This is a genomic window from Winogradskyella helgolandensis, from assembly GCF_013404085.1.
Classification (GTDB): Bacteria; Bacteroidota; Bacteroidia; order Flavobacteriales; family Flavobacteriaceae; genus Winogradskyella; species Winogradskyella helgolandensis.
In genome coordinates this window covers 115,081-172,751 of record NZ_JABFHO010000002.1, presented here as the reverse complement: position 1 = coordinate 172,751, position 57,671 = coordinate 115,081, and the positions used below count along the sequence as shown (strand labels likewise).

Here is a 57,671-nt window from a genome sequence, read left to right as displayed (position 1 = left end):
TTGGGTTGCGTCAGGTAATTATAAACCACATGCTTTTGATAGAAGCGTTTATTTTACAGTAAACAAAGAAAATTTAAAAATTATCGGAGGGTTTAATGGAACAGAAACTCAGGAATCTGATGCAGATCATGTTTTAAATACGACTATTTTATCAGGAGATTTACAAGATAATGATGTAAATACAACCGATTTTATTTCTAGCTATTCAAACACAACTCGAAATGCAGATAATAGTTACCATGTTATAAATATTACGGAATACGGAAATAATTTATTATTAGAAGGTATAACAGTAAGTGATGCACATAATAATTTAGATGCTTTTGAGAGTGGTGGTGCAATTGTAAAAGATTCTGGGGTTACTAAGCTAACCCTTAAAAATTGTATTATAAAAGATAATGTTTCAAGAAACGGCAATGCAGGTTTATTAGCTGAATATGATCTTAATGGAACAGGGATATTAGGTGAGTTGAATATTGAAAACTGTATATTCTCTAATAATATGGCTCGATGGGCAACAGCTATATATAGCTTTGTTCGTGACGATACTGATGCAAATATAAATATTACCAATAGTTTATTTGATGGTAATATTGCAGGAAATTTGAATAGTACAACTGCACAAGGCTATGCTGGTAGTTCGGCATGGCTTAGGAATTTAAGTATTAGTAGCAGTTCTACTTTAAATATAGACATCATTAATTCTACATTCGTTAGTAATAGCGATACAGGTACAGAGCAAAATTTAAATAACTTTAGTAGATCAACGTTAGCTATAAGTAGAAGTAACGGAAATGCAGGGGCAGTAAATACAACAGTAGCTAATTCTATTTTTTGGGGTAATACAGCTACTGGTGGTTTAACTGCACGTTCTATAACAGATTTATATGAACAGCCACCTACATCTGTAAATGTTTTAAATTCTATAGATGAAGCCAATTTTAACGATGCTGTAATTACAAATACAAGTAATACAACTAACTCTAATCCTCTATTTACGGATGCTGCAAATGGGGACTTTACATTAACTTCTGGTTCGCCTGCGGTTGATACAGGAGACAACAGTTTTGTTTTTGAATCCACAGATTTATTAGGAAACCAACGTGTTTTTAATACAACTGTAGATATGGGAGTTTATGAGTTTGGAGCACCATTTTTAAGTACAAATGATTTTCAACTAAATGAAAACGAAATCAAACTATATCCAAATCCAACAAATTCAATATTAAACATAGAAATGACTCAAAACATCAAACAAGCAAGCGTCTATTCTATTTTAGGTAAAGAAGTGATTAGAACTGAAAATAAACAGATTGATGTTTCTCGTTTACCAAACGGAGTATTCTTAATTAAAATAGAAGATGTAAACGGAAACGTTTCAACCAAACGTTTCATCAAGGAATAATACATAGTTGTGTTTTTTTAGAAATCTCGTAAGTGTAAGGCTTACGAGATTTTTTTGTTTAGAAGTTGAAAGTGGTGTTTTAGAAACTGATACACTAAACCAACGACAGCATCATAGATATTTGTGTTATAAATCTAAAACATAACCTAATTATGAAAACAATTATAGACTACCTTATTATAGCATTTACATCATCTGTGCTTTTTTCTCAAAGTGAAATTCCTACAGAAGCCATTAACGGTACTTACCATTTGTTAGAAGCCGAAAAGTGGATAGGCAATAAGCCAACCAAATCTAAACTTTTTCAATATGGAGAGTTTGCAGGCGATAAGGTATTAGCAATTGCGGCTTGTGCTCAATGTATGCCTGCAATTTATAAGTATCAAAAAGAAGAAAGTAGAGAGTTGGGGATTCCTGTTTTTTACAACGATTACGGACTTTTTGTTATTACCTACGATGACGAAAGTTTTGTTATGGTAAAAGCAGCAGATGCAGATAGCGAAGATTGGACGGACTTTAGTTATAGTAATTTTTACAGCAAAAATGAAGCGAAGGTTATTGCTATGACACAACAAAAAATTAAAGCGTTTGTTGTAGCGGTTTCTGAATAAATTTCGGGGTAATTCAAATTTTTAGAAGTCCTTATTTTTTAGAAGTTAAAAACGGCATTTCAGAAACTTACTTCATTTTTTAGCTCTGTCATATTCGATATTTGACACTATATAAACTTAAAATTTAACCTATTATGAAAAAAATAATGATAACGGTTGCTTTAATTTTTACAGCAACCATAGCGCAAGCTCAAAAAACCTTTTACGAAGCTCTAGAGGCTAATGGTGAGACAGCAACCTACGAAGGTTTTTCTGGCATATCTATAAATGACGATGGTACTATAGCTATTGTAAGTGGAAAACCAGCGGTAACAATAACCGTAAAAAAATTGGCAACAGGACAACCTGTAGGCTTTGAAGCTAATCCCATTTCAGAAAGTTATGGTGGTTTTGGTATGTCGGAAATAAGCGATTATGGTAGAGTAGATAGTTACCCAAATGTAATGACTATAAAGAATATTCACAAAAGAGGCTTAGATGGTTACATGGTCATTGACGATTTGATATTTGATATTAGTTATATCCCAAGTAACGGTGTTCCAAAAGTTGAGGATGTTACAGCTGTATATGTCATGGTTAAAGATCGTACCGAAGCAAAAGATGACTCAGGAAAGAAGAAAAAAAAGAAAGGTGGTTTTATAGCACGCATGAAAGCAAAGTTAGAAGCTACAGGACAATCACCAACCTATAAGTATATTCAAACGGTAAATATTAAAAAAATATTCAACGATTACGTCACGGCGATGAAAGCCAAACAAGCGAGTCCAATAACGGCCCAAGACAAAACAGATATTGCCAAAATTAAACGCGCAAGAGAAGCTGGAGACGAAGAAATAAAACGTTATAACGATTCAATCAAGGCTACGCCAGAGTATAAAGACTTGCAAAGAAGAATAAAACAAAATGAGGCAAACTATCAGGCATCAGAGTTAAAAAACACGGTAACACTTCGTAATAACTCGAATAATGAAATTTATGTAGGTAGAGCTGGAAGTAGTAATCCAGGAACAAGAATTAGTGCTGGTGGAACAGCCAGGTGGAGCTGTGATCAAGATGCTTATTTACAAAAAATAACGAAGTCTGGTGGAAGTAATGCTTATGATTCTACTAATGTACAAGTGTACCGCAAAAATTCGGGTTGTGGTAATACTGTGTCCATAAACTAATATTCTAGAACAAAGAACAAATAAATTTAAAACTCAAATCTTCATACCATTTCTTGTTTAAAATGAGGAATGGTATAAGCTAAACCTTAAAACAAATGAAAATATTTAAACCCGTAACATTGCTCTTCGCTATTTTATTATTAACGGCTTGTAACAGTGATGATGATGCTACACCAAATTACGTCTTAGAAAGTGATCGTGATGCACTAATTGAAATTTATAATGCTAATACAAACAATACCTTAACTTGGGATATTACATCAACGGATGTTTCAACTTGGGATGGTGTTACAGTTGAAGATAGTAGAGTTGCAGTTTTAAGCATAGGAAACTCTAATATTGACGATTTACCTACAACGGCCTTGCAAAAACTAACGGCATTACGATCTTTAGTAGCAAATAATAATAGTTTTTTAACCATTAATGTTAGTCATAATATTAATCTTAAAAACTTGCAATTATTCGATAATAATCTAACCGCGATTGATGTTTCTAATAATACACTATTAGAACAATTATTGTTAGAAGGTAATAATTTAGAAAATTTAGATGTAAGCATGTTGGTAAACTTAACCGATTTAAAAGGCGGTAGCAATAGTTTTTCAAATTCGGTAAACATAGCAAACGGAAACAATGCTAATATGTGGAGAATGGAATTGGGGTCAAGCACTTTAAGTTGTGTACAGGTGGATGCCGGAGCTACAGATGGTTTTACTGGTTGGTCTATTTCTAGTAATGCAAGTTATAGCACACATTGCTTGTAAATACGTGTAAAATTAACACCAATGCTATTTAATAATTTAAAATAAGTGATTAAGAAAAGTTGGACTAATTTATTTGAGTTCAACTTTTCTTTTTATTAAAGCATGAAGTACTTCAAACAATACAAATTAGAATTGTTTCTAATCGTGTTCTATGCGTTTATAGCTCTTGGTCTCGTCTATTTATTTTAATTCATTTAGGGGAATACTTACCATTCATTAGTCAAAAAGTGCTTTCTACTAAATAAAAATAAAGTCCAATAGATTAATTTGTAAATTCAACCCTAAATTTTTCTAGTTGAAATTAAGAGGGCTTCAATATTTATTTTTTTTTACAATAACTTGGTTTGTAGCTGCTCAACAACCTGTGTCTATTCACCTCACCGAAAAAGATGGCTTACCAGATATTGAGTTTTATGACATCCTTGAAGATCAAGAAGGTTTTATTTGGTTAGCAGCAGATAAAGGTTTGTATCGTTATGATGGTAAGCATTATAAACTATTCACTAATCCTGTAAAACGTGGAAGGTCACTATTTGGACTAACTTTAGATGCAAAAGGACGTCTATGGTGTAATAATCTTTCAGGTCAATTTTTTTATGTGGAAGATGATGAACTAAAACTCTTCAAGGACTTTAAAGATATCAATACATTAGTAGATTTCTATATCTATAATAGTCATCTTTTAATTTCTGCAAATAATAATTTAGTTAGTGTAAATTTAGATACCAAAACCGTTGTCAATACGATTAATGAACTCTATGAAGATCATTTTAATCATTTAAACGCTCATAAAGATGGTTTCTATTTTAATAAAAATAACCTTATTTATTTTACAGAAGATACGGCTTTAAAAAACGTTCAACCAATTCATAAATATCCATTTGAAACCACTCAACAAAGTGGATCAAAAAAGTTTTTTGAATATAATAATCATGTGTTTTTCTTCAATGAATTAATATCTTCAAAAAGAAATACCATGTTTTATATTACTAATAACAAGGATTTACGAGAGGTGCAATTACCAGAAATATTATCTTCTTTAATAGTGGTGAATGCCTACCAAATCAAAGATAAATTATGGGTGTTAACGAATAGAGGTATTTTTATTACTGAAATTAAAAATAATAAACTAAGGATTAGTGAACGCTATTTTAAGAATAGCTACACTACAGATCTTATCATAGATTCCAATACTAATTTTTGGGTGACAACGCTAAAAAACGGTGTTTTTGTAATGCCCAATCTTGCCTTAAAAAAAATAGCTTTACCAAATAATGTAGGGGTTACTGCTATTGAAAAAACTGACAAAGAAAACTTGTATTTGGCGACTTCGGACTTTAATATTTTTAACTATTCTAAAACAGATAATGGTATAAAACAACTTGATGTTTCGTTTAGGAACAATATTTACGGCATTTGTTACAACGCACTATCTAATGATCTCTTAATGGTAGCGACAACTGAGTCGGTTTTTCATAACTCAAGAGAAGAATTGAATAAGAAAAGCGAGTTGATTGTAACAAAATCTATCTCTGTTTACGATGAAGACCAATATTTAGTGAGCCTTCCGCATGCCTTATCTCTATATAGTAAAAAAGGAGATTCCCTGTCTTTATTGCGTTTGGTGAGAAGTTATGGTTCCGTCTTAAACAAGAATAAAACTAAAGCTTATTCTAATTTTATTGATGGTTTTGGTGTGGTCGATTTAAAGACAAAAGCCTATAAACAAATCACCTATAATAATACCCCTATTTATGGTTCTAAAATTGCAATAACAGCAGATGATGTGGTTTGGGTAGCCACTTATAATAAGGGATTGTATGGTTTTATAAATGATAGTTTACAGTATAAATTAAATATGAAAAATGGCTTAGCTTCTAATGTTATCAATGTGATTACACCAGATGAAAAATCCTTGTGGATTGCCACAGATAGAGGGTTACAAAATTATAATTATGACACCCAAAAGGTCATAACCGTAAATAAGGAAGATGGTATGGACTCTTACAACATTAATTCTATTGTTGTTCAGGATGATGATGTTTTCTTTGGTTCTAATATGGGACTATATCAATTTGATGCTAATACTATTATTAAAACAAGACAAACGCTTCAGCCGTATTTTACCTCTGTAGCGATTTTAGAAAAAGACACTATTGTTCAATCCAATTATGAATTAGACCAAACAGATAGTGAAATTAGATTTGGTTTTAATGTTAACGGATTTCAATCTAACGAGTTTGTGAATTATGAATACCAATTAGAAGGTTACAGTGATAATTGGATAGCAGTAGAAAAAGGTTTAGATTTTGTGAAATTTAATACGTTACCTGCCGGGAAGTTCACCTTTCATTTAAGAGCAAAAAATACATTTCAAAAAACATATACAGAACCTATTTGTGTCAGTTTAAACGTAAGGTTGCCATTTTATAAAACATGGTGGTTTTATAGCTCAATTTTATTAATTTCAATAACTATAGTTTGGTGGTACTTTTCTCGGAAAACAGCTCGTTTAAATGTTTCTCAGCAACAAGCATTAGAAAAAGCAAAGATTAATCAGCAATTGGTGTTTTCTCAATTAGAAAATCTGAGATCGCAGATGAATCCTCATTTTATATTCAATGCCTTAAACTCTATTCAAGATTATATTATTTTGAATGAAAAAGTATTGGCGCGAAATTATTTAGTGAAATTTTCACGATTGATAAGAACCTATTTAGAACACAGCCAAACCAATGAAATTACTTTACAAGAAGAAATTAAAACCTTAAAATTATATTTAGAACTCGAAAAAGAACGTTTTGATGACGATCTAAAATTTGAAATTCACGTTGATAAAACTCTAAATATTGAAACCATATATGTGCCTTCATTATTTATTCAGCCTTATGTAGAGAATGCTTTAAAACATGGCTTGCTTCATAAAAAAGATAATAAAAAACTGATGTTGAAATTTATTAAAGACACGAATCAAAAGCGTTTAATTTGTGAAATTATTGACAATGGAATTGGTAGAGCCGCATCAGCAACAATAAAAAACCAACGGGTTGGGAATCATAAATCTTTTGCGACGTCAGCAAATCAAAAACGAATCGATTTATTAAATCGCAGTCAGGATAAAAAAGTAAAATTAGAGGTCGAAGATGTATACAACACACACCAAGTCGTCTCAGGTACAAAAGTAACGATTACAATAGAATTAGCACATTGAGAAGCTATCTTATGAAGCGAGCATATGAAACATTTTAATATTAAGAGAAATGATTTATAGAGAACAGCATGTGCCTCATAAAAACAAATAAAATATAGACATGACAGCAATAATTATAGACGATGAAAAACGTGCAAGACGTATTTTGCATACCTTAATTGTAGAAGAATGTTCTGAAATAGAAACGATTTTTGAGGCTGAAAATTTATTAGATGGTGTAACCATTATTAAAAAGGAACAGCCAGATATTGTATTTCTAGATATTGAAATGCCTAATCATTCAGGACTTCAGATTTTAGAGTTTTTTAAAACTGAGGCTATTAATTTTCAAATTATTTTCACAACCGCTTATGGCCATTACGCCATAGAGGCCTTTAAATTATCAGCTGTAGATTATCTTTTAAAACCTATAGATGTTGTCGAAATGAAAGCAGCTATTGCTAAAGCATCAACCTATTTAGAAGAAAATTCCATAAAAGAAAAACTACAGAATCTTGAACGAAATTTTCAGCAATTAGCCTTAAATAAAATAGCTTTAGAAGTCCCAAAAGGTATTCGTTTTGTATCGCATGAAGATATCTTATTTTTTGAGGCAGATGGTGTGTATACTAAAGTCTATTTGCAGAATGGTAAAACGGAATTGATTTGTAAAACCTTAAAACACTTCACAGAACAACTCAGTAATAAACCACTGTTTTACAAACCACATCGTTCATTTCTAATCAATTTAAAATACATGAATGAGGTCACTAAAAAAGATGGTCTTCAGGTTATTATGAGTAACAATAAAAGTATTCCGATAGCACGAGACCGTAAAGATGAATTTATGGATCTTATCAACCGTGTATTTTAAATTTAAGTACCATTCATTGCTTTAATCTTACCATTCACTAAAAAGTTCAAAATCCTTTTAGCAAAGCTTGTCATTTTTGTTTCATAATTATAAAACCAAATTTATTATGAAAAAATTATTACTCATATGCAGCTTATTAATTGTGAGCAGCATTCATGCAACTACTTTTACTTCTGGAGGTATTAATTATTACATAGGTATTGACCTTGCTCCTAATACGGCTAGAGTATCTACACACGCTTATTTTTTCGGAGCTGCTACTATACCTGCTACTGTAACTTACAATGGAGTTACTTATAGCGTTACGTCTATTGGAGATAGTGCTTTTTACGGTTGCTATGCTTTAACTTCTGTTAGTATTCCTAATTCGGTAACATCTATTGGTTCGGCGGCTTTTAAAGGATGCTATGATTTAAGTTCAGTTAGCATACCTAATTCTGTTACGTCTATTGGGGAAAGTGCTTTCTATGGTAGTTATAATCTAACTTCTATAAGTATTCCTAATTCTGTAACATCTATTGGAGATTCTGCATTTCAAGATTGCACAGGTTTAACGTCGGTTGATATTCCTAATTCAGTAACTAGCATTGGAGACCATGTGTTTAATTATTGCAATAGTTTAACTTCTGTAAGTATACCTAATTCTGTAACATCTATTGGAGATTCTGCATTTTATGCGTGTAGTAGCATAACTTCATTAAGTATTCCTAACTCAGTAACGTCTATTGATAGTCAGGCTTTTTATGAATGTACTAGTTTAACAACTTTAGATATTCCTAATTCGGTAGTTACTATTGGAGCTGCTGCTTTTGCCAATTGTAGTGGGTTAACGACTTTAAATATTCCTAATTCAGTAACAAATATTGGGAATTCTGCATTTTCTTCTTGTACGAGTTTAACCTCTGTAAGTATACCGAATTCGGTAACGTCTCTTGGTGAGTATGCGTTTCACTATTGCACTAATTTAAGTTCTGTAAATATCCCTGACTCCGTAACGTCTATTGCTGAAGCTACTTTTGACAATTGCACTAGTTTAACAGATATTACCATACCTAACTCTGTAACATCTATTGAAAGGTATGCTTTTGGGAATTGTACTGGATTAATTGCTGTATATGTAAATATTGATACACCAATAACTATTGATGATACTGTTTTCTATAATTTAAACTATTCTAACACTTTACTTACTGTCCCTACTGGTGCTACTACAGCTTATGAAGCAGCAGCTTATTGGCAAAATTTCAATCCTATAGAAGAGAGTAGTACTTTAGGGATAAGTGTTCTTGAAAAAAGTTCTACACCATTAATATATCCAAATCCTGTGAAAGATATTTTAACGATACAATCAGATAAAGAAATTCAACTCGTTGAAGTATTTAATTTACAAAGACAAAAAGTAAAAACATTTAACCATAAACAACTATCTATATCAGATTTGGCAAGTGGGGTTTATCTCATTAAGATTATAGATTTAGAAGAAAATCAACATGTAAAACGATTTATAAAGGAATAAATCATAGTTCTAATTATACCAATAAAAGGAAAGTCATAAAGGCTTTCCTTTTTTGTTGCTATTCATTTACAAAATCTTACCATTCACTAAAAAGTTGAAAATCCTTTTACCAAAGCTTATCACTTTTGTGTCATAATTATAAAACCAAATTTATTATGAAGTACATTATTTTATTTTTTATTGCATTAGTAACCACAAGTACATTTGCACAGCAAACATTTTTTGAAAATATTAAAGCAAAAGGCGAAAACCCAGTTTACATTGAGTATCCAGGTGTTGGCGTTGATAACGAAGGAAAACAGTCAATAAATCTTAGTCAAGAAAGAGTTGGTCAATATAACGAGCCACAAGAAGTTATCGTGAAATTATTAAATCATGAAGGTATAGACTCTGGAATAGCTATTATAGACAAAAATGATAATGACGAAAAAGGAAGCCAATATATTGCAGATTTTACAAAAAATAGACAAACTTTTACTGGGTTTCCCAACACATATATTATTTACGAAAATGTGTTTAACGAAGGTTATGTAGCTATTGGCAATTATATTTTTTTTATAGATCATTTTAGCAGCCGTACAGAATTTGGTGATATAAGAAGAGTTTATGTGCTAAAAGGTACAACTCCAGATGGTGAGGCAACTTCAAAGACTAAAAAAAAGAAAAAAGGTTTCGGTAAATTTTTAAATAAAGCAAAAAATATAGCTCTAAATAATAGTGCAGGACCAGACCCAAGAAAAGCACCAGAATATAAGGCCTTGTCTCAAGAGAATGTGCGTAAAATGGTATCTGATTATTTAACCGCTATGCGTGAAAAACAAATTGCCTATACGCTAACGTCTAAAGATGAAGCAGATTTGGCTACTATGCAAAAAGAGGCAGACGCTTACAGTAAATATATTAAAGATAAGAACAATGCCTATTGGCAAAGTCCAGAAGGACAAAAAACACTTAGAGGTTGGAAATTAGCCGATGAGCACAAAGCGAGTTGTCTTAAAACTGCAGAATCTTGTGGTAGTCCTTTTCATTAAACAATACAACCAAATTTAAACACCCAAATAACATCAAACCCTATGAAAATTTTTAAATCTATACTTTTTATTGGGGTAACGCTATTGCTTTTTAATTGTAATGCAGATGATGATCAATCTAAAGAAAATAGTAATCCAAGTGCTTTTGTATTAACAGAGGGAGCAGCAACAAACATAGGCATACCTTTTAATTGGACCGCGTCTATAGATCTAGACGATGACGAGGTTGTTTATGCCATTTACTTAAATAACAATTTATTAATTGAAGATTTAAACGCTTTAACCTACGTTATAGAATATAGCTTGTTCGTATCTGGAGAAAATACAATTTTAGTAAGTGCATCAGACGGTTTGGGAGGAGTAGCAGAGCAAGAGCTTGTTGTTAATTTATTATCCTAAAGTTAAACGAGAGCTTGATAATAGAACTAGAGCTAATAGTAATCATGTGTTTTTTTATTAATTAGAAATCTAGCTAAGGCTGAGTCATTAAATGGCTCAGCTTTTTTTGTTTAGATAAATGAAGTGGTAATTATACCCTAATTAATCATTAAAAAGCATGAACCAACACCAACAACCAACCGATTACCAATAACAATCCTCCAATCGGAGTCACAGGGCCTAGAAACCGAAGCTTTTTGCCTTTAGCATCTGATAAAATTAAACCGTAAATACTAAAGGAGAATAATATAATACCGATTGTAAAACACCAATATGTTGCTGAGGTAACGTCGGCAGCGCATAGACCTAAAGCTAATAATACGATGGCGTGATACATTTGATATTTTACACCAACTTCAAAGCTATGTAATTGATCTGCAGATAAGATTTTCTTTAAAGCATGTGCGCCAAAAGCACCAAAGATTACAGCGAGCATGCCGAATAAAGCTCCAGTTGCAATTATAATGTGTTGCGTCATTTTAGTACGTTATTTTATTTGTAAACTACAGGAATAATTTCACCTTTCGCTAAGCAGTATTTTTCAATATCTTCATTAGAAAGGGTAGCTGTGTAATCCACTTCTTCAACTTTAAAACCTATGGAACGTAGCTTATCAAAATAATCACGACCATAAACACGAACATGGTCATATTGGCCAAAAATCTTGGCACGTTCATCTTTGTCTGTAATCGAGTCATCTTCAAAAGTGACCGCTCTATCTAATTCTTGTGGAATCTGAAATATACCATAACCACCAGGTTTCATCACTCTGTATAATTCTTGCATGGCTTTAGTATCATCAGGAATATGCTCTAATACATGATTACAAAGAATTACATCATAACTGTTATCTTCAAAAGGTAAATCGCAAATATCAGCCTTAACATCTGCAATAGGAGACAGTAAATCGGTAGTCGTATATTTTAAGTTTTTAAGACTTCTAAAACGTTTTAAAAAACATTGTTCTGGTGCAAAGTGGAGAACGCTTAATGTTGAACTTAATTCAGTATCTCGTGAAAAGAAATCCGTTTCACTATTAAGATACAACCATAATAAGCGGTGACGTTCTAAGCTTAAAGTGGAAGGCGAAAGTACATTGTTGCGTTGGTTTCCGTAGCCATAAGGTAAAAAGGTTTTGAAACTTTTACCATCAATTGGGTCAGTGAATGTATTGCCTTTTAAAAAGAAAGCTAAAATTGGACGTGCTACGTAACTCAATCTTATCAGTAAAGGCCTTGGAATTATATTGAGAATAAGTTTAAAGAGTTTTTTCACGAAAAATATTAGTCTTTCAAAGCGGTTTCAATATTAGTCACTAATTCTTGTGATTGTTTGGTTAACTTATCTGCATAGTTAGTAACACTATGAGCTAGTGTTAATTCGAGATTAGCTAATCGGTAATATTCTTCAGTCTTTAAATGCTTAAGCATAGTTAGTGTATCAAATACAATATCTGATTTTTTATTTTTTGGGTTATAAGGTCTTAATGAATTTACAAAATTAATATAACCACTGATGTAATCTCTTCCAGAAATTTGAAGTGCATTGCTAACTTCGTAATAAGTGACAATGCTATTTCTTAAGGAGTCACTCTGTATTTTTCTCAAATTACCAGTGCTAATAAGTTCGTTATATGTATTTGTGTTCAGACTCCAATTTACATTACCAAAAACTCCACCATAACCAATATCCTCCAAAAATTGTAATGTGTCTTTTATAATATAATTACCTTGATTGTAGGCTTTACCTTTTTCAAGACATGCTACCTTACGTTCATATCTATCAATTGTAATCCTTTTTAGTAAACTTTGATCAAATCCTAAATCACTTTTTAATCTAGTAAGATATTCTTTTTCTAAAATAACATCTTTTCTATGTGTATTCCAGTTATTAATTTGAAGTGCTATTAAGATGCCAATTACTACTAGAATAATTTCTCCCAGAGCATATTTAATATAGTTCCCTGTTTTATTTTTACTTATAAGGTTGTATCTAATTTTTCGAAAAAATTTAAGCATCACCAAATATAACTATAAAACAAGTGCCTTCTGTCTAAAAGCATCTTCTTCATCTGAAGTAATACCCAAAGCCTCATGTACATACGCAAATGTAGAAAGTATTTCTGGTTTCCCATCTACAATAGCAACATCGTGTTCAAAGTGTACACTTGGTTTTCCATCTTGTGTTACAATCGTCCAACCATCACTCAATTGTTTGACTTTATGCGTTCCTAAATTGATCATTGGTTCAATGGCAACAACCATACCTTCAATAAATTTCTTACCACGGCCACGTTTTCCGTAGTTAGGCATTTCAGGATCTTCGTGCATTTTTCTTCCTAAACCATGTCCTACCAATTCTCTAACAACACCGTACCCTTGGTCTTCGGTATATTTCTGAATAGCATAACCGACATCACCAACACGATTGCCAATTTTTAATTGCTCAATACCTTTGTAAAGTGATTCTTTAGTAATCTGAATGAGTTTCTTAGTCTCTTCAGCAACATTTCCAATTTCAAACGTATACGCGTGATCGCCATAAAAGCCATTCATAAATGAACCACAATCTATAGACACAATATCACCATCTTTTAATGGAATATCTGTTGGTAAACCATGAACTACAGCTTCATTAACACTACAAAGTAATGTTGAAGGACAATCGTAAAGGCCTTTAAAACCAGGTAAAGCACCATGGTCTCTAATAAACTCTTCTGCGATGGCATCCAAATGATTGGTTGTTACACCTTCCTTTGTTTCTTTAGCCAACATACCTAAAGTTTTAGATACGATAAGTGCGCTTTGACGCATTAATTCAATCTCTTCTGCTGTTTTTACTATAATCATGATTCAAAATATTGAGCGGCAAAGATAGGTAATACCATTTCTTGATTAAAATTACTACCAAAGAAAATGAATATTATTTACGTCACAGCTAACTGAATAGTAGTCCTTAGGATAAATAAAGTACTATAGAATTAAAATTGTAAGCAATACGTGTTGACCGATGACTATTTCAAAACATGATATATAACAGTTCTTAAGTAATAGCTTTACTCTAAATTTGCAATCTAAAATGGATTAATTATGTATAAAACGGTTACCGCAGAAGACGCCTTAAAAGTTGTAAAATCTAATGATCGTGTCTATATCCAAGCAGCTGCGGCAGCACCACAAGCACTTGTGAAAGCATTATCAGCAAGACATGAAGAACTTCGTAATGTTGAAGTTTGTCAGTTGCATACAGAAGGAGTCGCACCTTATGCCAATCCAGAATTAAAGGACAGCTTTCATATTAATTCCTTTTTCTTAGGGAAAAATGTAAGACACACCATAAAAGCTGGTAACGGATCTTACACTCCAGTTTTTTTAAGTGAATTACCGCGCCTTTTTCAACAACGTGTTTTAGAACTGGATGTGGTATTGATTCATGTATCTGTACCAGATCGTCATGGCTATTGTTCATTGGGTGTTTCTGTTGAGGCCATTTTAGCAGCCATAGATAATGCGAAGACAGTGATTGCGCAAGTAAATCCGCAAATGCCAAGAACACATGGAGCAGGTATTATACATATCTCAGAAATTGATTATTTTGTAGAGGCAGATGAGGAAATTCCTACGTATATAATGGCAGAACCTAATGCTATTGAAAGTAAAATTGGTGATTATGTAGCCGGATTAATTGAAGATAGAAGTACTTTGCAAATGGGTATTGGTTCTATTCCAAATGCTGTCTTAACACGCTTAACGAATCATAAAGATTTAGGTTTGCATACCGAAATGTTTTCAGATGGAGTTATTGATTTAATTCTGAATAATGTGATTAACGGTAATTATAAAAAGATTAATCGTGGGCGTGCCTTATCTACATTTTTAATGGGATCCAAACGCTTATATGATTATGTAGATGATAATCCGTTTGTAGAAATGCGTGCTTCAAATTATACTAATAATCCAGCATATATTAAACAAAATCCAAAGATGGTGGCTATCAATTCTGCGATAGAAGTCGATCTCACGGGTCAAGTTTGTGCAGATTCAATAGGTTCTGATATGTATTCTGGAGTTGGTGGTCAGATGGATTTTATAAGGGGAGCATCATTAAGTCAGGGAGGTAAAGCTATTATAGCACTACCATCAGTAACTAAAAATGGTATTAGCAGAATTGTACCAATATTAAAACCAGGCGCAGGAGTTGTAACCACAAGAGCACATGTACAATATGTGGTAACAGAATATGGTATTGCCAATCTATACGGCCAAACGATTAAGAATAGAGTAAAAGCTTTAGTGGATATTGCGCATCCAGATCATCGGGAAGCTATCGATAAGGCGTATTTTGATATGATAAAATAAATGATATGGTTTAAAACTTCCACCACTTTTTAGGTGCTGGCGGAATGTTTGGTTCTTCATTAGTGATGATTTGGTATACTTCTCCCCAACCTAGAATACCGCCTATATTTCTATCATCTATAAAGAGGTCTGCATGGATTTTTCGACTTCTGCTGTAGTCATATTTTTCTTCAGGAAAACTAGCATTTACAGCGTAAAACTCAATGCCATTGTCTTTGCAAAATTGCACAGCTTCATCTAGCTTAGCACCACAGCGATACGTCCATAAAATGAGACGATGACCATCTTCTTGGAGTCGTTTTAAAGTTTCAAAAGCAAAGATGCGTGTTTTTCCAATCTTCGGATAGGCATCATCTACTATGGTGCCATCAAAATCTACGGCTATTATTAATCTGTTTTGAAAATTCATGCTATTTAAAGTATCTGGGTCTGGAGCAAAGTTACAATAATAAGAAAATTATACAAGGCTTTCTCTTGTCATTGCTTTTGGTTGCGGTACGCCAATTAACTTTAAAATAGTTGGTGCGATATCTCCTAAAACACCATCCTTAATCGTTTTTAAATCGTTGTCTATTAATATTACTGGAACAGGGTTAGTCGTGTGCGCCGTATTTGGTGAACCATCCGGATTTATCATGGTTTCGCAGTTACCATGATCAGCAATTAAAATAGTGGTATAATCATTTTCTAAGGCTGTAGTCACAACTTCTTTAACGCATTTGTCCACGTGTTCACAAGCTTCTATCGCTGCTTGCATAACGCCTGTATGGCCAACCATATCTCCATTGGCAAAGTTTAAGCATACAAAATCAACGTCTCCTTTTTTAAGTTCAGGAATTAAAGCATCTGTTAATTCATAAACACTCATTTCTGGTTTTAAATCGTAAGTCGCTACTTTTGGTGAGTTTCTTAGAATTCGAGTTTCACCTTCAAATGGTTTTTCTTGTCCGCCTGAAAAGAAAAAAGTGACATGAGGATATTTCTCTGTTTCAGCAATACGAATTTGCTTTTTATGATGTTTCTCTAAGACTTCACCTAGAGTTTCTGTTAGGTTGTCTTTATTGAAAACAACGTTAATGCCCTTAAACGTATTGTCGTAATTAGTTATGGTTACATAGTAAAGATTCAGTTTATGCATATTAAACTCATGAAAATCAGTTTGAGTTAATGCTTCCGTCAATTGTCTTCCTCTATCTGTTCTAAAATTGAAAAAGATAACAACATCATCGTCTTTAATAGTTGCTACAGGTTGATTATCATTGTCTGTAACAATTAAAGGTTTGATGAATTCGTCTGTAACATCCTTGTCATAATTATCTTGGATAGATTGTACTGCATTCTGAGTTTTTTCACCTTCTCCATTGACTAACGCATCATAAACTATTTTTACACGTTCCCAACGTTTATCTCTATCCATAGCATAGTAACGACCCGTTACTGATGCTAGTTTTCCGGAGGTTTTATCAAGATGCTTTTCTAAATCTGAAATAAAACCAGCTCCCGATTTTGGGTCTACATCTCTACCATCTGTAAAGGCATGTACAAAGACGTTTTCTAATCCGTAATCGTTAGTGGCATTCAATAAGCCATAAAGATGATTTATATGAGAATGAACTCCACCATCACTAACTAAACCTAATAAATGTACATTTTTATTATTGGCTTTAGCATATTCAAAAGCTGTTTTTAAAACGGGTTCTTCACGAAGTGTATTATTTTCTACAGCAAGGTTAATCTTTACTAAATCTTGATATACAATACGACCAGCACCCAAATTCATGTGTCCTACTTCGCTATTTCCCATTTGTCCTTCTGGTAGGCCAACATGGAGTCCGTCTGTCCTTAGACTGGCATTAGGATATTTAGTGTATAGAGAATCTATAAATGGAGTTTGTGCATTGTCTATAGCCGAAACTTTAGGGTCAGGTGATTTTCCCCAACCGTCTAAAATCATTAAAATAACCTTCTTGTTCATGTCTAATTGTTTTGAGTATCAAAGATAATACTATACAACGCTACAACAAATCTGTAGGACGAAAAAATTTAAAATATTATCTCTAAATTAAGTTTGGCTAGAGAGTTGGTAATGTTTTGTTTACGTTTTGTGATGGAGTTAACATATTTGTTTTCAAATCGTTAAAAAAATGTTATAAAAATTTTTTTAGTGTAACACTTAAGGAGATATGTCGTCTATTTAGTATAATCAAAAAACAATCAATTAAATTTAAAATCTTTCATCATGAAAAAATCAGTAATCGTATTAGCCTTAGCATTAGGCTTCTCAATGTCAAATGTAAATGCATCCAATAATCTTTTAACTTCAGAATTAAATGAAGTAAGTGTAGCAACAATTGAAGTCAGTCCTTTGTGTAAAGCTGTTGCTACTGGAAACTTTGAAGAAGTTAATAGGCTTATAAAAGCTGGAGCAGATGTAAATGCAAAGTCAAATGGTATGATGCCAATTCACTATGCCGCAAAATATAATCGTGTAGAAATTATTAAAGCGTTAATTACTGCAGGTTCTAAAATTCACGAACCCTGTGATTTAGGTAATACAGCATTAAATCATGCGCAAATTTCTAAAGCCACTGAAGCAGAATTATTTCTGAAACGATTTAAAAACAAAGATGTCTAGGAGTAGGCAATTATTTGAGTTAGTTAGTTGAAAAAAGCGTCCAAAGGACGCTTTTTTGTGTCTATAAATATCTTGTTTTTATCTTTTAAATTATGGCACATGAATAGGGCTTAAACCTATTTTAAAAAACCTAAATCTGAATGAGTTGTAATTTCATAAGGCTCTTTGTTATACTCAAAAACCCGAGCATCTAAAGTGCCTTTTAAAGTGAGAGTATTGCCACTAATAGCAATCCAACTTCCTTCTCGTAAACCAATTACAGGCTGACTATTATACGCGTGAAATTCCTTTATCCGTGTTTCTCTAGTTTCTCCCATATGCGTACTGCCTTCTATTGGGTCTAGGTAATGCGGATTAATATTAAATGGCACTAACCCTAAGGTTTTAAAACTCGGTGGATATACTATTGGCATATCATTAGTAGTATTCATAGTTAAGCCACAAATATTACTTCCTGCACTTGTGCCTAAATATGGTGTGCCATTATTTATAGCATCTTTTATAGGTTTCAAAACCTTGTTTTTGTACAATTGAGACACTAAAACAAAAGTATTACCGCCACCAACAAAAATACCTTGGGCATTTTGAATGGCTTCTTCAGCATTGTTAAATTCGTGAATGCCTTTTACTGTTTTTCCTATTTTAGAAAAAGCTTTAGATGCTGTTTTTGTATAATCATCTTGCGAAATACCTCCAGGCCTAGCGTATGGAATAAATAAAATTTCATTTGAAGATTTAAAATGAATTTCTAATTCGTCTAATAAATACTCCAAATAACCGCTACCATGAATGGTAGACGTACTTGCAATTATAATTGATTTCAAAATGCAATAATTTAGTTATACAGTTTTACAAAGAAAGTCAATCTTTTTTAAACGAACTCATCTTGACTTTTTGTTTTAAGTCGAAAAGTTTAGCTTTTGGACTGTAATAAAGGTGTTTTTTTGTCAACATAGTAGGTTTACGTTTATAAATAAAGAGCGAAATTAGAGTTCAAAATGGAAAATTTGTAGGCAAAAGAAAAAGTTAAGTTCATTGTGCTATTTTATCATTTAACAAACATTTACGAGCATAATCCTATGAGAATTGAAGAATATAACCGAAATTTAGTACAAGAACCAAAATTAAATCCAACACATGAAAAAAATACTACTCTTATTATTCTTAGTTACCACATTAACAACCTTTAGTCAAGATATTGATAGAATTACCGTAAATGGTAGAATCGTGGTTTCCTCTGATGATAAAGAAGGAGTAGCGGTTTTTAATTCGTCTTCCAATAAAGGCACCTACACAGACGCAGATGGAAATTTTGAAATCAAAGTAGCACTTAATGATGTTATTGAATTTGGAGCACTTCAATTTAAAGATTTTACGGTTACAATTACAGATAAAGTGATGACCTCAAAACGATTAACAGTTATTCTTGTAGAGGACGTCAATAAATTAGATGAGGTTGTTTTATTGCCTTTTGATCTCACCGGAAACTTGGGTGCAGATTTAGAAAATGTTAGAACCTATAATGTCAGTTTGGATGATGTTTATTTTGGATTAGATAATATTGAAGATTTTGAGTTCTCTGCAGATTACAAAACTAAAGCCGATAATTTGGCGTTTAATGAGTACAATCCGCGCATGGATAATATGATCAATTTGGTTAATGTAGCCGGATTTTTAATTAGCCAAGTGGTTAATACGGATAGAATTAAGTTTAAAACCGAAAAAGAAAAGCAATTAAAGCAAACTCCTTTTAAGCAAGCTTTAGATGCTTATAGTGTTAATTATATCCATAATAATTTTGAAATCCCTTTAGATAAAGTCGAAGCATTTATTGACTATGTTGAGAAAGAAGGTGTAGAGGAGAGTTTGTTTGAAGAGAATAATGAAATGCAACTTTTAGAGCGTATTTCTCAATTGAGTAAAACGTTTTTAAAAGACACCAGTGAAAAAGAGTAAAATCCTTTTTGCTGTCTCTGCCTTTTTTAGCGTGCTTTTTGTTAACGCTCAACGAACCGAATTAAACGGGAAGTTAATTGCTGAGGATGAGGTTGATGGGCTTCATATTCAAAACAAAACAGCGACAAAATATACCATTTCTAATGAAGATGGAAGTTTTGTTATTCCAGCTAAAGCCTTAGATACTTTGGTTATTTCTGGAGTAAAATATCAAACACAAGAAGTTGTAGTTTCTTATGCAGTGATACAATTGGGTGAGTTATATGTTCAGATGATTGAGAATGTAAGCGAATTAAATGAAGTCATTGTTGGTAAAATCTTAACCGGAAGCTTAGAATCTGATTTGGAAAATTTAAAAATTGCACCACAAATTAATTTTTATGATTTAGGAATTCCAGGTTCCACAGATCTTCCTCCAACGCAAAGCGAACAGCGTTTGCATGACGCGGATCACGGAAAGTTTGTGTATTACTACGGTATAGGAATATCAATAAACGTCCACAAAATATTGAATCGAATTAACGGAGATACCAAAGACTATAAAGAGCGAGTTAAACGAGAATCGGATGAAAAATGCATCAATCAATTAAAATCAGAATATGCGAGTGCCATTTTTGATGCCGTTTCAATTTCTGATAATCACAAGGAAGAATTTTTTCAATTTTGCTTAGAAGATAATCAGTTCTCATCCATCTGTGAACACGAAAATCAAATACAGAAGGTGAGTTTTCTTTTAGAGAAATTAAAGATTTTTAAAATACAATTAAATGAAGACAATTAAAGTCATAGCATTACTTCTGGTTTTTGTAATGTGTTGTAGTCTTCAGGCACAAACTAAAGATCTCAAAGGTCAACTTATTGCAAACGATGAGGTTGAAGGACTTCATATTCAAAATAAAACAGCAGCAAAATATACTATTTCTGAAGAAGATGGAAGTTTTGTTATCCCAGCTAAAGCCTTAGATACTTTGGTTATTTCTGGAGTAAAATATCAAACACAAGAGGTTGTAGTTTCTGATGCAGTGATTCAATTGGGTGAGTTATATGTTCAGATGATTGAAAATGTAAGCGAATTAAATGAAGTCATTGTTGGTAAAATTTTAACCGGAAGCTTAGAATCCGATCTTCAAAATTCAGATGCCAAACCCGAAATTAATTTTTATGATTTAGGGATTCCTGGCTATAAAGGAAAACCATTAACACAAAATGAAAGAAAGTTATATGATGCAGATGGTGGTTCTTGGGGCAGCGTCGGTCTTGGTTTTAGTGTGAATTTTTATAAGCTACTAAATACAATCAGTGGTAGAACTAAAAAATTAAAAGCCATTGTAGAATTAGATGATAGAGAACGTTGCATTCAGGGATTAAAAGCAAATTATGAATCTTTTATTTTCGAAAATGATTCTTTAGCAGAAAATCTACGGACTGAGTATTTTTTATTTTGTCAAGAAGACGATGAATTTTTAGAGTTTTGTAATCAGAATAATGATATTGCACTATTGGAATTTTTGCAAGCAAAGCTAAAAGTGTATCAAGAAAATAGAAAATCACAAACTAAAGACTAATTTTGGAATGCGTTTTGTAGACGCATAATACAAGTGAAAAACAAACTATGAAACCACTATATTTTTTAATCCTCTTTTTTACACTTCCATTTTTAATTTCCAATTCTTCATCACATGAATATTACGTTAGTGTAACAGAAATAGAATATGCAGAGGAACAACAATCTCTTCAAATCATAAGTCAAATTTTTATTGATGATTTTGAAACGTTACTTCGTAAACGTTATGATGAAGCGATAACACTTGCCGTGGAAGATGAGTCAGAAACGGTTGAAACCTATATGAATAGGTATCTATCTGATAAATTGAAAATTATTGTAAATGGACAAGATGTTAACTTCAAATTTATAGGAAAGGAATATAAAGATGATATTACATATTGCTATTTAGAAATAGAAAATGTTTCAAATATTAAGTCCATAGAGGTTACCAATCAAATTTTATTCGATGTCTTTTCTAACCAACAAAATATAGTGAGGTTAAAACTTCTTGGAAAGAATCAGAGCTTTTTACAAGTGCCAGAGAATGACACTTGCGTGTTAAAATTTGATTAAAAAACTGTTAAAGCCATCTTAAAGTCATATTTTGGACATCATTTTAATAACAAAAAAATTATATGAAAATTTTTAATTACCTCTTGTGTGCTATACTTTTTACGTCTTTTAGTACTTATGCTCAAAATGACGTAAAGGCCGAACGCCAACAAGGTCATACTAACCAAAACAAATTTAAACAGCTTTATGATGAGTTTTCTACACCAAATGTGTTTAGAACAGGTTCTGGTGCTCCTGGCCCTGGCTATTATCAGCAACAGGCAGATTATAAAATGGATATTGAAATCGATGATGTCAATGCGAAATTGTATGGTGATGAAACGATTACCTATACTAATAATTCCCCAGATGAATTAAAATATTTATGGGTGCAATTAGATCAAAATATGCGTGCAAAAGATTCAAAAACACCACTAATTGGTAGTTCTGCAATTTCACCTGCCAATTTATCTTCTAGTGTTGTAAAGTCTTATTTAAAAGAATCTTTTGATGGCGGTTTTAACATCATGCATGTTAAAGATGTTAATGGAAATGATTTGCAACATACTATAAATCGTACCATGATGCGTGTAGAATTGCCACGAGCGATAAACACGGGAGATAAATTTTCGTTCCAAATAAAATGGTGGTACAATATAAATAATCATGTTAAAGATAGAGGACGTTCTGGTTATGAATATTTTGAAGAAGATGATAATAACTTATATACTATAGCTCAGTTTTACCCACGAATGGCTGTATATAATGATGTAGAGGGGTGGCAAAATTCTCAATTTTGGGGACGAGATGAATTTGCACTACCATTTGGTGATTTTGATGTGAATATTACAGTGCCTGCAGACCATATTTTAGACGGAACAGGAGTACTTACAAATCGTGAGGAAGTATTCACTAAAGAAATGATGAAACGCTACAAGAAAGCACTGAAGTCTTATGACGATCCTGTAATGATTGTCACAGACGAAGACGCAAGAAACGCTGAGAAATCTAAAAGTAAAGACAAGAAAACTTGGAAATTGTCGGCAAAAATGGTTCGTGATTTTGGTTTTGCAACCTCTCGTAAGTTTCTTTGGGATATGATGGCTGTAAAACTTGGTGAGAAAGATGTTATGGCTGTCTCCTTATATCCAAAAGAAGGAAACCCGCTTTGGGAGCAATGGTCTACAAAAGCGGTTGCGAGTACCTTAAAAACCTATTCGCGTATGACATTTGATTATCCTTATCACAAGGCGATTTCTGTAAATACACCAATGGGAATGGAATATCCTATGATCTGTTTTAATTTTGGTCGTCCAGATAAAGAAGGGAATTATTCTGATAGAACTAAATACGGAATGATTGGAGTAATCATTCATGAAGTTGGGCACAATTGGTTCCCAATGATTGTAAATAGTGATGAGCGTCAATGGACATGGATGGACGAAGGTTTAAATACCTTTACACAATATGTTGCTGAGCAAGATTTTGGGGAATGGTATCCTGATGCTTTATCTCCACAACACAAAGCATTTCCGTCTCGACGAGGACCTGCTAAAAATATCGTAAGATATATGGGTGGTGATCAAAATTTTATCGCACCAGTTATGACCAAAGGTTTAAATACCTATCAATTTGGAAGTAATGCTTATAGTAAGCCTGCAACAGCTTTAAATATTTTAAGAGAAACCGTAATGGGACGTGAGCTATTTGATTATTCATTTAAAGAATATGCAAATCGTTGGAAGTTTAAACACCCAACTCCAGAAGATTTTTTCCGTACTATGGAAGATGCCTCAGCGGTAGATTTAGATTGGTTTTGGAGAGGTTGGTTTTATACTACAGATTATACGGATATTGGTGTAAAAGAAGTTAAGAAATTTGCGGTAACGACAACCCCAAATGATAATGGAAAAAGACTGGCTGAGCGCTATAATAGAGATCCTGAAAGCTTAGTGTATTTTATTGAAGAAGGTGCCGAAGGTTTTGAAGATGCCATGAAAACAAATGCGTCCCTAGATGATTTACCTACAGTAAAAGAATACATCATGGATAATTTTACACCAGATGAGCAGAAGGCTATGAAAAAAGCACCTAAATATTTCTATCAAATAACGTTTGATAAACCAGGTGGATTAGTAATGCCGTTAATTGTTGAGTATACTTATGCTGATGGCACTAAGTCAAGAGAAACTTATCCAGCTCAAGTATGGAGGCTTAATGATAAGGAAGTAACTAAAGCTATTGCAAGTGATAAGGAAATTGTATCGGTACAAGTAGATCCAGATCTAGAAACGGCCGATGTAGATACCTCTAATAATTCTTGGCCTATAGAAGTTAAAGAAAGCGATTTCGATAAGTTTAAGGGTAGAGCAAGAGATTAATTAAAGATGATAAATTTAAGCCAACTTTTTTAAGTTGGCTTTTTTTATTTTTAATTTTGAGGTGGTATAATCCACAAACTCATTCTATATTTGCAACGTGATACATCATTTAACAATATTATTCATTGGAGCTGCCGAAATTATGGTGATACTATTAATAGTGGTATTAGTATTTGGTGCAGATAAACTTCCAGAAATAGCTAGAGGCTTAGGTAAAGGTATGCGTCAATTAAAAGATGCATCAAATGACATAAAGCAAGAAGTGACTAAAAGTGCAAAGGAAAATAACATCATAGATAAAGATGTTACAAAAAATGTTCAAGAAGAAATCAATAAAATAAAAGATGATCTTGAAGACTTCACAGGATCATTAAAACGCAATAAGTAATTGCGTATTTCTCATAAAGTGATTTGATTTTTTAATTTAATCATAAATTTAGGTGCTAATTAATGTGTTTTATTTAATATATTTAGAGGGTTAAATAATAATCTAAATTTTATTATATGAAAAAAATGTACACTTTGGTAGTGCTTGTAGTGGCAATTACTATAGTATCTTGTTCTAAAGATACTATTATTGATGCAGAATCAGAAGCGGTTCAATTTCCAGAAAACCCTTTAACCGTTGAGCAAATTAATCAACGTATTAGTGAAAGTATTCGAACAACTGGTGATTTTGATTGGAATAAAGAAGACGCGCACTTTTTATGGAGCGCATTAACGCACGGACAGAATGTATTGACTGTGGGTTATGGAAATGAAGGTCAAAGTTTTGGTGAAGAAGGTGATTCTGATCTCGAAAGTAAAAAGAACAGTTTACTCGCGACTATTCTTAACAAAGAACAAGTTGATAAAGAAAGTTTTAAGTTGAGAGAAGATGATATTCTAACCGTTTTTGATGCGGAAGTAACGAAGCTAGAAACTATTATTGCTTTAAGAGAAAGTGATTATGTTCGGTATTTGGAACCAAATGGGTATAATCAATATACCGATGTGCAACAAAAATCAAGCTCAGGATGTGATACAAGTGGAGCTTCAATTAATTCAGCGCACTATTCTACTATAGCTCCAAATAATGCACAAGTATCTTGGCATTTTGATGAGCATAACATTCGTGATGCATGGAATATTTCAACAGGTTCTGGTGTTACCATTGGATTAATTGATACAGGTGTTTCAAAGTCGCAAGCGTTATTAAATTCAGTAGGAATTAATGATGGCTATTCATCAGGGCGATTTGTTCAAAAGTATGGCACTTTTATAGATTCTAATTGGTGGTGGTCTAGTAACTACGATGGTCCTCACGATAAATGTGGACATGGTACAGCAATGGGATCTACTATGGCAGCACCAAGAAATGATAACGGAATGCCTGTAGGTGTGGCCTATAATTCTAATTTGGTGGCTTATAGAGCTACAGAAGATGTGCTTTTAAACGATTATCATGAGCGTAAAGGTGTTTCTCAAGCTTTAAAAGATTTAGGCAATAGAAGTGATGTGAAAATAATTTCAATGTCCATAGGTTATGTTTGGTCTATTGGTAATGTAAAAGATGCCGTGCGATATGCTTACAGTAAAGGCAAATTAATATTTGCAGCAGGTGGAACGTCTACTAGTTTTACTAATGGTTTTGGTGTGATTTTTCCTGCGACCATGAGCGAAACTGTGGCTGTAACCGGTGTTAATGATGGAAGTAATTATGAGCGTTGTGATACGTGTCATAGCGGTAGTAAAATAGACTTCACCATTATTATGGAGGGCGATAATAATACAAGTAAAGCACCTCCTGTATTAGGCTTTAATGATGGTCAACGTCGTTACACAGGTGGATCTTCTGTAGCAACAGCAACTACAGCAGGTATTGCAGCTTTAATATGGTCTAAGTATCCAAGTTGGAGCAGGACACAAGTGCTTAATAGGTTAAAGCAGTCTTCTGAATTTTATCCTAATAAAAATAGTAGCTTTGGTTATGGGAATATTGATGCTCTAGAGGCTGTTCAGTAAACCTTAATTGAATTAGAAAGCCTCACTAAAATTAGTGAGGCTTTTCTTATCTAATGAAATTGAAGCAGTTCAATCTAAGTCTAAGACGTGCTTTTCAAAAATAGATTGTAATTCGTGCTCCGGATTCTCAGTAATACCAGAATGCGTCTTAGAACTTTGAATAACCGTGCTACGAGAGGCAGCTAACCATCTAAACCGATCTGACAATTCAAATTGGGCAATAGCACCTCCTGAAGGCTCTCCTTTAGAGATTAATTCCCAAGATTTCAGGTAATTATTTATAACTTCTAAATCTAATTCGCACGAAAACGCATTCAATTTTTGTTGGTCGACATTAAATTTAACTCCAAGGAATTTTTTTCGCTTTGAAAACAAAATAACACCGACGTTAAAAAATTCTTCACGTTCTACTTTAGGAACCAATCTAATAATAGCATATTCAAAAGTAACTTTATCTTGCATCTTCAGCTTCTTTTACTAAGGTGTCAATTTTTAAGAGTCTCGAATTTAAGTATTCAATATAGGCCTTTCTCATTTCATCTGGAGTAAAGGAATCCGAGTCGTTTATCAGCCAATCTTCAGGTATTTTGTATACAATATCTTTAATGATGTCTTGGGTTAGTGCAGTTATAATCCCTTTAGACGCTTCATTTAATAAGGAAGCACGTTCTAAAAGGACATGATCTTTTATAAGTGGAAACGTTCTTGTAAGATGATTTTCCCAAGTACTCCAATTATGATGAAAATAGAAACTAGCACCATTATCTATGACCCATAATTCCTTATTCCAATTAAGCAAATTGGTGTTTTTTACGGTTCGGTCTATGTTGCTAATAATGCTATCTAACAAAACGATTTTGGAAGATGTCATTGCATCAGCAACAGAAACTAAAGGATCAAAAGTAATAGAGCTACTTAAATAGTGTAAGCCTAAATTTAAACCCACACTAAATTTCAATAAATCTTGTATTTCTTCATCGGGTTCGGTTTTGCTAAAGGAATCGTCTAAATTTAGAAAAACTAATTCCGGAACTTTTAAACCAATAGCTCTTGCTAATTCTCCTCCAATAAATTCTGCTATTAGTGCTTTGGTGCCCTGGCCAGCCCCTCTAAATTTTAACACATAAAGAAATCCGTCGCTAGCTTTTACGATGGCAGGTAATGAACCACCTTCTCGTAAAGGAGTGATGTATTTAACAACATCTGCGGTGCGTATGTCAATTTTACTCATAGCTGCGTGATTATATTTTTCGACTAATCGTTAAGCCATCTCTTATTGGTAGAAGGACCGTTTCAATACGTTTATCATTTTTAAGAAGTGTGTTATAATCTAAAACAGCTTTGGTAGATTTATCTTTTTCATCTAAAGGTTCTACAACTTTTCCATGCCATAAAACGTTATCTGAAAGAATAACTCCTCCTTTATTTAATTTGTCTATAATTAAATGGAAATAATTGGAATAGTTCGGTTTGTCTGCATCAATAAAGATCAAATCAAAAGTTTCGTTTAATTCAGGAATTATGTCTAAAGCGCTTCCTGTGTGTTGAATAATTTGCTTTCCATATTCAGACGCATCAAAATATTTTCGTTGGAAATCAACTAATTCTTCGTTAATATCAATTGTGTGAAGCCTCCCGTTTTCCTGAAGTCCTTCAGCCAAACATAAAGTTGCATAGCCTGTAAACGTTCCTAGTTCTAAAACAGATTTTGGTCTAATTAACTTAGATATCATACTTAAAACACGACCTTGGTAAGGTCCGCTAAGCATAATAGGCTGTAATACTTTTTGATACGTTTCTCTAGTAAGTTGTTGTAATAGTTTAGGTTCTTGTTCAGAGTGGTCAACTACATATTTATCTAAGTTTTCGGGCAAGAAATGCATACATAATAATTTAAATTAGAGGAATAATACTCAGGAAATCATTAGGATAAAATCCTATCTACTAATTTCTTTTTAGCCACTTCGTCATCACCACATAACCATTGTATAACGTTATCTTCCCATATAGCATCGCCTTCTGTTTCTGTTATAATTTTTCTGTCTATAGCTAAATCTATAATCTTACCAGGATATGACGATTGTTTTTCGCTTTCCATTTCGCCTAAAGGGTATGGGTCATCTAATCCCATTATAACTTGTTTAGAACCTTGATTTCTAATTAATAACTCTAAGCCACCTGTATCGTGTACTAAAGTGTCAAAGAATATATTTTTATGACCAACCGCTTTTCTAGGGTGGCTTTTACCTTCAAATAAATCGGGTCTACCGTCAAAACCTTGAATTCGTCGTCCTAAATTTATTTGTGCCAATTGCCCTCCATGAGCAAAGCAAGTACGCATGTTTGGGAATTTATCTTGTAAACCATTTAAAGTTAAAAAATGATAAGCATCTGCGCATTGTGCTAACATCCAAATTAAATGAAAACGCCATGATGTGTTTTCTAATTTTATGAATTTTTCACCATCGTATGGGTGAATTTCAACGGCAAGATTGTATTTATTTGCCAACTCAAAAATAGGCTCATTTTCTTCATCAAAAATACAACGCCAAGTTCCAATCGTGTCCATATAATGGGTTGGTAGGCATAATAGTTGAAGCCCTAAAACCTCCACACAACGTTCAATTTCCCAACAAGCACCCCTTACAAATCCAGGGTGAACAACAAAACCACAAGTAAATTTACTCGGGTTATTGTGTTGAATTTTAGCATTGAAATCATTCTGAAAGCGCAAGGCTTGTTTCATTTCTTCAACACGAAGTCCATTACCATAAAGTTGCGATAAGTTTAGAACCACAGCATGGTCTATATTAAAGCGTTCCATCCAAGCTAACTTTTCATTTAAGAAAAAACTAGAATCAGTAATTGGTCGATTCCAGTCTTTTTGAAGCATAAATTTCCGGTCTTTATCTACCCAGAAAATACCTTTGTCTTGCATAAATTGTGGTATTTCCTCTGGATAAGGAAGTAAATGTGAATGACCGTTTATTCTAAGTTTGCGTTTTTCCATGTCTCCGTCATTGCGAGGCGTTTGCCGTAGCAATCTTATTAATAGGAATTCAAATTATTATTGAACTCTTTAGTTAGTTATGTTTTATGAATTTAAGGTGTTTCCTTTTTTGGAAAATCAATCCACCTTTAATTATCTATCTTAACCTTTTCTGGTGGTTCCATTATTTCACCACAATTAGGACACTTCCGTTTGTCCTTATCACCATAATATTTATCGAAAATTACAGGCATATCCGTTTCAATATTTTCAACTGTGAAATCCTCTTCGTACAATTTGGTCGTGCAGTTTTCACAGAACCATAGTAAAGCATCTTGAACACCTTTTTCTCTAGGATATTCGATAACCAATCCTACTGTATTTGCTCCACGTTGCGGTGAATGCGGAACTTTTGGTGGTAATAAGAAAATCTCACCTTCTTTAATATGAATATCTTTAGGTTCACCATCTTCAATAATTTTTAAAATTATATCTCCTTCAATTTGATGGAAAAACTCTGGTGTCTCATTATAGTGGTAATCCTTTCTATTATTAGGTCCGCCAACGACCATCACAATAAAGTCGCCATCTTTCCAAACCACCTTATTACCAACTGGTGGTTTTAGTAAATGGCGGTTCTCGTCAATCCAAGCTTTAAAATTAATTGGAGGATATATTTTGCTCATGAGGTTATTATTAGGGCGTTACCCTAAAAAGGGTCAGGTTTTTCACTATATCTTTTTTTGCCATATATGGCAGCAAAAAAAGGATGTCGTTGCAACCCTTAACGCAGATTCAACAATTCAATAAAATTAGTGATAAAAAATTAAAATTCTACAAATAGATCGGTCAGGTTTTTAAAACCTGATAGGTCTTCTACTTATAAGGATTTTGTTCGTCCGCCATCAACAGGAAGATTAATTCCATTTATATAAGCAGCACGCTCACTTGCTAAAAATGTAATAGCATCTGCTAATTCTTCTGGTTTAGCAAAACGTTTAGCAGGCACAGCATTTTTCATAGCATTTGCAGCTTCTTCTTCGGTGTTTCCAGACTTGGACGACTTATTTTTAATGATTTCAGCTAGACGTTCCGTACCTGTAGCTCCTGGTAAAACATTGTTTACTGTAATACCAAATTGCCCCAATTCATTAGCCAAAGTTTTGCTCCAGTTTGCCACTGCACCACGAATGGTATTGCTAACTCCAAGTCCATCTAAAGGTTGTTTAACAGATGTTGAAATCACATTGATAATGCGACCATAACCTTCCTGTTTCATGAAAGGAACAACATTTTGAGCCAATACATGGTTACATTTTAAATGCTGTGTAAAAGCCGATTCAAATTCTTCTACGTTAGCAGAAAAAACAGGACCACCTTTTGGGCCTCCTGTATTATTCACCAAAATATGAAACCCATGATGTTTAGAAATATAGTCTGAAACTTTGGCTCTCAATTCTGTTGGATTCGAAAAATCAGCCACAATATAATCGTGTGGTCTTTGTTGAGGTAATTCTGAAAGTGTTGCTTTTAACTTGTCTTCATTTCTAGCGATTAAAGTGACTTGAACACCTTCTGCAGCTAAAGCCATTGCTGTTGCTTTTCCTATGCCTGCTGTGCTACCACAAACTAATGCGTATTTGTTATTGAGGTTGAAATTCATTTTCTTTTTCGGTTTTATTATAATTACTTATTTTACTATTTAAAATTATGAGTACTAATACTATCGCTTTAGGTTTGTCTTCAAACCAGAAATGATAAATTAATGCCCCTAAAATAAAAGGAAGTATATAACTTGTGATTTTACTGAAGATTTGTAATATCTGTTTAATAGAATCTGGTAGTATTAAATATATTTTATCTCTAACTAATTCTATAAATATGTTTAAAAAATATATCGAAATGTAAATTAATAGCATTAGGATAATTAGTTTTCCAATATTTATAAAATTATCGAAATTACCTTCTTTAAAAACATCAATTAGAAAATTGACACAAAAGATTATGATAAAAATAAATAAGACTGGTCTTAAAAATTTTGTCCAAACAAGTAATAAAAATTCTCTTCTGTTCAAGGTGGCTTTTGGATACGGTTAATACTTTATACAAACATTCTTGGCTTCCGTAAAAAAACGCAAAGCTTCAAATCCACCTTCGCGTCCAACACCAGATGCTTTAACACCTCCAAAAGGGGTTCTTAAATCGCGCATCATCCAAGTGTTCACCCAAACAATTCCGGCTTGTAGCTGGTTACTTAATTTCATAGTTCGTTTTAAGTTATTGGTCCACAATGTGGCAGATAAACCATATTTTACTTTGTTTGCCATTTCTAAAACTTCGTCTTCTGAATTGAATGGCATTATAGTAACGACAGGTCCAAATATTTCTTCTTGGTTTACTCTGCAATCATCATTTGGTACTTCAATAACTGTAGGTTCTAAATAATAACCATTCTCGAAACCTTTAATTGTTACTTCATTTCCACCACATAAAACAGTTCCTTTTTCTTCTTTCGCAATGTTGATGTATTCTTTTACTTTTTCAAGATGAGGTTTCGATACTAAAGCTCCAATATTGGTATCTGCTTCAGATGGATGTCCAACTTTTAAAGCTTTTACTTTTTCAACAAAGTCTATTTTGAATTTTTCATAGATAGAAGCTTCCACAAAAATGCGACTGCCACATAAGCAAATCTGCCCTTGATTAGCAAAAGATGACTGAACCGTTGTTGCTAACATATCTTCATAATCGCAATCGGCAAAAATTATGTTTGGGTTTTTTCCTCCTAATTCTAGGGATAATTTTTTAAACATTGGTGCAGCGACTCTAGCAATATGTGCTCCTGTTGCTGTGCCTCCTGTAAAACTTATGGCTTTAATATCTATATGTTCTATGATGGCTTGTCCTGTTGAGGTTCCCAAACCATGAACAATATTTAAAACGCCTTTTGGTAAACCTGCTTCGTTACAAATTTCGCCTAATAAGTAAGCGGTCATTGGTGTCACTTCACTAGGTTTGGCAACCACACAATTTCCTGCGGCTAGAGCTGGAGCAATTTTCCATGTAAAGAGATAGAGTGGAAGATTCCAAGGTGAAATACAACCTACAACTCCAATCGGTTGACGTAAGGTGTAATTGACGGCTTGTTGACCAACAGATTCATGACTTTCACTAGCAAATTGTGTAATCGCATTTCCAAAGAATCGAAAATTACTTGCTGCTCTAGGAATATCAACGGCTTTAGCTAATGAAATAGGTTTGCCATTGTCTTTACTTTCGGCTTCTGCAAAACGGTCTAAGTTGGCCTCAAGTAATTCTGAAATTTTAATTAGAATTCTACTACGTTCTTCTAGCGTCGTTTTGCTCCATGTTGGAAATGCAGTTTTTGCTGCGATATAGGCGTTTTCAACATCTTCTTTGGATGAGTTTGGGATTTGTCCATAGATTTCTCCATTTGCTGGACAATAATTATCTATCCAATTGTTTTGAATCGGGTTTTGGAAATTTCCGTTTATGTAGTTTTTGATGTTCATGTGTTATCAGATGAAAGAACCAAGAGAAAAGAGGTAGGAAGTATCTGTATATTTCTTGGCTCTTGGTTCTTTAATCTTTCTTCTTATAAGCCATAACCTTAATCTCCACCACCAAATCCGGATGCGGTAACTGATGCACTGCAACTGTTGTTCTGGTTGGTCCTGTTTCTTTTTCAAAGAATTCTCCGTAGGCTTTATTATAGTCAGCAAAGTCATTCATGTTGACTAAAAAAGAGGTCACATCTACCACATCTTTTAAGCTGGCTCCAACTTTTGCTAAGTTCTTTTCTATGTTTTTTAGAACTTCTTGGGTTTGGGTGTATGCGTTTAAACGTTTTGTTCCCATGTCGTCGATTAAGTCAACGCCTGCTATGGTGTTATCTGCGCGTCTAGAACTTGTACCCGAAACGAATATGAAGTCTCCGACTTGCTTTACGTGTGGATAAGCTCCTCTTGGTGTTACACCTGTTCCTGAAGAAGCAGGAGTCTTGTTATCTGTGTTACTCATGTTATTGTCATTCCTGCGTAGGCAGGAATCTTTATTTAATTCAACTCCAATTTATAATGGATTCCGCATCAGGTGCGGAATGACAAAATTGCTAATGCAATCCAGCAATTTTATCATCTTCTAAAATAGCTTCAGTTTCTGTTTTTACTTTTTCTAAAATCTCTTTTAAATTATCTTCGGGTGAAATAATTTTATCCGTTAACATATTTAAAATCGCTTTATCCTGAGCTCTTCCTCTTAACATGGCTTCTCTGTAGCCTACCGTTGCGTTGAAAGTTACTAAACTATATTTAGAATCGTATTCCATTGGAAACTCTTTTTCTAGAGCCATTTCAATTTTTCGTTTTTCTTGAAAAATAGGATTTGATACGTGACCTTTCATTTCGTGGAAATTATCTATCGCTAAATCGGCAATGGCATCTGTGTCTTTCTTTCGATTTTTTTCGTAAGCTGTAAAAGTAGCTTCCCAGTTTTCTAAATTTTCGTCTAAAACTTTATCAAATTCAACCACATCTTCAAAAGAGGCATTCATACCTTGACCATAAAAAGGCACAATAGCATGTGCAGAATCTCCCATCAGTAGTGTGTTTCCTTTATAATGCCAAGGTGAACATTTTACGGTTCCTAATGCAGCTGTGGGGTTTTCGAAAAAATCATCCACTAAATTGGGCATAATTGCTAAAGCATCTGAAAACTCTTTTTGGAAGAATTCCGTAACTAATTCTGGTGTCGTTAAATTATTGAAATTGTATTCGCCTTCAGCATAACTTAAAAATAGTGTGACTGTAAAACTACCATCTAAATTTGGTAAGGCAATTAGCATAAAACTACTTCTAGGCCAAATATGTAATGCGTTTTTGTAGGTTTTATAGTCGCCGTTTTCTGTTGGTAGAATGCTTAATTCTTTATAACCATGACTTAAATAATCTTGCGAAAAGCTGAATAGAAATTTCTTTCCAAGGTAATAACTTTTTCTAAGTGCAGAACCTGCTCCGTCTGTTGCTATGATACAATCCGCATCTTCTATGAATTCTTCTTTAGAGTTGTAATCTTCAAATAAAGCAGTAGTTTTTTCAAAATCTACAGATTTACATTTTCTGTTGAAATAAATTTTTACATTGTCATGCTTTTCGGCTTCATTTAAAAGTAATGCGTTTAATTCCCCTCTCGAAATTGAATTAATATATTGATGCTCGCGTCCACTATAATTTGATAAAAAAGTGTTGCCGTCTTTATCATGAATCATTCTGCCATTCATTGGTATGCAAAGTTCCTTTACTTTGTCTTCAATGCCAACAAGTTTCATGGCTTTGTTACCTCTGTCTGAAAATGCTAAATTTATAGAACGACCTGCAGAGATATCTGTTTTTCTTAAGTCTGGACGCATTTCGTAAACAGTAACGTTGTAGCCTCTTTGTCCTAATCTTAAGGCTAGTAGGCTTCCGCAGAGTCCTGCGCCGATAATTAATATGTTTTGTTTTTTGTTAATCATATATTTATTTTTCTGTTCATTTGCCTTGATGCAAACGAACCAAAAATCACAATCAATCTGAGGAAATTCCTTCGAAACATTCGCTTTCAAAGCTTCATGCTTGAAGCTTTGCTTCGCAGTTCCGCTTTTTCGCTCTCTATTTCTGCAAATTGATGTTCAATTATCCGAATTGATTTAGGACTTGATAGTTTAATTATTCCGTTCTTAATTCAATCAGTATTCTATTTGTGTTAATAAATCCATTCCAGTTCCTTTTTTGCTAAATAACTAAGATGGGCTTTTTAATATTGTTTTCATTTTTTCAACCATCAAATACACATCTTCAAATGAATTGTACAACGGAATTGGTGCACATCTAATCACATCAGGTTCTCGCCAATCGCTAATAACTCCAGCTTCGGTTAATTTGTCGTGTAATGATTTATCTGCATTTAATACTTGAATAGATAATTGGCAACCGCGTTCATCGGGATTTTCTGGAGTGATAATTCTAATGGTATCTTCGCCTAATTGCTTCAGTAAAAACTCGAAATAACCAGTTAGTTTTTTCGATTTTTTTAGAATTTTATCAAATCCGACTTCATGAAACATATCTAAAGAAGCTTTTATAGCTGCCATGGATAAAATTGGTGGATTACTGAGTTGCCAACCTTCGGCTCCTGGTAACACATCAAACTCATGTCGCATATTAAAACGTGTATCTTTATTGTGGCTCCACCAACCTGTAAATCGATTTAAGGTTTTATCATAGGCATGTCTCTCATGAACAAAACAACCCGATAAACTTCCTGGTCCAGAATTCATGTATTTATACGTACACCAAACGGCAAAATCGGCTCCGGAATTATGTAAATCTAAATCGACGTTTCCGGCTCCATGTGCGCAATCAAATCCAACTTTACAACCGTAACTGTGACCAAGCTTTGTGATCCGTTTAAAATCGAAAAATTGACCGGTGTAATAATTGACGCCTCCAACCATAATAAGTGCAATTTCATTTCCGTGCGCTTCGAGAATGGTTTCTAAATCTTCATAATTTAGTAATTCTTCGCCTTCTCTTGGTTTCCATAAGATTAAACCTTCTTTATCATCGTAACCATGATGACGTAATTGTGACTCTACAGCATATTTATCGGAAGGAAAAGCATCACTCTCTATGAGAATTTTATAACGTTCCTTTGTTGGTTTATAAAAGGAAGCCATCATAAAGTGCAAATTTGCAGTTAAAGAGTTCATAGTGACCACTTCAATAGGTTTTGCGCCAACAAGCTTTGCTGTAGCCTCCGTTAAAAATTCATGATAAGGTAACCAAGGATTTTTAGCATCAGTATGACCTTCTACTCCGAGATTTGCCCAATCTTCTAATTCTTGATCGATATAAGCCTTGGTTGATTTTGGTTGTAGGCCTAATGAGTTGCCACATAGGTATATAATGTCATTTCCATGTTTGTCTTTTGGAATATGAAATTGTGCTCTGTAGCTAGATAATTCGTCTAATTCGTCTTGTTTTTTTGCATAGTCAAGACCTAATTTGTAGTTGGACAATTTGAAAGGTTTTTCGGATTGTAACAAAAATAGCATTATTTTATTAAATTTCCGTTAATCGATTATATCAGAAAGTATGATATAATTAAAAAGAATTAAATAGTTTTGCGCATATTTTTCTGGCTAAAAAGATAGTCCCTAATTAATTGTATATGCTGAAAAAACTTTGGTCACCCTATCACCAATGGTATATTGAGTATAGTGGTTTTTCTAATGTAAAAGAGAAAGACGACTTAACTTATTTTAGAGATAAATTGTTTGTCTCTATCTTAATATTAACTCTTGTGTTAAGTTTAATATCCTATATTCCTAGTGCAGGTATGGCTATTGCTTTAGATAAATGGTTTGTTTTTGTTATAGATACCGTAGCTGTTTTAGTAATGTCGTTTTTGGTTCTTAATAAAAGAATGCTTTTAACAACAAAAAAAACTATATTTTCTATTAATTTATTTGTGCTGTCTTTTGCTTTAATTATTGATTTAGGGCTGAATGGTAATGGAACTATTTTACTCTTTATGCTTAGTATTTTAATAACGCTTTATAGTGGGAAGAAAGCTGGTGTTAATTCTGTTTTGTTATCTGCAGTGTTTTATGCTATTATATTATTTATTGATTATGTAAAGTGGATAGATATTCGTTTTTTTACGGAGTCTCCAATAGAAATATTATTTGTTGTTTTTATTAATAATGTTGTTTTCGGGTTACTTACAGTGCTTTCAGTTTCGTTTTTAATAGACCATTTGCATAATGCGTTATTAAGAGAAAATGAATTACAAGATGAGCTTCTAGAAAAACATCGAAATGTAATCATTGCTAAGGAGCGCGCTGAGGAGTCAGATAAGTTAAAATCTGCATTTATGTCCAATATGAGTCATGAAATTAGAACTCCCATGTATGGCATTTTGGGTAGTGCTGAACTTTTAAAATCATACCAATTAGAAGATGAAGAGTATCAGGAATATGTAAGTGTAATTGAAAGTAATGGTAATGAACTACTAGATGTTATTACAGATATTCTGAATATCTCTAAAATAGAAACTGGACTTATGCAGGTTAAAACATCGTTATTTAATGTTAACGATTGCATTCAAGATATTTACAAATTGTTTTTGCCAGAAGCGGAATTAAAAAATGTTCAGTTTACTTTAACTAATTTCGTCCCACAAAAGAATAGTCAAATAAATTCTGATAGTAATAAGTTTATAGCCATTTTAAAACATTTAATAGAAAATGCAATAAAGTATACTGCCAAAGGTGATAGTATTTTTCTTAGTTGTAGTTTAAATAATACAGCTTCTCAATTAGAATTTTTTATTAAAGATACTGGTGTTGGAATTCCTGAAGATAAAAAAGAGTCTATTTTTAATCCTTTTTATCAGGTTGATGTCAATAACAGGAATGGCTTACATGGTTCTGGAATTGGATTGTCTATATCGAAAGCTTACGTAGAAATGCTAGGAGGGAATTTGGTATTAGAAAGTGAAACGGGAGTAGGAACGTCTATTAGGTTTAATATCCCTATTAATATGCAAAACGTTTAAATCTGGGGTTTTATATACCTCAAGAAAAAAGCACTTCAATATAATAATTGAAGTGCTTTACATATATAATAGGCGCCAAAAGGCGGAAAATGTAAGCTATGCGTTTTTAAGTCAAAACTTAGAACGCGAATCTTACATTTTAGGCTGTAAAAATACAGTCTTATTTTTGTCCAACCAAAGTAATACTTACTTCAGTGAAATTTAGATTCCAGTTGCCACCGTCCATTTTGTGGTCTGTTGCAATTTTAATGCCTTTATAATCTTTATAGTTTTCAAAGGTGGTTGCCATTGTCGGTTCTTCAGAATTTCCTTTTCTAAAGACCCATTCTTTAATAATGAAATCATCGCTATAAAATATGTCATAAGCATCTCCTGGAGTATAACCTCCTTTATTTGGGTAAGTTAGTGTGATAAGATTTAACTGATTTTTACTAATTGGAGCTTCAGCTTTTGTTGGTTCAGAAATGGTTGTAGAGGTGTTCCAAACCAATTGAAACGGTATTAACAACCAAAACTTATCGTTTATAAAAGCTCTATCAGTGTCTATACTTGTGCTGTCTATCGCATTTAAAGTGTAACTCACAGTTTGTGTTTCAGTCACCATACTAACATTTTTAGTTTTTGGATTCCAAGTCCAAGATCGCCTTTTACCTTTTATAGTGTCTCTATCGACTTGAAAAGTAAATTTTACTTCAAAGACATTCTTCCAATTTTCAAAACCATGTGCGTTAGCAATTTTTCGAGCAACAGTTGGTTCTTTATGGATTTCTTTTAAACGTGATTCGGATTTATCAGATTTGCAAGTTGAAAAAAGTAGTAAACATATAAGACCAAGATATAATGATTTCATATTAAAAAAGATATGGTAAATTACAGGCTAAATTAATCAACCATGAATGACGACGCTAATTATTTTGAAGTTAATAAAGCGACTTGGAACAAAAAAGTAGCCATACATGCGCAAAGTGACATGTACGATATGGATGCTTTTAAAAAAGGGAAATCCTCTCTGATGCCTTATGAGTTGAACGCTTTAGGTGATGTTAGTGGAAAGTCTCTTTTGCACCTACAATGCCATTTTGGCCAAGATACATTGAGTTGGAGTCGGATGGGAGCCAAGTGTGTTGGAGTAGATTTGAGTGATGAAGGAGTGAAATTAGCAAAACAATTAAATGATGAATTACAACTTGATGCTGAGTTTGTCTGTTGTAATGTTTTGGATACTTCTAAACATATTTCAGATACTTTTGATATTGTTTTTACAAGCTACGGAACTATTGGTTGGTTACCCGATTTAAAACCTTGGGCAAAAATGATTTCAGAACGACTCAAATTAGGAGGGACATTTTATATTGTGGAATTTCATCCTATTGCGTGGATGTTTGATTATATGGATGGACAACCTAAAATGACATATCATTATAGTCAGGATGATGTGATTTATGACGAATATGAAGGGACTTATGCGAATCAAGATTCAAAAATGATAAGTAAAGAGTATGGGTGGAATCATGGCTTAGGCGAAATAGTTAATTCACTTATTGAAGTCGGATTACAAATTGAGTACCTCAATGAATATGATGAAAGTCCGTATGATGTTTTTCCGGATTTGATTAAGACAGAATCAGGAATGTATAAAATGAAAAATCAATTGTTTCCTATGATTTTCGAATTGAAGGCTACGAAAAAAAAGGTTCTCTAATTCCTAAATGGGAAAACTGTAAAATCTAACATTCTATCAAAAAAAAATAATTTCGAACATGAAAATAATTAATTTATTAATCCTTTTCCTGACAATTAACCTTTGTTCTGCTCAAGCGATTAAAGGTATTGTAAAAGATAAATTAACAGGGGAATCTATCGCTTATGCGAATGTTGTTTTAAAAAATGGAAAAGGAACTTATGCTAATGAGTTTGGGGATTTTGAATTGAAAATTAAAAACATAAATAGTGATACTTTAAAAATTTCAACTATAGGTTATAAATCTAGGCTATTGCCTGCTACTAGTTTTAAAACGGATGTGATACTTGAAATTTTCTTAGAGCCTGAAATTGAGAATTTGGATGAAGTCGTCATTTCTAGTAAAAGAATAAAATATGGTGAGAAAGAGATTCTAGGCGAAAAAAGAGACGGAAATATGGGTGTTACGTCCTTAATTGGTTATGAAACTACTGTTTTAATAGAAAACCCCAAATACAAAACAGGTAAAGTTAATAGCGTTTATATAAATCTTAAAAAACGAAAAGATGCTGAATATATAGCAACCTTTAATCTTAAGTTTTATGAATTTGATTCGATAACTAATTCTCCTGGTAAGTTGTTATATCATGAAAATTTATATGTGAAACCTAAAAATAAAAAATATAAACTTTGGGTTGATGTAAAAGATTTAGGAATTAGATTCCCTAAAAATGGAATTTGTGTTGGTGTAGAAATGGTAAATACATCAGGGAAAGTGAAAAAGTACGCTTATTTTGGACCAAGATATGGATATACCTTTACGGAAGAGAAAGATCTGCAAACTTGGTCTAATTATCATAATACAGGATGGAGAGATGGATCAATAAAATATAAAAACCCCAAACGCACTAAAGTTGGGGTTTTAAATCCTATGATAGGTGTTGAAGTGGAGTATATTTCGGAATAAGTTTTTTACAATATTTTAAGACCTATCAGATGTTCAAAACCTGATAGGTCTAAAATACTAATGCTTCGCATCATCCTTTAATAACTCAGGAAACTTTGACTTAAACTTATTCAAACGAGGAACAGATACATTTCTTATATAACCTTGATTAGGATGAAGTCGTTCATAATTTTGATGATAATCTTCTCCAACCCAAAACTTTTGAAACGGATAGACTTCTGCAGCAATGGTAGCATCTAATTCTTTAGCTAAAGCCGCTTTTTTATCTTCTATAATTTTCTTTTGCTCATCGTTTTGGTAAAAGATTATAGAACGATACTGTGATCCATGATCAGGACCTTGACCATTAACTTGAGTGGGATTTTGAGAACCAAAATAGACATCAACTAATTCTGAAAAACTAATAACTTTAGGGTCATAAATTATCTCTACAGCTTCTGCATGGCCTGTTTTACCGGTATTGCTTGCTTCATAAGTTGGGTTTTCTGTATGTCCACCAGCATAGCCTGAAATAGATTCCTCAACACCTTTTACGCTTTCATAAACAGCTTCAACACACCAAAAACAGCCACTAGCAAAATAGGCTCTAGCTTTACCATCTTTTAATGGTACAACTACGGGTTCTGCATCTATAATAGCTTGTTGCTTAGGATTTGTTTGTGCTTGATTGTGACAACTGAATAATAAAGTGATGGTTAAAATGCTTAGTAACTTTCTCATATTTTGATTTTTCTTTCTTTTAATAGTCGTTAGAAGTTACGATTCCTTAAGTCTAATTATTCTAAAATTATCTTAAATAAAAAAAGCCTCTGCAAATGCAAAGGCTTAGATATATTATGTGTAGTATGCTTATTTACTAAGTTTAGCAAATAATTTATTCATTTTTACTTTTTCTTCTTCCGCTAAATCAGCATCTACAAGGATACGACCACTATGTTCATCAGTAATTACTTTCTTACGAGAAGCAATTTCTACTTGTATTTGTGGAGGAATAGTAAAGAAAGACCCACCAGAAGCACCACGCTCAATAGCAACAACAGCTAAACCATTTTTAACGTTGTTTCTAATTCTTTGGTAAGCTTTAACTAAACGTTCATCAATCTTCTTTTGAAAATCTAAAGATTTATCGTTAAGCGCTTCTTCTTCTTTTTCAGTTTCCTTCAAGATTTCGTTAAGCTCTCCTTTTTTGTGCTTTAAATGCGCAGTACGATCTTTTAAACGATCTTTAGTTTCAGAAATAACTTCTTTTTTCTGTTCTATCTGAACTTTAAATTCTTTAATGTGCTTTTCAGCTAATTGAATTTCCAATTCTTGAAATTCAATTTCTTTAGTTAATGAGTTGTATTCTCTGTTATTTCTAACATTTTTCTGTTGCTCACTGTATTTTTTAATCAAAGTTTTTGCTTCTTCGATTAGGTTTTTCTTACCTTTAATCTCGTCATCAATAATAGTTAGGCTATCATTTAGCTTTTCCATTCTTAAGTTAAGTCCTTCAACCTCGTCTTCTAGATCTCTAACTTCTAAAGGAAGTTCTCCTCTGACATTTCTTATTTCGTCTACTCTAGAGTCAATTAATTGTAAATCATATAGTGCTCTTAATCGCTCTTCAACAGAAACTTCAGCTTTTTTTGCCATAATTATAAATACTTTATCGGATTTGTATTTGTCTTTGATAAAATGATTGCAAAATTAGTGATTTTTTTCGAGAGATAGTCTACTAAAAACGATTTTGTGAATTGTTCGCTTTCATAATGCCCAATATCAGCCAATACGATATCATTTTCTGCACTAAAAAAATCGTGATATTTTAAGTCGGCAGTCACCAAAATATCAGCATTAGCAGCTTTTGCGGCCGAAATAGCAAAACTACCTGAACCACCTAAAACAGCAATGCGTTTAATTGGTTTATTTAATGGTTTTGAATGTCTAATACATTCGGTATTCATGTTGTTTTTAATGAATTTAAGGCAATCTTCGGTTTCCATGACATTCTCCAACTCACCAATCATGCCTATTCCGATGTGTTGATTGGTGTTCTCTAAGGTTGAAATTTCATATGCAACCTCTTCATAAGGATGCGCTTCAAAAAGTGTTTGTAATACTTTAGATTCTAAATGTTTTTTGAATGTCACAGAAATTGCCACTTCCTTTTCTGTATGTAATTCACCTTTTTTACCAATTACAGGATTAGAATTTTCATTTCCTAAATAAGTACCTTCCCCTTCAACATTAAAACTACACGATTCGTAATTGCCAATATTTCCTGCTCCTGTATTAAACAATGCCGTTCTTAACGCTTCTGCATTTGCATTTGGAACGTAGGTTTGTAATTTTTTAATTGTGCCAGATTGCGGGATGAGAATTTTTTTATTCGTCAATCCTAATTGATCACATATAATTGAATTTACGCCTTGTAGTGCATTGTCTAAAGCGGTGTGAATAGAAAATATAGCAATGTTATGCTGAATGGCTTTTATGACAACACGTTCTACATACGTTTTTCCGGTTATTTTTTTTAAACCTGAAAATATAATAGGGTGGAAGCTTACTATAAGATTGCAGTCATTTTCAATGGCTTCATCTACAACGGCTTCAAGCGTATCTAATGTAACAAGAATACCTGACACGTTTTCATTTTTATCACCAACTAAAAGTCCTACGTTGTCAAAATCTTCAGCATAAGCCAATGGAGCTAAGTTGTGTAAGTGATTAATTACGTCTTGTATAATCATAAGTGTATATTTGTTTCAAAAATAATATAATTTAGTGCTCGTGAAGATTATCCGCATCATATTGTTTCCTATTGTACCCATTTATTTCGTAATTACTTGGTTAAGAAATAGGTTGTTTGATTTAGGTATAAAATCGTCTAAATCTTATGATTTTCCTATAATTTGTGTCGGAAACCTTAGTACAGGTGGAACAGGAAAAACACCAATGATAGAGTATTTAATTCGACTTTTAAAAGATGAAAAGTCGGTTGCTACATTAAGTAGAGGTTACAAACGAAAAACAGAAGGTTTTATTTTAGCAGATGAAAATGCTAATGCAGATACTATTGGAGACGAACCTTTTCAGTTTCATAGAAAGTTTCAAGAAGTTACCGTTGCTGTTGATGCGGATAGGCAAAATGGAATTAAAGCACTTAGAGCATTAAAACTTCAGCCAGAAGTTATTTTATTGGATGATGCCTTTCAACATAGAAAAGTAAAAGCTGGATTTAATATTCTTTTAACCGCTTACAATAATCTTTATTATAAAGATATCGTTTTGCCTTCGGGTAATTTAAGAGAGCCGAGGTCTGGCGCTAATCGGGCCGATTTAATTGTGGTTACTAAGTGTCATAAAGATATTTCGGAAGGGGAAAAGAAAAAAATCACTTCTAAATTAAAAATTAAAAGTAATCAGCAGTTATTTTTTAGCTATGTGGATTATGCTGTGGATGTATTGTCAGAGTCAGATTCACTTGAGTTAACTAAGCTTCCAAAATTCACCTTAGTTACTGGAATAGCCAATGCGAATCCATTAGTTGATTTTTTAGTTGAGAAAGGATTGAAATTCGATCATCTAGAATTTAGTGATCATTATAATTTTAGAACTACTGATATTGAAGATTTGGCTTCAAAATCATTAATAATTACAACAGAAAAGGATTATGTGAGGTTAAGCAGTCATAAAAGTTTAGATGGTAAATTGTATTATATTCCTATTGAAATAAAAATAGATAATGCTGCACAATTCAACGCAGCGGTAAAAAGCTTTATTAGCTAAAGAAGCTAGATACTATTTTTTCTCCAGACAATGCAGCATGTAGTTTATCTTCGAAATCATCTTGTTTAAACGGTTTAGAAATAATATCATCAAAACCAGCGTCGCCAAACTCGTGCATTTTGTCTTCTAATGTCACTGCTGTTAGAGCAAAAATGGTGAGTTCTTTATCGAATGTTCTAATGATTTTTGTGGCTTCTAATCCACTTATACCTGGCATGTGTATGTCCATTAAAACAACATCGTACGCCACTTCTTTTACTTGTTCTACTGCAGCCTCTCCATTATCAACCACATCACAATAGAGATTCATTTTATTTAGAATCTTTTTGGTAATCATTTGATTGATTTTGTTATCTTCTACAATTAGAATCTTAACGTTGCTTAAGTCCAATCCTTCCATCTTATTTACTTTTTTAACTTCTACTACCTCAGTTTTGTCTACAACTTCATCATATTTTAAAGGGATTTCGAAAAAGAATGTTGTGCCTTTACCAAGCTCACTCTTTAAATGGATTGTTCCTTTAAGAATTTGAATTAGTCCTTTTACAATAGATAAACCTAAACCAGTACCTCCATACTTTCTGTTAATTTGTACAGAGCCTTGAGAAAAGCTCTCAAACATGTGGTCTTGTTTTTCTTTTGTAATACCAATACCATTATCTTCAATTTCGAAGCGAAGCTTGTACACATTGTCTTTTAGATCAATTTTACTTGCTCTCACCCAGATGTCTCCATCTTTTGTGAATTTAATAGCATTTCCGAGTAGGTTAATTAAGATTTGGGAAATCTTTAATTGGTCACCAACAAATGTTTCTGGCAAACCATTTTCATATTCAAAATGAATTTTAGTGTCTTGATCCTTCGCTGAGTTGCTAAGTGCCGAGATGACGTTCTCTAATTTGTTTCTAAGGTTAAAATGTTCTGGGTCTATCTCAACTTTATTGGCTTCAATTTTATTGATTTGAAGTATATCGTTGATAAAGGTTAATAGGTAATCTCCAGAAAATTTTAAAGATTTTAAATGTGGAATTTGATGATCTTTTGGATCTTCATCTAATAGCATATTTGTGAGTCCGGTTACAGCATATAATGGAGTACGCAACTCATGGGTAACGGTAGATAAGAAGTTAGCTTTTGTTTTAGAAGCTAATTCTGCTTTTTCTTTGGCAACAATAAGTTCATCATTCTTTTTATGAAGCATAGTGTTGGTATTCAGTCTTATATTATTGTTTTTATACAGTGATAAAGTTAATAGTGATAAGATCGTAATTAATGCAATACTAAGTATTGTAGTTATTCTTGTAAATGCACTTTCTGCATTTATGTCTGTGATTTGTGCCTTTAGTTGCGCATTTTCAGCATCTTTATAATTATTAATGGATTGTCCAGAAATACCAGATACTATGTTTTCTCGCTTTACATTTAATATGGAGTCAGATAAATGAATATGTTTTTTGATGTATTCATGAGCAAGTTTATAGCTTCCATTTTTTTCATGAATGTCACTTAGTTTTATATAAGCTTCATTTACATTTTCTATAATCTTTTGTGATAGGGCAATAGACAGACCTTCTTCGATTTGAGATAAGGCTATTTTTGGATTGTTAAGGGCACTATAGACTTTTCCACTTTGAATTAAAGCACTGCTTAAAAGACGCTTTTGGTCATATTTTTTAGCTAAAATTATGGTTTTTTCTAACTTTGTTTTAGCTTTTTCATAGTCTTCTTGTGCAATATATGCTTTAGCTTCGTTAAGTGTAACTTCTGAAATATACTCTTCTCTATCTACTTGTTCAAATAAGTTTTTTGCAGAATTGTAATAGGTTAGTGCTTTGTCGTATTCCTGTTGTGTGCTAAAAATGACACCTTTAATATTATAGGTAATAGCAAGGTTGCTATAGTCATTGTTATCTCGTTGGATTTGAATGGCTTTGCTAAGTGAAATAGTAGCTTGGTCTTTCTCACCGACGAAAAATTGAACTTTAGCAATTTTGGTGTGAATTGTACCCTGACTAGACTTGTCGTCAATTTTTTCGGCTATAACCAATGCCTTATCCAAATTATCCTTGGCATTATAATAATTGCCTCGGTCATTGTCTAGTTTGGCTTGGTTTAGATGTTCTTTTAATCTCAAAGAGAGCATGTCTCTATCTTCAGCGACATCTTGTTGCGCGAAAATAAGACTACAAAAACATGCTAAAAAAACAAATATGTAATATTTGATCTGGGACATTCAGCTCACTTTAATTTGAACAAATATAATTATTTATTCGACAAAAGTGATTATTTGTCCGATAAATTGCAAATTAAATCTAAAATCCTTGAGCTATACCCTGTTTCATTATCGTACCAACCTACTATTTTTACCATGTTTCCTATCACAGAAGTCATTTGTGCATCAAAAATACAAGAGTGTGGATTACCAACAATATCAATAGATACAATAGGGTCTTCGGTGTATTCTAAAATGCCTTTTAGGTGACTATTAGCTGCATTTTTAAATATATCATTAACAGCTTTAATAGTTGTAGGTTTTTTAACATTTATTGTAATATCCGTTAATGAACCGTTTGCCACAGGTACTCTAATACCACAACCACCTATAACATCTGATAAATCAGGGAAAATCTTTGTCAGCGCTTTAGCGGCTCCTGTGGTGGTTGGTACAATTGATTGCCCTGCAGCTCTTGCACGTCTTAAGTCTTTATGAGGCTGATCGTGTAAGCTTTGGTCTGTAGTATAGGAATGTATTGTGGTTATGTATGCTTGTTTTATACCAAGATGTTCTTTAATTAAAGCTATCATCGGAGCTGCATTATTAGTAGTACACGATGCATTTGATATAATTGTTTCAGAGCCTGTTAACGTGTTATCATTAACACCCAAAACAATGGTTTTGATTTCATCTTCCAAAGCTGGGACAGATAGAATAACACGTTTTGCGCCATTTGTAATATGACATTGAAGGTCTGCTTTTGTTTTGAATTTACCAGTAGATTCTATTACAAAATCGGGTTCAATTTTAGACCAATTGATGTTTTTTGGATGAGATTCTCTATATAATGGGATTGAAACATCATTCACTATTATATGATGCTCATCGTAAGAAACGGTCTCTTTTAAAACACCATGAATACTATCGTATTTTAATAAGTGGCTTAAGGTTCTTGAATCAGCTAAATCATTTACACCAACCACACAAATTTGTGGATGTTCTAAAGCTAGTCTAAATACACGACGGCCAATTCTACCAAAACCGTTAATGGCTATCGTAATCATTAGTTGATATGTTTTTGTGCTTTGTATGATGATCTTACTAATGCGCTACTTTCAACATGTCTAAAGCCTAATTCTAAACCAATAGCTTTATATTCATCAAACTGATCTGGGTTGATAAACTGCTTTACTGGTAAATGCTTTTTACTGGGTTGTAAATATTGTCCGATTGTAACGACATCAACATCTTGAGCTCTTAAATCGTGCAGTGTTTGAATAACTTCATCACGTTCTTCTCCTAAACCTAACATAATACCAGATTTGGTTCTACGCTGTCCTTGGGATTTTAAGTATTTCAAAACTCCCATACTGCGATCATACTGCGCTTGTATTCTAACATCTCGTGTTAAGCGTCTTACAGTTTCAATATTATGAGAAACAACTTCTGGTGCGACATCAATAATACGATCGATGTGTTTTTCAATACCCTGAAAATCTGGAATTAGGGTTTCAAGAGTCGTTTCAGGATTCATGCGTCGTACCGCTTTTACGGTTTCAGCCCACATAATGCTTCCCATGTCTTTAAGGTCATCGCGATCTACACTTGTTAAAACGGCATGTTTAATTTGCATCAGTTTTATAGATCGTGCTACTTTTTCTGGTTCATCCCAATCGACCGTTTCTGGTCGTCCTGTTTTTACACCACAAAATCCACAAGAACGCGTGCAAACGTTTCCTAAAATCATAAACGTCGCTGTGCCTTCGCCCCAACATTCACCCATGTTTGGGCAACTTCCAGAGGTGCAAATTGTATTTAGTTTATACTTGTCTACTAAGGTTCTGAGTTCTGTGTATTTTTTACCTGTAGGTAATTTTACTCTTAGCCATTTTGGTTTACGTTCTGGTAAAATATTTGAAGCAACTTTTGTATCCATGCAATTATCAATTTCTACGAGCAAAGATACAAAGTAAATAATAAAAAAGATTTACTGAAATAGAGGGAGTCAAATATGAATCATAAACAATCAGCGCCTCAAAATGATTAGTTATTCAAGATTTTTACGAGTTGAAAGTGTTAACGTTTAATAATAATTTCAGCTAATAATTTTTTAGCTCTCAGAAGTTTTACTTTTACATTGTTAATAGGCTCTTTCAATTCATCTGAAATTTCTTTGTAACTCAATTCTCTGAAATAACGTAAGTTGATGACTTCTTGATAATGAGGTTTTAGTTTTTTTATATCGCGTAAAAGATTAGCTAGATTTTGCTCTGTGATAATTTTATCTTCAGGTGTAGGAGAGTCATCTACGATATCAAAATAGTTGTCTTCGTTATCTTTAGACGTGTTATTGATTGTTTTTTTCTGTTTTCGAACTAAATCAATATGAATATTTTTCGAAATAGTAATCAGCCAAGTTTTGAACTTATAGTCTTCGTTATACGTGTTAATTTTATCGAAAGCTTTAGAAAATGTCTGAATGGTTATGTCTTCAGCATCATTTTCATTCAGGGTGCGTTTTAGTTGAAACGCATAAACATCATTCCAATAGGTGTCTAGGAGAAATTTGAATGCAATTTGATTGTTGTTTTTGGCTTTGTTTATGGCTTCTTTTACTTCCAATGTTTTGGCTTAGATATCAGATTAGCTATAAAGATACTTAATTGTGTAGTAATTAGAAATAATTCTAAAATTGGCATGAGAATAATGAGGTCAGTTTCTTGAAACTTTTTCGCTGTAAACCCAAAACATAACCATTGAATTACAAAGCGTAAGCCAACTAATGATGCAATCCATGGCCAAGAAAACCCTATGATTAATAAAGCGCTTCCCAAAATCCAAAATAATAAGTTCGTAATATAAAATAGACCTAATAAAAATTGATGCTTCAATTTGTAAAAATTAGCAGTACTTATATGTCTTCTTTTTTGAAGAATCCATTCTTTAAAAGTTGTTTTCGGTTCAGAAATTGTAAAACTATCTTTTGTGTAACTGAGTGCTGTGTTAGACGCATTAGATACTTCATTTATAAACAAATCGTCATCGCCAGATTTAATAGACATATGATTACTAAACCCACAATTATTGAAGAATAACTCTTTTCTGTATGCCATGTTGCGACCAACTCCCATGTATGGTATTCCCATTTTTGCATAAGAAAAATACTGTAAGGCCGTCATTACGGTTTCAAATCGTATAAGTTGGTTTAAGAATGAAAATTTCTTTTTAGCATAGGCTCCATAACCTAAAACGATAGATTTCTCATTTGAAAAATGACTGCTCATTTGTACCAACCATTGTTTAGAGTTTGGTGTACAATCGGCATCAGTAAACACTAAAAAATCATGCTTAGAAGCTTTAATACCTAAAGTAAGTGCGTATTTTTTATTTCCCCAAAAAGCCTCATTGGTTTTTACATCAACAAGTTTGATGTTATTGTTTTCAGCGTCAAAAGCCTTCATGATTTCTAATGTGTCATCATACGAACTATCGTTGACTAAAACAATTTCGAAATTTGAATACTCTTGATTTAATATTAAAGGAATATTTTTCTTTAAATTTTCTGCTTCATTTTTAGCACAGATAATGACAGATATTGGAATATGCTTTTTTTGTTGTGTTTCGGGTCGTTTGATGCCAAAAGAGAAGAGAAAACTAAGATAATATACTATTTGAATACCAACAACGGCAATAAATACATAAAATAGTATTGAGGGAATTACCATTAATGCTTAAGAATGTTGAGGTTCGCTACAGTCTTTATATTCTTCTGGCGATTTTCCGCAAAAACCACAAGCTTCACCTTCTTTATTTAGCATAGGGTTTTGGCTTGCACAAGTACCTGCGAATTTGCCGTCTTTTTTTGCCCATATTTTTATAGCGATTCCTGCTACTGCTAAAGCTAATAATCCTAATGTAAGTAATAATAATTTCATCTGTTTGTATATATTATATTTTAATTGCCAAATGGAACACCCTTATAAATTCGTTTCTAACTGATAAATTTCAGGATGTTTCATTAAAATGCTTAAAATTTAATGCAAAGATAACGCTTTTACATTTATTTCCTTATTCATTTTAATGTGACTTAACATGTTGAAACTGTGTCTTACCACTAATAAATATTATTAACTAACTAATTAATTTAAGAATTATGAAAAAATTATTCGCAGAGTTCTTCGGAACGTTTTGGCTTGTATTTGGTGGTTGTGGTAGTGCTATCTTTGCTGCCGGATTTCCTGAATTAGGAATTGGATTTCTAGGGGTTGCTTTAGCATTTGGTCTTACAGTATTAACGATGGCTTTTGCCGTGGGTCACATTTCAGGCGGACATTTTAATCCTGCTGTATCTATTGGTCTTTGGGCTGGTGGAAAGTTTGAGGCAAAAGATTTATTGGGATATATTTTAGCCCAAGTTGTAGGTGGTATTGCTGCTGCTGGTGTGTTATACCTTATTGTTTCTGGTAAAGCTGGTTTTGAAGGAGTAGGAGGGTTTGCTGCAAATGGCTATGATGATTTGTCACCCGGAGGTTATAGTATGGTGTCCGCTTTAGTCGCTGAGGTGGTTTTAACAGCATTCTTTTTAATTGTTATTTTAGGTAGTACAAATTTTAGAGCTCCTAAAGGTTTTGCTCCAATTGCTATTGGATTGGCATTAACATTAATTCACTTAATTAGTATTCCTATTACCAACACATCTGTGAATCCTGCAAGATCTTTAAGTCAGGCTATATTTGCAGAAGGAGCATATATGTCACAAGTTTGGTTGTTTTGGGTAGCTCCTATAGCAGGTGCTATTATTGGTGGAATAATCCATAAAACATTTTTTGAAAAAGAGTAAGCTTTATTTAGTTTACATAAAAAAAGAGGCGCAATTTAGATATTGCGCCTCTTTCGTTTGGATTAATTAACCTTGTTTACCTTTCTTTTAAAGAAATTTCAGCAACTTCGGTATTATTTTCGTTTGTATTATCTCCTTTTGTGCCAATTTTGATACTAAGTGCTAATGCATCTTCCATGTATGGAATTTGTTTCAGCTTACGATCAGACTCATCTAAAATACCTAAGTTAACCATTCGGTCTTGTAATTCAGCCCAGATTTGGTATTGCTGTTCTTTTGGTAATTGAGGTAAAGTAATAACATCAATCATAGATGTTTTCTCAATCGGATTAATGTAGGCAACCGTTTTTAAGTTTTTAGCTCGCTCATTACCATTAATAACATACTTTCTTGAATCTGGATTGTTAAGTTTCATCAGTTCTCTTGATAACTCGTCTAATTTAGAATTGTTGTTTTCAATATCACTTCTTAAGTCAAAAATCTCGTCAACAACAACGTTGTTTTCACTATTTAATTCAATATTCTGTTGATAAAGCATAAAAGACGTTGCAGCAAATAATATAGCTGCTGCACTTGCTGCAATACTGTACCAAGGCGTTTTTCTCTTCGTTGCTAATGGAATGATTTTAGTGTTATCTTTTGCTTCTAAGGACTTTAATATGTCTCCTAAAATATAATCAGGTGCATCAACAGCGCCTGCTTTTGCAATAATTTCTAAATTATCTTGAAGTTTTTCATATGCCTGAGCTGCTTCTGGATAGGTAGAAATAAAGTGTTCTACTTCTTTAGATTCTTCTAAAGAAAGGTCTCCGACTAAGTACTTATTAAGTAGGTCAGAATTTAAAAAGTTTTGTATTTTTTTTTCCATGATCAAATAATTTAGGGATTGTAAACCTTTTTCAGTTCTCTTAATCCTATTTTTAATCTAGATTTAATTGTGCCAAGCGGAATGTCTAATTCGTCACTAGCTTCTTGTTGTGTCATCCCTTGAAAAAACAAGGCGTCTAACACAATTTGATATTTTTCTTCTAGTCCTCCAACATGCTTTTTAATGTCCATGACATCTTCGTTAAAATTTGTTGTTGGTAAGATATATACGTTAGATGTTTCAATTTGGACTTCTTTATGGTACCGATTATTAAAACTACGTAATTTATCTATGGCTGTATTCCGTGCAATACGAAACAACCAAGTAAATAGTTTAGCTTTGGAAGCATCATATTTTGAAGCGTTTTTCCATACCTTAAGAAATGTTTCTTGTAACGCATCTTGCGCAACTTCTTCATTTACTGTTATTTTTAAAATAACACCATAAAGACTATTAGAATAGTTTTCATAGAGCAAATTCAAAGCACGTTTATCTCCTTGTTGAAGATAATCAATAATCTTTTGTTCTGTAGGTGTTATACTCAAAGTGTTAAAGTCTTAATAATTTAGATTGTTAAAACGTCCGAATCCTATTTCTAAACGTAAATATAATTAAATACACCATATAGGTGCTCAATATAAAGTCTTAGAATGATTTTATCTTCATAAGAGGTTGATTAATAGCATTTTCAAATAGAAATTATTCTAAATTCAAAAGTCGCAATTTTTAATTGTGACTTTTGCTTTATATGATATTCACTTCAGTTTCTATACTTATATTAAATAACCGCTGTACTGTTTTCTGAATTAATTTTGCCAATTCAAAAATCTCCTTCCCACTTGCATTGCCATAATTAACCAAAACTAAAGCCTGTTTATTGTGAACACCATAATCATTAAAACGCTTACCTTTAAATCCAGCTTTTTCAATAAGCCATCCAGCAGGTACTTTTATAGCCTCATCTGATATTTTATACGAAGGCACATCTGGAAAGTTACTTTCTAATGCACTGAATTCTTCAGCCGAAATTATTGGGTTCTTAAAGAAACTACCACTATTACCAATCTCTTTTGGGTCTGGTAATTTACTCTGCCTAATAGCAATTACAGCATTAGAAATATCTTGAATCGTTGGTTCGTTTATGCCATTTGCGTCTAATTCATTTCTAATAACACCATAATCGGTGTGTAATTGATGTTTCGTCTTGGTGAGTTCAATGTTAACACTTGTAATTATGTATTGCCCTTTTAGGTCTTGTTTAAAAATAGATTCTCTATAGCCAAAGTTACAATCGGATTTTGAAAAGGTTGTAACCGATTGGTCATCTATTCTTAGCGCTTCACAACTTACAAATACATCTTTGAGCTCAACACCATAAGCACCAATATTTTGAATTGGAGCGGTGCCAATATTTCCAGGTATCAATGATAAATTTTCAATACCTCCAAAATTGTGTTCTAAACACCAAAGCACAAAGTTGTGCCAGTTTTCACCAGCCATTGCTTTAATTATAACTGAATTATCAGTTTCACTAATAATTTCAATGCCTTTTAAATTGATATGTAATACTAAGGCTTCAATATCTTTAGTTAACAACATATTGCTTCCTCCGCCTAAAACAAATAAAGGTAATTTGTGATGTTCTTTCAACACAGAAATAAGGTTTTCTGTAGAACTGATGTCACAATACGATTGCGCTTTAGCAGCTATGCCAAAAGTGTTAAACGATTTTAAAGAAACATTGTTAATAATGGTCATTAGTCTTTATATACTTTTAATGCTTCTTCTAAGATTTTAACGGCAATTTTTAAACTTTCGCTATTTAAAACATAAGCAATACGGATTTGATTTAAGCCAACTCCCGGAGTAGAATAGAAACCTGCTGCAGGTGCTACCATTACAGTGTCGTTATTGTAATCAAAGGATTCTAAAAGCCACTTTGCAAAATTATCTGAATTTTTTACAGGTAATTCTGCTATGCAATAAAAAGCACCACTTGGTGTAGCTACTTTAACTCCTTCAATTTTCTCTAACGCTTCAATTAATGTATTTCTTCGTTTTACATATTCTTCTTTTACATCATCAAAATAACTTTGAGGAGTGTCTAATGCTGCTTCACTTGCAATTTGTGCTAAAGTTGGTGGACTTAACCTTGCTTGAGCAAACTTTAAAGCTGTTTTTATAAAGTCTTTATTTTTTGAAACTAAATAGCCAATACGTGCACCACACATGCTGTATCGTTTCGAAACAGAATCGATTACAATAGCATGTTCTTCTAAACCTGGTTCTTGTAAAATAGAATAGTGTTCAACACCATCATAAACAAATTCTCTATAAACTTCGTCAGCAATCAAGAATAAGTCGTGCTTTTTTACAATGTCAGCAAGTTGCTTTATTTCTTCTTTTGAATATAAATAACCTGTTGGGTTACCTGGATTACAAATTAAAATTGCTTTAGTCTTTGATGTGATTAATTTCTCAAATTCTTCAATGGGAGGTAATGCAAAATTATCTTCAATTTTAGAAATTACAGGAACCACATTTACTCCAGAAGCTGTTGAGAAACCATTATAGTTGGCGTAAAAAGGCTCTGGAATAATGATTTCATCACCTTCGTCCATAATGCTACCAAAGGCAAATAAAAGGGCTTCACTTCCTCCTGTAGTTACAATGATATCATTATGCGAAACCACAATGGAATTGCGTTTGTAATAGTCGGCAATCTTTATTCTGTAGCTCTCAGCACCTTCAGATCTGCTATAGGCTAAAGTCTCAATTGTAGTGCTCTTTATAGCATCTAGTGCGACTTGTGGAGTTTTTATATCTGGTTGACCTATATTAAGGTAGTATATGTTTTTTCCTTTTTTCTGAGCTTCTTCAGCAAAAGGTACCAATTTTCTAATCGGCGATTCTGGCATCTGGATGCCTTTATTTGATATTGATGGCATTTGGTATCGGTTTTAAAATGCTAAGTTCTGAAAATTCTTAAAGTTTAAAGATAAAAAAAGCATAAAAAAAGAGCCTTCAAATTGAAAGCTCTTTTCTTTAAATTTATAAATGGATGCTCGATTATTGCTCGATCATACTTTTGCTTTTCTTTTCTAAAACACTAGTCTTATTAGAATCTACTACTAGTCCTTTTATTTTTAACGCAACTGTTGGAGTTTCTGCATTAGAAAAAACAGTAATAGTCTTTCTAATTGGGTTAACTCTCTTAGTATCGTATTTTACTTCTATTTTACCTGTTTCACCTGGCATTATTGGTCCGTCTGGTTTTTTAGGCACTGTACAACCGCAAGTCGATTTTACATTAGAAATTACTAAAGGAGCATCTCCTGTATTAGTAAATTCAAAAACTCTTACTCCATCAGCACCTTTTTCAATGGTACCGTAATCTATCACATCGGTCTTAAATTCTATTTTTGCTACCTTTTCTTGAGCAAATGAACCAAGACTCATTAATCCTACAAATAATACTGTTATTAAATTTTTCATCATTTTGATTTTGATTAGTCAAACTTAGTTACTTTTTCATTCCTAACAAAATTTATTAGACGTAATACACTCCATTTAACAGAAATTTTGGCTTTTGAACCCATATTGTTACGCTAATAATTTTTCAAAAAAGGAATTATAAGTACTTTTGACAGTTCTATTACAAAAACAATACCAAAACATGGAAATTCCTTCTAAATATAATGCATCATCAGTAGAAAATAAGTGGTACGACTACTGGATGGAGCACAAATACTTTCATTCTAAACCAGACGAAAGAGAACCTTATACCATTGTAATTCCTCCTCCAAACGTTACGGGAATATTACATATGGGTCACATGTTGAATAATACGATTCAAGATGTATTAATTCGTCGTGCGCGTTTATTAGGCAAAAATGCGTGTTGGGTGCCTGGAACAGACCATGCTTCAATTGCTACAGAAGCAAAAGTTGTTGCTAAACTTAAAGAACAAGGCATTGATAAGAATGATTTAACGCGCGAAGAATTCTTAGAACATGCTTGGGAATGGACAGAAGAATATGGAGGCGTTATCCTCGAACAACTTAAAAAGTTAGGCTGTTCTTGTGATTGGGATCGTACAAAATTTACAATGGATGACGATATGTCTGAAGCTGTGATTAAAGTTTTTATAGATTTATACAACAAAGGGCTTATTTATAGAGGTTACCGAATGGTAAACTGGGATCCGGAGGCGCAAACCACCTTATCTGATGAAGAAGTTATTCATGTTGAAAAACAAGGGTTGCTTTATTATTTAGAATATAAAGTAGAAGGTAGTGATGAGAAATTAACCATTGCAACCACGCGGCCAGAAACAATTTTTGGAGATACGGCTATTTGTATTAATCCAAATGATGAGCGTTTCTCACATTTAAAAGGGAAGAAAGCCATTGTTCCTATTTGTGGACGTGTCATTCCTATTATTGAAGACGACTATGTAGATGTTGAGTTTGGTACAGGATGTTTAAAAGTTACACCTGCTCACGATGAAAATGATAAAGTTTTAGGTGACAGACATAATTTAGAAGTTGTTGATATTTTTAATGCGGATGCCAGCTTAAATAGCTTTGGAATGCATTACGAAGGTCAAGATCGTTTTGTGGTTAGAAAAGCCATTACTAAAGAATTAGAAGAGGCTGGTATTTTAGTTAAAACTGAAAACCACATTAATAAAGTAGGAACGTCAGAACGTACTAAAGCAGTTATTGAACCAAGATTAAGTGATCAATGGTTTTTAAAAATGGAAGATTTAGCACAACCTGCTATTGATGCCGTTCTAAAAACAGGCGAAGTAAAGTTATTTCCAAAGAAGTTTGAAAACACCTATCGCCATTGGATGGAGAATATTCGCGATTGGAATATCTCACGTCAATTACTTTGGGGACAACAGATTCCTGCTTATTTCTATGGAGATGGAAAAGAAGATTTTGTAGTTGCTGAAAGTATTGAAGATGCATTAAAATTAGCGAAAGAGAAAACAGGTAATCAAGGACTAACTATTAACGACTTAACTCAAGATACTGATGCTTTAGATACCTGGTTTTCATCATGGCTTTGGCCAATGAGTGTATTTGATGGTATTCGTAATCCTGAAAATGAAGAAATAAAATATTATTATCCTACTAACGATTTAGTAACTGGACCAGATATTTTATTCTTTTGGGTAGCACGTATGATTATTGCAGGTTACGAATACAAAGGTGAAAAACCTTTTGAGAATGTTTACCTCACAGGTTTGGTAAGAGATAAGCAAAGACGTAAAATGTCTAAGTCAC

57 protein-coding genes (2 of these 57 only partly in view) are annotated in these 57,671 nt (G+C 33.0%); 24 read left to right on the top strand and 33 right to left on the bottom strand.

Going from position 1 to position 57,671, the window contains the following annotated elements:
- From HM992_RS19475 to HM992_RS19435, 9 genes are all read left to right on the top strand, one after another.
- A protein-coding gene (locus HM992_RS19475) for a LamG-like jellyroll fold domain-containing protein (RefSeq protein WP_179321254.1) crosses the window boundary here: on the top strand, positions 1-1,405 show its 3' portion. 1,151 nt of this gene lie to the left of the window's left edge; the window shows 1,405 of its 2,556 coding nt (coding positions 1,152-2,556); the start codon falls outside the window, past its left edge; it ends in the stop codon at positions 1,403-1,405.
- A gap of 152 nt (positions 1,406-1,557) precedes the next feature.
- On the top strand, positions 1,558-2,016 hold the full coding sequence (locus HM992_RS19470) for a hypothetical protein (RefSeq protein WP_179321253.1): 459 nt from the start codon (positions 1,558-1,560) through the stop codon (positions 2,014-2,016).
- Positions 2,017-2,150: 134 nt separating this feature from the next.
- Positions 2,151-3,182 (top strand): hypothetical protein, encoded by a 1,032-nt coding sequence (locus tag HM992_RS19465; protein ID WP_178983548.1) that lies wholly within the window; start codon positions 2,151-2,153, stop codon positions 3,180-3,182.
- 95 nt (positions 3,183-3,277) lie between these two features.
- Entirely contained in the window at positions 3,278-3,946 is a 669-nt protein-coding gene (locus tag HM992_RS19460) for a leucine-rich repeat domain-containing protein (RefSeq protein ID WP_178983549.1), read from the top strand.
- A 295-nt stretch (positions 3,947-4,241) separates the two neighbouring features.
- Positions 4,242-7,157 (top strand): sensor histidine kinase, encoded by a 2,916-nt coding sequence (locus HM992_RS19455; RefSeq protein ID WP_179321252.1) that lies wholly within the window; start codon positions 4,242-4,244, stop codon positions 7,155-7,157.
- Between the two features lie 100 nt (positions 7,158-7,257).
- Positions 7,258-8,010, top strand: coding sequence for a LytR/AlgR family response regulator transcription factor (locus HM992_RS19450; protein WP_179321251.1), 753 nt, complete (start codon positions 7,258-7,260; stop codon positions 8,008-8,010).
- A 106-nt stretch (positions 8,011-8,116) separates the two neighbouring features.
- Positions 8,117-9,526: a leucine-rich repeat protein gene (locus HM992_RS19445; protein WP_179321250.1), complete on the top strand. Its 1,410-nt coding sequence runs from the start codon at positions 8,117-8,119 to the stop codon at positions 9,524-9,526.
- A 155-nt stretch (positions 9,527-9,681) separates the two neighbouring features.
- Entirely contained in the window at positions 9,682-10,557 is an 876-nt protein-coding gene (locus tag HM992_RS19440) for a hypothetical protein (protein ID WP_179321249.1), read from the top strand.
- Positions 10,558-10,599: 42 nt separating this feature from the next.
- The gene (locus HM992_RS19435) at positions 10,600-10,956 is read left to right on the top strand and encodes a hypothetical protein (protein ID WP_179321248.1); all 357 of its coding nucleotides are present in this window, start codon (positions 10,600-10,602) and stop codon (positions 10,954-10,956) included.
- Positions 10,957-11,104: 148 nt separating this feature from the next.
- Here the strand turns inward: HM992_RS19435 and HM992_RS19430 are convergent, their stop codons facing one another.
- From HM992_RS19430 to map, 4 genes are read right to left on the bottom strand one after another with little or no spacing between them, the layout of a single operon-like run.
- Positions 11,105-11,473, bottom strand: coding sequence for a DUF423 domain-containing protein (locus HM992_RS19430; protein ID WP_179321247.1), 369 nt, complete (start codon positions 11,471-11,473; stop codon positions 11,105-11,107).
- 14 nt (positions 11,474-11,487) lie between these two features.
- Complete coding sequence (locus tag HM992_RS19425) at positions 11,488-12,270, bottom strand: class I SAM-dependent methyltransferase (RefSeq protein WP_179321246.1); 783 nt, start codon at positions 12,268-12,270, stop codon at positions 11,488-11,490.
- Positions 12,271-12,278: 8 nt separating this feature from the next.
- Complete coding sequence (locus tag HM992_RS19420; RefSeq protein WP_179321245.1) at positions 12,279-13,013, bottom strand: DUF6090 family protein; 735 nt, start codon at positions 13,011-13,013, stop codon at positions 12,279-12,281.
- 12 nt (positions 13,014-13,025) lie between these two features.
- Positions 13,026-13,844 carry a type I methionyl aminopeptidase gene (map, locus tag HM992_RS19415; protein WP_179321244.1) on the bottom strand — a complete coding sequence of 273 codons (819 nt, stop codon included), beginning with the start codon at positions 13,842-13,844 and terminating at the stop codon, positions 13,026-13,028.
- Between the two features lie 240 nt (positions 13,845-14,084).
- Between map and HM992_RS19410 the strand changes: the two genes are divergently transcribed.
- Positions 14,085-15,353, top strand: coding sequence for an acetyl-CoA hydrolase/transferase family protein (locus HM992_RS19410; protein ID WP_179321243.1), 1,269 nt, complete (start codon positions 14,085-14,087; stop codon positions 15,351-15,353).
- Between the two features lie 10 nt (positions 15,354-15,363).
- Here the strand turns inward: HM992_RS19410 and HM992_RS19405 are convergent, their stop codons facing one another.
- Together HM992_RS19405 and gpmI are read right to left on the bottom strand one after the other, a co-directional pair.
- Positions 15,364-15,762, bottom strand: coding sequence for a BT0820 family HAD-type phosphatase (locus HM992_RS19405; RefSeq protein ID WP_179321242.1), 399 nt, complete (start codon positions 15,760-15,762; stop codon positions 15,364-15,366).
- Positions 15,763-15,810: 48 nt separating this feature from the next.
- Complete coding sequence (gene gpmI / locus HM992_RS19400) at positions 15,811-17,328, bottom strand: 2,3-bisphosphoglycerate-independent phosphoglycerate mutase (RefSeq protein ID WP_178983562.1); 1,518 nt, start codon at positions 17,326-17,328, stop codon at positions 15,811-15,813.
- Positions 17,329-17,592: 264 nt separating this feature from the next.
- Between gpmI and HM992_RS19395 the strand changes: the two genes are divergently transcribed.
- Positions 17,593-17,988 (top strand): ankyrin repeat domain-containing protein, encoded by a 396-nt coding sequence (locus HM992_RS19395; protein ID WP_179321241.1) that lies wholly within the window; start codon positions 17,593-17,595, stop codon positions 17,986-17,988.
- Between the two features lie 116 nt (positions 17,989-18,104).
- Here the strand turns inward: HM992_RS19395 and pepE are convergent, their stop codons facing one another.
- Positions 18,105-18,812, bottom strand: coding sequence for a dipeptidase PepE (pepE, locus tag HM992_RS19390; RefSeq protein WP_179321240.1), 708 nt, complete (start codon positions 18,810-18,812; stop codon positions 18,105-18,107).
- A gap of 313 nt (positions 18,813-19,125) precedes the next feature.
- Here pepE and HM992_RS19385 point away from each other — a divergent pair, with 313 nt between their 5' ends.
- From HM992_RS19385 to HM992_RS19355, 7 genes are all read left to right on the top strand, one after another.
- Positions 19,126-19,944 carry a carboxypeptidase-like regulatory domain-containing protein gene (locus tag HM992_RS19385; RefSeq protein ID WP_178983565.1) on the top strand — a complete coding sequence of 273 codons (819 nt, stop codon included), beginning with the start codon at positions 19,126-19,128 and terminating at the stop codon, positions 19,942-19,944.
- Positions 19,931-20,725, top strand: a complete 795-nt coding sequence (locus tag HM992_RS19380; RefSeq protein WP_179321239.1) for a peptidase associated/transthyretin-like domain-containing protein — start codon at positions 19,931-19,933, stop codon at positions 20,723-20,725. The genes HM992_RS19385 and HM992_RS19380 overlap by 14 nt, the downstream gene beginning before the upstream one ends.
- On the top strand, positions 20,712-21,509 hold the full coding sequence (locus HM992_RS19375; protein WP_179321238.1) for a peptidase associated/transthyretin-like domain-containing protein: 798 nt from the start codon (positions 20,712-20,714) through the stop codon (positions 21,507-21,509). The genes HM992_RS19380 and HM992_RS19375 overlap by 14 nt, the downstream gene beginning before the upstream one ends.
- Before the next feature lie 47 nt (positions 21,510-21,556).
- Positions 21,557-22,063, top strand: a complete 507-nt coding sequence (locus HM992_RS19370; RefSeq protein WP_179321237.1) for a DUF6702 family protein — start codon at positions 21,557-21,559, stop codon at positions 22,061-22,063.
- Positions 22,064-22,125: 62 nt separating this feature from the next.
- Entirely contained in the window at positions 22,126-24,423 is a 2,298-nt protein-coding gene (locus HM992_RS19365) for a M1 family metallopeptidase (RefSeq protein ID WP_179321236.1), read from the top strand.
- Positions 24,424-24,520: 97 nt separating this feature from the next.
- A complete protein-coding gene (locus tag HM992_RS19360; protein WP_178983570.1) occupies positions 24,521-24,811 on the top strand; it encodes a Sec-independent protein translocase subunit TatA/TatB in 291 nt (96 codons plus the stop codon).
- Positions 24,812-24,927: 116 nt separating this feature from the next.
- Entirely contained in the window at positions 24,928-26,427 is a 1,500-nt protein-coding gene (locus HM992_RS19355; protein ID WP_179321235.1) for a S8 family peptidase, read from the top strand.
- 69 nt (positions 26,428-26,496) lie between these two features.
- On the opposite strand, the gene HM992_RS19350 is transcribed toward HM992_RS19355, so the two are convergent.
- The 11 genes from HM992_RS19350 to kynU all read right to left on the bottom strand — a co-directional run bounded on the left by HM992_RS19350 (position 26,497) and on the right by kynU (position 36,494).
- Entirely contained in the window at positions 26,497-26,889 is a 393-nt protein-coding gene (locus HM992_RS19350; protein ID WP_179321234.1) for a DUF3037 domain-containing protein, read from the bottom strand.
- Complete coding sequence (locus HM992_RS19345; protein WP_179321233.1) at positions 26,879-27,658, bottom strand: HipA family kinase; 780 nt, start codon at positions 27,656-27,658, stop codon at positions 26,879-26,881. Before HM992_RS19345 ends, HM992_RS19350 begins: the two co-directional genes overlap by 11 nt.
- A 10-nt stretch (positions 27,659-27,668) precedes the next feature.
- The gene (locus HM992_RS19340; RefSeq protein ID WP_179321232.1) at positions 27,669-28,310 is read right to left on the bottom strand and encodes an O-methyltransferase; all 642 of its coding nucleotides are present in this window, start codon (positions 28,308-28,310) and stop codon (positions 27,669-27,671) included.
- A 41-nt stretch (positions 28,311-28,351) separates the two neighbouring features.
- The gene (locus tag HM992_RS19335; RefSeq protein WP_178983575.1) at positions 28,352-29,437 is read right to left on the bottom strand and encodes an amidohydrolase family protein; all 1,086 of its coding nucleotides are present in this window, start codon (positions 29,435-29,437) and stop codon (positions 28,352-28,354) included.
- A gap of 128 nt (positions 29,438-29,565) precedes the next feature.
- Positions 29,566-30,102 carry a 3-hydroxyanthranilate 3,4-dioxygenase gene (locus tag HM992_RS19330; protein WP_179321231.1) on the bottom strand — a complete coding sequence of 179 codons (537 nt, stop codon included), beginning with the start codon at positions 30,100-30,102 and terminating at the stop codon, positions 29,566-29,568.
- 194 nt (positions 30,103-30,296) lie between these two features.
- Positions 30,297-31,079: an SDR family oxidoreductase gene (locus HM992_RS19325; RefSeq protein WP_179321230.1), complete on the bottom strand. Its 783-nt coding sequence runs from the start codon at positions 31,077-31,079 to the stop codon at positions 30,297-30,299.
- Entirely contained in the window at positions 31,060-31,335 is a 276-nt protein-coding gene (locus HM992_RS19320) for a hypothetical protein (RefSeq protein WP_179321229.1), read from the bottom strand. The genes HM992_RS19325 and HM992_RS19320 overlap by 20 nt, the downstream gene beginning before the upstream one ends.
- Positions 31,336-31,509: 174 nt before the next feature.
- Positions 31,510-32,949, bottom strand: a complete 1,440-nt coding sequence (locus HM992_RS19315; RefSeq protein WP_179321228.1) for an aldehyde dehydrogenase — start codon at positions 32,947-32,949, stop codon at positions 31,510-31,512.
- A gap of 70 nt (positions 32,950-33,019) precedes the next feature.
- Entirely contained in the window at positions 33,020-33,457 is a 438-nt protein-coding gene (locus HM992_RS19310; RefSeq protein WP_179321227.1) for a RidA family protein, read from the bottom strand.
- Between the two features lie 91 nt (positions 33,458-33,548).
- A complete protein-coding gene (locus tag HM992_RS19305) occupies positions 33,549-34,949 on the bottom strand; it encodes an FAD-dependent oxidoreductase (protein ID WP_195806656.1) in 1,401 nt (466 codons plus the stop codon).
- A gap of 267 nt (positions 34,950-35,216) precedes the next feature.
- A complete protein-coding gene (gene kynU / locus HM992_RS19300; RefSeq protein WP_179321226.1) occupies positions 35,217-36,494 on the bottom strand; it encodes a kynureninase in 1,278 nt (425 codons plus the stop codon).
- Between the two features lie 152 nt (positions 36,495-36,646).
- On the opposite strand from kynU, the gene HM992_RS19295 reads away from it, so the two are divergent.
- Positions 36,647-38,035, top strand: coding sequence for a sensor histidine kinase (locus HM992_RS19295; protein ID WP_178983584.1), 1,389 nt, complete (start codon positions 36,647-36,649; stop codon positions 38,033-38,035).
- 160 nt (positions 38,036-38,195) lie between these two features.
- On the opposite strand, the gene HM992_RS19290 is transcribed toward HM992_RS19295, so the two are convergent.
- The gene (locus tag HM992_RS19290) at positions 38,196-38,885 is read right to left on the bottom strand and encodes a hypothetical protein (protein WP_179321225.1); all 690 of its coding nucleotides are present in this window, start codon (positions 38,883-38,885) and stop codon (positions 38,196-38,198) included.
- A 42-nt stretch (positions 38,886-38,927) separates the two neighbouring features.
- On the opposite strand from HM992_RS19290, the gene HM992_RS19285 reads away from it, so the two are divergent.
- Together HM992_RS19285 and HM992_RS19280 are read left to right on the top strand one after the other, a co-directional pair.
- Complete coding sequence (locus HM992_RS19285; protein WP_179321224.1) at positions 38,928-39,737, top strand: class I SAM-dependent methyltransferase; 810 nt, start codon at positions 38,928-38,930, stop codon at positions 39,735-39,737.
- Positions 39,738-39,795: 58 nt separating this feature from the next.
- Entirely contained in the window at positions 39,796-40,683 is an 888-nt protein-coding gene (locus tag HM992_RS19280) for a carboxypeptidase-like regulatory domain-containing protein (RefSeq protein WP_179321223.1), read from the top strand.
- Positions 40,684-40,740: 57 nt separating this feature from the next.
- On the opposite strand, the gene msrA is transcribed toward HM992_RS19280, so the two are convergent.
- The 3 genes from msrA to HM992_RS19265 all read right to left on the bottom strand — a co-directional run bounded on the left by msrA (position 40,741) and on the right by HM992_RS19265 (position 43,415).
- Positions 40,741-41,403, bottom strand: coding sequence for a peptide-methionine (S)-S-oxide reductase MsrA (gene msrA / locus HM992_RS19275; protein WP_179321222.1), 663 nt, complete (start codon positions 41,401-41,403; stop codon positions 40,741-40,743).
- A 129-nt stretch (positions 41,404-41,532) separates the two neighbouring features.
- Entirely contained in the window at positions 41,533-42,318 is a 786-nt protein-coding gene (locus HM992_RS19270; protein WP_178983589.1) for a zinc ribbon domain-containing protein, read from the bottom strand.
- 2 nt (positions 42,319-42,320) lie between these two features.
- A complete protein-coding gene (locus HM992_RS19265) occupies positions 42,321-43,415 on the bottom strand; it encodes a Nif3-like dinuclear metal center hexameric protein (RefSeq protein WP_179321221.1) in 1,095 nt (364 codons plus the stop codon).
- Positions 43,416-43,455: 40 nt separating this feature from the next.
- Between HM992_RS19265 and lpxK the strand changes: the two genes are divergently transcribed.
- Positions 43,456-44,454 (top strand): tetraacyldisaccharide 4'-kinase, encoded by a 999-nt coding sequence (gene lpxK / locus HM992_RS19260; protein ID WP_179321220.1) that lies wholly within the window; start codon positions 43,456-43,458, stop codon positions 44,452-44,454.
- On the opposite strand, the gene HM992_RS19255 is transcribed toward lpxK, so the two are convergent.
- The 6 genes from HM992_RS19255 to HM992_RS19230 all read right to left on the bottom strand — a co-directional run bounded on the left by HM992_RS19255 (position 44,447) and on the right by HM992_RS19230 (position 50,604).
- A complete protein-coding gene (locus tag HM992_RS19255; protein ID WP_178983592.1) occupies positions 44,447-46,687 on the bottom strand; it encodes an ATP-binding protein in 2,241 nt (746 codons plus the stop codon). The genes lpxK and HM992_RS19255 overlap by 8 nt on opposite strands.
- A gap of 50 nt (positions 46,688-46,737) precedes the next feature.
- Entirely contained in the window at positions 46,738-47,733 is a 996-nt protein-coding gene (gene gap / locus HM992_RS19250; RefSeq protein ID WP_179321219.1) for a type I glyceraldehyde-3-phosphate dehydrogenase, read from the bottom strand.
- Entirely contained in the window at positions 47,733-48,605 is an 873-nt protein-coding gene (gene lipA / locus HM992_RS19245; RefSeq protein ID WP_178983594.1) for a lipoyl synthase, read from the bottom strand. The genes gap and lipA overlap by 1 nt, the downstream gene beginning before the upstream one ends.
- Positions 48,606-48,745: 140 nt before the next feature.
- Positions 48,746-49,291 carry an RNA polymerase sigma factor gene (locus tag HM992_RS19240; RefSeq protein ID WP_178983595.1) on the bottom strand — a complete coding sequence of 182 codons (546 nt, stop codon included), beginning with the start codon at positions 49,289-49,291 and terminating at the stop codon, positions 48,746-48,748.
- Positions 49,282-50,394 (bottom strand): glycosyltransferase, encoded by a 1,113-nt coding sequence (locus HM992_RS19235; protein ID WP_179321218.1) that lies wholly within the window; start codon positions 50,392-50,394, stop codon positions 49,282-49,284. The genes HM992_RS19240 and HM992_RS19235 overlap by 10 nt, the downstream gene beginning before the upstream one ends.
- Positions 50,395-50,400: 6 nt before the next feature.
- Positions 50,401-50,604 (bottom strand): membrane or secreted protein, encoded by a 204-nt coding sequence (locus HM992_RS19230; protein ID WP_178983597.1) that lies wholly within the window; start codon positions 50,602-50,604, stop codon positions 50,401-50,403.
- A gap of 218 nt (positions 50,605-50,822) precedes the next feature.
- Here HM992_RS19230 and aqpZ point away from each other — a divergent pair, with 218 nt between their 5' ends.
- A complete protein-coding gene (gene aqpZ / locus HM992_RS19225) occupies positions 50,823-51,509 on the top strand; it encodes an aquaporin Z (protein WP_179321217.1) in 687 nt (228 codons plus the stop codon).
- A 76-nt stretch (positions 51,510-51,585) separates the two neighbouring features.
- Here aqpZ and HM992_RS19220 read toward each other — a convergent pair whose 3' ends face one another.
- The 5 genes from HM992_RS19220 to HM992_RS19200 all read right to left on the bottom strand — a co-directional run bounded on the left by HM992_RS19220 (position 51,586) and on the right by HM992_RS19200 (position 55,872).
- On the bottom strand, positions 51,586-52,377 hold the full coding sequence (locus tag HM992_RS19220; RefSeq protein ID WP_179321216.1) for an anti-sigma factor: 792 nt from the start codon (positions 52,375-52,377) through the stop codon (positions 51,586-51,588).
- Positions 52,378-52,388: 11 nt separating this feature from the next.
- Entirely contained in the window at positions 52,389-52,922 is a 534-nt protein-coding gene (locus HM992_RS19215; protein ID WP_178983600.1) for an RNA polymerase sigma factor, read from the bottom strand.
- A 199-nt stretch (positions 52,923-53,121) separates the two neighbouring features.
- Positions 53,122-54,135: a UDP-N-acetylmuramate dehydrogenase gene (gene murB / locus HM992_RS19210; protein ID WP_179321215.1), complete on the bottom strand. Its 1,014-nt coding sequence runs from the start codon at positions 54,133-54,135 to the stop codon at positions 53,122-53,124.
- On the bottom strand, positions 54,135-55,325 hold the full coding sequence (locus HM992_RS19205; protein WP_179321214.1) for a pyridoxal phosphate-dependent aminotransferase: 1,191 nt from the start codon (positions 55,323-55,325) through the stop codon (positions 54,135-54,137). Before HM992_RS19205 ends, murB begins: the two co-directional genes overlap by 1 nt.
- A gap of 121 nt (positions 55,326-55,446) precedes the next feature.
- The gene (locus HM992_RS19200; RefSeq protein WP_178986835.1) at positions 55,447-55,872 is read right to left on the bottom strand and encodes a DUF1573 domain-containing protein; all 426 of its coding nucleotides are present in this window, start codon (positions 55,870-55,872) and stop codon (positions 55,447-55,449) included.
- A gap of 181 nt (positions 55,873-56,053) precedes the next feature.
- Here HM992_RS19200 and HM992_RS19195 point away from each other — a divergent pair, with 181 nt between their 5' ends.
- Positions 56,054-57,671: the 5' portion of a valine--tRNA ligase gene (locus tag HM992_RS19195; RefSeq protein ID WP_179321213.1), read on the top strand. It continues 1,013 nt past the right edge of the window; only the first 1,618 of its 2,631 coding nucleotides appear in the window; it begins with the start codon at positions 56,054-56,056; its stop codon lies beyond the right edge, outside the window.

Bases quoted from the DNA above. Each gene is read 5' to 3' on its own strand.
- HM992_RS19470 (WP_179321253.1), top strand. From the start codon at position 1,558: ATGAAAACAATTATAGACTACCTTATTATAGCATTTACATCATCTGTG.
- HM992_RS19465 (WP_178983548.1), top strand. From the start codon at position 2,151: ATGAAAAAAATAATGATAACGGTTGCTTTAATTTTTACAGCAACCATA.
- HM992_RS19460 (WP_178983549.1), top strand. From the start codon at position 3,278: ATGAAAATATTTAAACCCGTAACATTGCTCTTCGCTATTTTATTATTA.
- HM992_RS19450 (WP_179321251.1), top strand. From the start codon at position 7,258: ATGACAGCAATAATTATAGACGATGAAAAACGTGCAAGACGTATTTTG.
- HM992_RS19445 (WP_179321250.1), top strand. From the start codon at position 8,117: ATGAAAAAATTATTACTCATATGCAGCTTATTAATTGTGAGCAGCATT.
- HM992_RS19440 (WP_179321249.1), top strand. From the start codon at position 9,682: ATGAAGTACATTATTTTATTTTTTATTGCATTAGTAACCACAAGTACA.
- HM992_RS19435 (WP_179321248.1), top strand. From the start codon at position 10,600: ATGAAAATTTTTAAATCTATACTTTTTATTGGGGTAACGCTATTGCTT.
- HM992_RS19430 (WP_179321247.1), bottom strand. From the start codon at position 11,473: ATGACGCAACACATTATAATTGCAACTGGAGCTTTATTCGGCATGCTC.
- HM992_RS19420 (WP_179321245.1), bottom strand. From the start codon at position 13,013: ATGCTTAAATTTTTTCGAAAAATTAGATACAACCTTATAAGTAAAAAT.
- map (WP_179321244.1), bottom strand. From the start codon at position 13,844: ATGATTATAGTAAAAACAGCAGAAGAGATTGAATTAATGCGTCAAAGC.
- HM992_RS19410 (WP_179321243.1), top strand. From the start codon at position 14,085: ATGTATAAAACGGTTACCGCAGAAGACGCCTTAAAAGTTGTAAAATCT.
- HM992_RS19405 (WP_179321242.1), bottom strand. From the start codon at position 15,762: ATGAATTTTCAAAACAGATTAATAATAGCCGTAGATTTTGATGGCACC.
- gpmI (WP_178983562.1), bottom strand. From the start codon at position 17,328: ATGAACAAGAAGGTTATTTTAATGATTTTAGACGGTTGGGGAAAATCA.
- HM992_RS19395 (WP_179321241.1), top strand. From the start codon at position 17,593: ATGAAAAAATCAGTAATCGTATTAGCCTTAGCATTAGGCTTCTCAATG.
- HM992_RS19385 (WP_178983565.1), top strand. From the start codon at position 19,126: ATGAAAAAAATACTACTCTTATTATTCTTAGTTACCACATTAACAACC.
- HM992_RS19375 (WP_179321238.1), top strand. From the start codon at position 20,712: ATGAAGACAATTAAAGTCATAGCATTACTTCTGGTTTTTGTAATGTGT.
- HM992_RS19370 (WP_179321237.1), top strand. From the start codon at position 21,557: ATGAAACCACTATATTTTTTAATCCTCTTTTTTACACTTCCATTTTTA.
- HM992_RS19365 (WP_179321236.1), top strand. From the start codon at position 22,126: ATGAAAATTTTTAATTACCTCTTGTGTGCTATACTTTTTACGTCTTTT.
- HM992_RS19355 (WP_179321235.1), top strand. From the start codon at position 24,928: ATGAAAAAAATGTACACTTTGGTAGTGCTTGTAGTGGCAATTACTATA.
- HM992_RS19350 (WP_179321234.1), bottom strand. From the start codon at position 26,889: ATGCAAGATAAAGTTACTTTTGAATATGCTATTATTAGATTGGTTCCT.
- HM992_RS19345 (WP_179321233.1), bottom strand. From the start codon at position 27,658: ATGAGTAAAATTGACATACGCACCGCAGATGTTGTTAAATACATCACT.
- HM992_RS19340 (WP_179321232.1), bottom strand. From the start codon at position 28,310: ATGCATTTCTTGCCCGAAAACTTAGATAAATATGTAGTTGACCACTCT.
- HM992_RS19335 (WP_178983575.1), bottom strand. From the start codon at position 29,437: ATGGAAAAACGCAAACTTAGAATAAACGGTCATTCACATTTACTTCCT.
- HM992_RS19330 (WP_179321231.1), bottom strand. From the start codon at position 30,102: ATGAGCAAAATATATCCTCCAATTAATTTTAAAGCTTGGATTGACGAG.
- HM992_RS19325 (WP_179321230.1), bottom strand. From the start codon at position 31,079: ATGAATTTCAACCTCAATAACAAATACGCATTAGTTTGTGGTAGCACA.
- HM992_RS19320 (WP_179321229.1), bottom strand. From the start codon at position 31,335: ATGCTATTAATTTACATTTCGATATATTTTTTAAACATATTTATAGAA.
- HM992_RS19315 (WP_179321228.1), bottom strand. From the start codon at position 32,949: ATGAACATCAAAAACTACATAAACGGAAATTTCCAAAACCCGATTCAA.
- HM992_RS19310 (WP_179321227.1), bottom strand. From the start codon at position 33,457: ATGAGTAACACAGATAACAAGACTCCTGCTTCTTCAGGAACAGGTGTA.
- HM992_RS19305 (WP_195806656.1), bottom strand. From the start codon at position 34,949: ATGATTAACAAAAAACAAAACATATTAATTATCGGCGCAGGACTCTGC.
- HM992_RS19295 (WP_178983584.1), top strand. From the start codon at position 36,647: ATGCTGAAAAAACTTTGGTCACCCTATCACCAATGGTATATTGAGTAT.
- HM992_RS19290 (WP_179321225.1), bottom strand. From the start codon at position 38,885: ATGAAATCATTATATCTTGGTCTTATATGTTTACTACTTTTTTCAACT.
- HM992_RS19285 (WP_179321224.1), top strand. From the start codon at position 38,928: ATGAATGACGACGCTAATTATTTTGAAGTTAATAAAGCGACTTGGAAC.
- HM992_RS19280 (WP_179321223.1), top strand. From the start codon at position 39,796: ATGAAAATAATTAATTTATTAATCCTTTTCCTGACAATTAACCTTTGT.
- msrA (WP_179321222.1), bottom strand. From the start codon at position 41,403: ATGAGAAAGTTACTAAGCATTTTAACCATCACTTTATTATTCAGTTGT.
- HM992_RS19270 (WP_178983589.1), bottom strand. From the start codon at position 42,318: ATGGCAAAAAAAGCTGAAGTTTCTGTTGAAGAGCGATTAAGAGCACTA.
- HM992_RS19265 (WP_179321221.1), bottom strand. From the start codon at position 43,415: ATGATTATACAAGACGTAATTAATCACTTACACAACTTAGCTCCATTG.
- HM992_RS19255 (WP_178983592.1), bottom strand. From the start codon at position 46,687: ATGTCCCAGATCAAATATTACATATTTGTTTTTTTAGCATGTTTTTGT.
- gap (WP_179321219.1), bottom strand. From the start codon at position 47,733: ATGATTACGATAGCCATTAACGGTTTTGGTAGAATTGGCCGTCGTGTA.
- lipA (WP_178983594.1), bottom strand. From the start codon at position 48,605: ATGGATACAAAAGTTGCTTCAAATATTTTACCAGAACGTAAACCAAAA.
- HM992_RS19235 (WP_179321218.1), bottom strand. From the start codon at position 50,394: ATGGTAATTCCCTCAATACTATTTTATGTATTTATTGCCGTTGTTGGT.
- HM992_RS19230 (WP_178983597.1), bottom strand. From the start codon at position 50,604: ATGAAATTATTATTACTTACATTAGGATTATTAGCTTTAGCAGTAGCA.
- aqpZ (WP_179321217.1), top strand. From the start codon at position 50,823: ATGAAAAAATTATTCGCAGAGTTCTTCGGAACGTTTTGGCTTGTATTT.
- HM992_RS19220 (WP_179321216.1), bottom strand. From the start codon at position 52,377: ATGGAAAAAAAAATACAAAACTTTTTAAATTCTGACCTACTTAATAAG.
- murB (WP_179321215.1), bottom strand. From the start codon at position 54,135: ATGACCATTATTAACAATGTTTCTTTAAAATCGTTTAACACTTTTGGC.
- HM992_RS19205 (WP_179321214.1), bottom strand. From the start codon at position 55,325: ATGCCATCAATATCAAATAAAGGCATCCAGATGCCAGAATCGCCGATT.
- HM992_RS19200 (WP_178986835.1), bottom strand. From the start codon at position 55,872: ATGAAAAATTTAATAACAGTATTATTTGTAGGATTAATGAGTCTTGGT.